This window comes from Comamonas odontotermitis (assembly GCF_014207855.1).
In the GTDB taxonomy this organism is placed as follows: domain Bacteria; phylum Pseudomonadota; class Gammaproteobacteria; order Burkholderiales; family Burkholderiaceae_C; genus Comamonas; species Comamonas odontotermitis_A.
Genome location: NZ_JACHKZ010000005.1, coordinates 1 through 56,918 on the forward strand (window position 1 = coordinate 1; position 56,918 = coordinate 56,918).

Below are 56,918 nucleotides of genomic sequence, written 5' to 3' on the forward strand. Positions count from 1 at the left end.
TTGAGCGACAGGTGGCCGAGCTCAATATCCGGGCATCCATCCTCAATCGCTTCACCGAGCTGGGCACGCCCCAAACGGTGGCCGTGGCATAACTACGTCTGGGGTTTGGGGAGACTCAGTCTCAAACCGATTTATGCAACAAAGCCACATCAAGGGACAAATATGGCATCGAAGTGATGCTATCAATTTTAGCCAGAAATAATTTTTTGGCTGATTCTCTTTCCGAATCAGCCAAAAAACAAATTCATGATGACGTATACACCAACAAGCCGGAAATTACTGGATTTATCGGCGATCTTGGATTAGCCGATGTCTACAGGTATGAAAACTGGCTCGGAACTCTAAAGACTTTTTCCAAAAATGATGAGGACTTTGTTAAAAATTTGAATGAAATCATTTTGAATGAAATGACAGACCCCAGAGAAACATTGGGAATACGCTCTATGGTCGATAATCATAATTACTTGGAAAAACTAAGTAAAGAAGCCAAAGATAAGTATTTATATTATATTGATAATTACATTAAAAGCTATTCCAGCAATGAGAAAGCCTCGTATATCAACAGCAAGAAATAATATCCGCTTCCTTACAATATCTCTCAGCCATACATGGGCGCCAGAGAGGTTTTTTGCTGAATTACTCGCCCCTACAAAATGTACTCGGCGCTTACATGGGCACATAGCTCCGCTATTTCAGCGTTTCGCTGTCTAAAGGCTGATGGCACAACCCAGCAAGCGTAATTTGCGATTGAGACAAAGTGCCGAACTACAGGTTCGAGCCCATTCAAGCCCCCACAGATCAACGGCAAGCCAATCTTGGCCAGTTACTCAACGACGCAGATTGCATTTTGTGCACGCGCTCCATCCAGTGTGGCGGCGCCAACGCGCAGCAATCTGGTGCGAACTCGCCCGTTCAGGACTGTTTCTTTTCCGTGCGGCGTCTCGCCAGAAATGCCGCAAATCCCAAGATTCCAATGGTGGCAGCGCCGGCAGCACCAGCGCCAACAGGAACAGGTGTCACCGCTGGAGTTGGGGGCGGCGGCGGTGGGGGAGGAGGAGGAGGTGGCGGAGCGGCGTCATCAATGCACACGCGCGTGACTCCGCCTCCACTTGTATCGTTAACGAGCATGTTCAGCTTCAATGCGCTGATCCATTGATTTGCAGACACCTTCACTTTCGCGGAGCCATTAAATGCCGGAGCAGGCGCCAAGGTTATCGCGCCTGATTGCTGTACAAGGGTTTCAGTGCCCGAGGCACCAGCCGGCAACGGAGTCTGCACAATATCTGTATCGGTAAAGGCATATGCCTGACCATCCAGATCCACAGAGAATGTGTCGCCGGGCTGGAAGACATCCAGATCCACATTGATGGAACTTGCCAATACCGGATGGCTGAAACTGTAGGTGCAGGAAATAGTTGTGCTCTGTAGCTGCCCAAGCGCAACCCCATCGTATGGGTAGCCCGGCCCCAGGATCGTACTGACCGGGTTGTAAACGCCATTGGTCGGATCATTGTCGCACCCCGATTCCGTGACGGCGCCATATGTACCAGGCAGTGCCAAGCACTGCTGTGCGGCATTTGCCAGCTGCATGACAGGCAAAGCAAAACCAACCAGCACGGCACATTTGGATAGCTTCAAATTCAATGGCATACCCAACCTCGCTAGATATGTAAGCAATTTATAAATACTATCTAAATATCACAGGCCAGGGAACTGCAATTGCCCACTAGCAGCAGCATCAATTGCCAATGAAGCCGAGGTGATGTAGAGGCGTTGGAGCGGCCATTGCGAGTGTTTTCTCGCCGCGCTGCCAAGTGTTGCGCCCACGTTCTTTGGCCGTGGTCTTCCAGGACGAGTATCCATTGCGCCGGTCTGCCTTGGGTATGGTGAGCAAACCGTCGCTCTTCCACATTCGTTGATCGCGCTGCCTTTGGCTCAGTCTGGGAAGCGCTCCACATGCAATTCGCCGCGCCGTCCTGCATAGCTCACATGCCGCCCTGCAATCCAAACGGTGTACCCAACACAGCCAGCACGTTGGGTCAGCAGCTTGAACTCAGGGTACATCACACGGCCTTGTTGCGCCCCCAGAATGGCTGCACGCACACCGTCCTGATCAAAGGCGTCAGCAATGGGCGCTTCAGGCAAGGCAAATTCGAATGCAAAGTTTTCCCCATTTGCAAGAAAGTACGTCGCACGGGCCGTTCGGTAGTCGACGTGGTACGACTCGACGCCCACGCCCATCAGCTGGGTGATCACTTGGCCAAAGTGAATCTCTCCGGCATTGGATGCGTCAAATGTGGACTGAATGACGGAACGGGGATCAAGGCTCATCGTTTTTCCTGTTTGAAAGAGTCAATCGAAGCTAATGCGGGGTCAGGAGACGGGAATGGTCTGAAACCGGTGGTGCTGCACCAGGGCTTTCATCAGCCCCATGAGGATGCGGCGGTCCTGCGCTTCGAGATGTCCAAAGAAATGGTCGTCATTCGCATCCGCTAATTCCGCCAACTCGGGCACCAACTTCATTCCCGCAGCTGTCAACACCAGGTATTGCTCCCGGAGATCTCCGTCTTTGTAATGCCTTGCTGCCAGGCCCTTTTCTTCAAGCCTGGAGACAATTTTTGAAGCGGCCCCCTTGGTCATGCCCAGGGCCTGTATCAGTTCCATATGTCTGGTTTCAGGTTGAGTCCAGAGCGTGCGCAACGCCACCCATTCGGTCACGGACACGCCTTTGACTTCAAGCATCTGCTGGAAGCGGCCAGATACATGGTTGGACACAAACCGCATCCAGAAGCCCAGATGGGCGTCCAACGGGGAAGGGGTTATCGGCGCCGGGCTGTCAGGCATCCATTCTCCTTGAAAGACCGCATTTTAGTTTCCATGGAAACCTGCGTCAATAACACAGAGAGCCGAGTGTGGCTTTCGCCCCCAACCCCATGTGAAAGCGGGCGCCCACGCCTCGCAGTGCGTGAATGCGCTGCAGGCCACGCGCCCGTGCTTCCGCCTGGATTCGTTTTCCCTTCAGATTCGTCTGTCTGCCAAAGCGGGCTGCAGCACTTGCACTGGCTGCAAGTTCTTGCGGGTACAGACCAGACAGCTCCCGCTTTTGATAGCGAAATGCAACACAAATGATTTAATTTTTAAATTAATCATTGTTTTATGATAAATTTAATCACTTCTCTCAACCGTGTTCGCTGCATTCCAAAGCAATACGAAATGCCTTGGCAATACGTGCTGAATGCATTGCGATCACTGCATAGCACAGGTCTCTTCAATGATTCTTCATCGTTACAGGCAAGCGCTGTCTATGGGGCTGGTTCTGACCGCTCCACTTGCGAGCCATGCCCAACTGGTTCTGCGGCCAGCTTCCGCCCTTCCGATCCCGACCTTCACCTGCGCCAATGCCGCTGACCCACTGCTCACTGCCGATGCTTTGAAGAATCCGGGCCAGGCATTGAACACCAATGCTGTCAGTGTGGTGGATCGCGGCAATCAGCAACGCTGGGCTTACGCATTCGATCCAGCCAACCCTGGCTCTCACACCATTCCGAAGGCAACCGCGGGAAGCACCGAGCAGATCCCCACCTCGTACACCCGCGCGGGAAACACGCCTCCGTCCGACTTGAGCAGCCTGTCTTCCATGGCCTGGCAGTACTTTTCGGGGCGTGAGGTTTTTGCGTATGGCGGTGGCACTGCAACAGCCCCCCAGCTCGGCACAGGGCAGTCTTTGACGTCGGTCGGTTTCTATCTGTCAAACCCCAACGGCGGGGCGGCGGCCAACCAGACCCGCTTTCTGCAGTTCCAGTTCTATCTCGCGCCTGAGGTCGACCCCGCCACCTATCAGCTGACATTGAACGCGGTGTCTGCCGATGACCAGGTTCTGCGTTACTACCTCAATGGCACGGCCTGGCAAAGCGCAGGGACCCAGCTAGGCGGTGGGGCTACCGCTGACCAGCAATGGCGCACCGGCCTCAATACGTTGACGGTGGCATTGTTTGACACGATCTCCTCAGCCACCCGCCTGGCAGTGGGTGGTGCTACCGCTTCTAACTGCGCTGCCGTGATGCGGACCTTGGGTGTGTCTCTTGCCGTTCAGGCACCGGTCATAACACCCGAGCAAACCGAGACATTCACAGGGGTCGCCACTGCAACGCCGTCAGGCGGCGGCGCTGCAGGCCCACTGCCGGCCGGAACCTCCGTCACAGTGACGCTGACGGGCCCCAATGGCTTTACCGCCACCCAAACCACAACCGTGGTGGGCAATGACGGCCAATACAGCATCATCTGGCCTGCTGGGCTTGCGCAAGGCAACTATGAGGCGATTGCCAGCCTTACAGCGCAACCTGCGGTCCAGTCCACGCTTGGCTCTTTTGAGGTGCGGGTAGAGACACCACCTCCTCCTCCGCCGCCGCCACCACCACCTCCTCCTCCACCGCCCCCGCCACCACCGCCTCCTCCTGCCCCAACTGCACCGCAGGCGGTTCCGGCTCTGGGTTCATTCGGGTTGATGGGCCTTTCATCTCTGTTGGCCTGGGTTGCCTTTGCCCGAAGACGCCGCATTTAATTCATAAAGCCACCTTCGGGTGGTTTTTTATTGACTGAATGACTGCGGACGATTGGCATGCCATTACCACCCAACAGAACAAATCATGGGAATCTGCAGAGATTACTCACCAAGAGAGCATCTGACAGGATGTGTAAATACGCCCTCGCATTCCTAATGAAAACCCTCGTGAATCATTAACAATTCTTTATTAATATGCTTCTTATTCGACAAAGATATAATTCATAAAATAATAAGTTACTATTGATAAATTAACTAAAATTGGAAATATATATGAATATTTTGAGAAATACTGTTGCTTGCGCATCGTTGCTGGTGGCAATGAGCGTGAACGCGCAAACAACCACCCTATATGCTCAGAATTTCAACAGCCCTGCCACAACGGCGTGCCCCGATTGGGGCGGTGCGGGTTCGGCAAGCAGCTTGTCGACCGACTACAACGGCGCAGGGCAAACTGGCTCAGCCACGTTCAGCCAAATTGGAACTGCAGATCGCGTGTGCTGGGGAAGCCCAGGCCTCAATACCGATCCAGAAGGAACCGCAACGCCCTATTCCGGAGGGTTTGCCCGCAATGGGTCTGTGGTGGAGTCTTGGGCAATCGCCTTTGATCCTCAAGGGAAGCCCTTCATCAACGGGCAACTCGATCTTGCACACATAACACCGGGCAATTTGAATGGCATTGCTACACCGCTGACGAACTACCCTGGCACAGCCAGCAGCGTTCCAATGGCGTTGCGCTTTTTCCGAATTCCGGCTGGCAGCAGTTTCAACCTCGCGGCCGGGGCAAGCACTGCAGTGGGTACCCCGGCCAATCCGGCCAATGTGATGATTGCGGGCGTAGCACAGACGCCGCTCCCTGAATCAGGCATGGTCGCAGTCACAAAAGACGGCAGTTACTCTCGCTATGCTGCCGATTGGAATGTGCACCAGTTTTCTGTAGATACAAGCAGTTTCGGGGTGGGCGACCAGCTCGCGATTGTGGGAACCGTGATCGATAACTTGACTTATATCGTTTTTGACAACTTGGTCATCACTGCCGCCTCGGCCCCCGTTCAGCCACCCAGCATCAGCAAGCATTTTGGAGCGCCGCAGGTAAATCCAGGGCAGTCGACTACGCTGACCATTGACATCACGGGCAATGGCATCAACTCCGTCAATGGCCTCACGGTGACCGACAACCTGCCTGCACCAGTGGTCGTTGGCAATGGTGGCGTCATCGCCAACTCTTGTGGCGGCACACTGGCTGCAACTGCGGGCAGCAACCAGATTCAGTTGACCAACGGTGTACTGCCAGCCGCAGGCTGCCAGCTTCAAGTAGAGGTGCAGTGGCCCATGGCTGCTGTGGCGCAATGTTCGGGTTCAGCGGTGACAAACACCATTGTCGACGGCACAGATTTCACCGTTGGTGCTACCACGACTGCGGGAACAAATGCCCAGGCAACGCTTGCCTGCCCGGCACCTCCAGCGCCTCCTGTCGCCTCTGTAAACTGCACCCCGAAGACGCTGGTGGATGCTGCGGGTCAAAGCGCCGTCTGCGCCATCACACTCAACGTGTCCCAGCCTGCAGATTTGACAATCAACCTGCAGCCACCCACTGCCAGCCCTCGCTACCAAAGCACCTGCCTCAATACGATTGTGATTCCTGCAGGTGCGACCAGTGCGACTTGCACTATTACAGCTACTGCCAATACCGAACCGAGCGACGGTGATGTAACGGCAACGATAGCGATTGTTGATTCGGCCTCTTCACCAACTCCATCCTATGTGGTGGGCACCCGGTCAGATAGCGTGCTGATTGGAAACGACGATGTACCACTCCCGCCAAGCACACCTTCGCCAGTTCCTTCACTGCATGTGCTGGCACTCCTTGCCCTCTCACTCGCCCTTGCTGGCCTTGGAGTATTCAGAGTGCGCAGTCACCAAGACTGAACATGAAACCGCCTCAGGGCCGATGCCAGTCAGCTAGGCCTTGAGCGACTGTCCCTCAGTCCACCAAAAACGTAAAAGGAGCGCATTTCGCGCTCCTTTTTCATGGTTTTCGGAGGTTGCAAGTCCTTAGCTGGCAGGCATTGGCCTTCAGGTGGGCTATTCATGGTGCGCCTCCCGATTTGGACTATCCAAGAGGCTGTTTCTCCCACCCCAGGCCAAGCGCCATACGGCCCCCAATTGCACAGGCTGCGAAAGGTACAACGCCAAACCCAAAGATGGCCCAGAAGGATAGAGGCATCAGGAAATCCGCTGATTGTCAATAAAAGTCAAAGGAAATTCAGATCTTTAATAGTTTTATACAATTTGACTTTCAATTCCGGAGAGGGATGGGTCCAATGAAAAAGCATAACTTGGCGATGGGAGCAATTCTCTTCGCTACATTCCACGCATACGGTGCAGAAATTACGGTAACTGCCAATTCCAATTATTTTGCCAATTGGAGTTTCAGCGATTTTCAACCTCCCGCACAATCTCTGTACTACTACGATGGATCAGGAAACAGAGGCGCTAATGCTTTACCGACCGGGGGTGGGCAGAATGTTGGAGCTCTGGCAGGTAACCCCTTGACATGGACAGTGCCAGAGCAGGATGCCACAAAAATCACTGCGGGGGTTTTCACCACCAATCGCAATACTTTTGGTACCAATCTCCCTGCTGGCCTATTTGGCTCCGTCCCCACACCCAATCCTGGCCAGGGCTTTCTGAACAGAGGCATTGGACAGTTCAGCACCGCCAAGCCATTCGCACCAGGCACCACATTCTTCTTCCAGGATTTTGACAATACGGAAACAGCAGAATATCGCTTCTATGACTGTGCTGGAGTTCAGGTGGATGCTGGTGATTTTGATTTTCTGAAAATATCCACCATCAATACCCCCAACCACTCCCTGCAAGGAAGCGCACCCAATCGGTATTGGACGGCGTCAGCGGTCGTAGCCAATGATCCCAATACGGTGAGTGGCATTACCATCAAGGCCAATAATGTCTGCCGTATCGATATATCCGGCACCCGCCCTGCCGGCACCGGAGGCAGTGTCAACTACTTCCTGGGCTCACCGCCCAATGTTGTGCCCACCGCGGCTCCGGCCATCTCTGGCACCATGCAGGTGGGATCGGTTGTGACAGGAACATATGCCTATGCGGACAACGAGTCTGATGTGGAAAACCCAACTGGTACCACGTATAAATTCGTCACCAGTCCCAATGCCAGCATCGCAAGCTCCAGCGAAGGCACCACCGTGGCAAGCGGAACAACCGGGGGAGCCTCGGCAAACGTGCCTTACACGCTTGCGGGAGCCGATGTGAATATGTATATCTATTACTGCGTCACCCCCGCTGCTCAAACCGGGGCGTCCCCCGGGGTCGAAGTATGTACCGCAGCATCGGGCCCGGTCGCCGACAAGCCAACCCCACCGGTACCGCCAACCCCAGCCGCCCCAGCCAATGTTCCGACATTGGGTGAATGGGGGGTGATGGGGCTCTCATCGCTCATTGCCATGTTTGGACTTCTGCGCATGCGCAGACGCCAGAGTTGATTGACGCAAAAAAGACCGCTGCAAAGCGGTCTTTTTGCCTCTATGGATTGTGCTGCTATAAAATTTCTAGCACCAGTTCTGGTGGGCGGCACAGGCGGGCGCCCTTGCCGGTCACCACGATGGGGCGGTTGAGCAACATGGGATGCGCGGCGATATGGTCGATGAGCTGCGCATCGCTCCATCGGGGGTCGTCCAGACCCAGCTCCTGGTAGATCGCCTCTTTGCTGCGCATGACATCGCGCACCGGCACTCCCAGTTGCGCAATCAATGCGGCCAACTGCTGTGCATTCAGAGGTTGCTGGAGGTAATCCACCACCTGCGGCGCGATGCCGCGCTCCTGCAGAAGAGCGAGTGCGCCGCGCGAATTGCTGCAGCGCGCATTGTGGTAGATGGTGGCAGTAGTTGGGGACATGGCCCCATCTTATTACAGGGAGGCTTCCAGCTCCGGCATGATGATGCGCGCCTTGGTGAGCGCCATGCCGAGGTTTGCCGTGCGGCGGCATACAAAGACGGCCACATACTCCTCGTTGGTCTTGCCCCGGATGAAGATGTGCAGCAGGTTGTCGCTGTTGACGATGATTTCCTGGAAATAGTGGTGGCCATCATCAGCCAGGCCGCGCGACTTTTTGAACATGCGCTCGATCATCGAGACATTGGGGCCGTTGAACAGATCTGCCGTTGCAGCCGCAACCAGATCAATAACCTCGCGTGGGTGCGAATCCACGGTGCGGATTGCCAGCAGCATGCCACTGGCAACGTCCACATAGCCTGCGGCCAGGCACTCCGGTACAAACGATGCGACCTTCTGTAGAACTGCATCCATCGACATATAGCTTTCCTTCTCGTAAAACATGGCGCGTGCATGCCGCCAGCCCCTGCCAGCGCCGCACCATCGCGCCCCTATCCGTTAGCCCATTTTTTCCAGCAGCATGGCTTCGTAGGCTGCCAGGATGTTCTCCTGCAACTGCGACTGCACGAACTGCGATTCAATGGCGCGCACACGGCGCAAAGACTCCTCTGCAGTGATGCCTTCAAATACCAGCCAGGCCGCCAGCACCGTGCCGGTGCGGCCCAGGCCTGCCAGGCAGTGCACCGCAAGCACCTCGCCGCCCAACAGCAGACGCTTCATCTTGAGCATCAGCATCTGCAGTTGTGCGACCGTAGGCGGCTCGCGGTCGTAGACGGGAAGATGGACGTTCCGCAGCCCATTGCGCACGAGCGCGGCCTGGTCCACATCCTTTTCCGTCAATGAGATCAACACGGTCACGCCACAGCGCTTGAGCGCCTGCAGATCGATGTCGATGGCATTGACGACACCCGGCAAGGGGGTTCCCGCCAGCTTGCCCGGCACCAACCAGGCAAATCCGCGCGGGCCCCGCGACTCGGGAACAAAGGTTTCGGCAGCCAGCACAGGGTTTGCCAATGCCAGATCGGGCAATACAGCGCGCTGGCTCAGGCGTGCGGCCTGCTCTGCCGTTGCGGCTGCCGGAACAGGGGGTGCTTGCACCGCTTCTACCTGCATCGCCTGCTCCACCGTGATCTCCGGCGCCAGCACCGAGCAGCTGCCGCTGCGCACGAATTGCTGGCCCGCTGGCGAATACGGGCCAGCAAAAAAGGCTTCGGCTGCGTTCGATTCCTGCACCGTCCCCCCCGCGAGCAACAGCACGCGGTCTGCCACCGTGGCGGCATGGCGCTGGTTGTGGGTAACAAACAGGATGGCCCGCTCCTGCCCTATGCGCTTGAGCAGTTCCAGCAGCAAGTAAGCGTCGTACTCGTCCAAGTCGGCTGTAGGCTCGTCCACCATCAGCAAGGCGGGGTCTGCCGCCACCTCACGCAAAATGGCGATGGCGCGCTGTTGAACCGCAGGCAGCTCTACTGCAGGGGTAGCAAGCTCGGCTTTCAACTCCGAAAACCCCATCCCATCCAGAAAATCACTGCACCACACGCTGCGCTCCCGCGCAGATTGCGAGCCCGCGCGCCGAAACTCGGTGAGCGAATCCTGCACGCTCGCCAGCATCAGCCGTGCATGCTGGCGCACCATGCGCGGGCGATGCGTTTCAGTGAGTGGGTGGCCCGCATAGCGCACACCGCCCCATTGGCGAAAGCGCGGATTTTCGTCGTTCACTCCAGCGAGGCTGCGCAACAGGCTCGATTTGCCACCACCTACGGGGCCCATCAAAGCCGTGATCGTGCGTGGCGCCATCTGCAGGTTCAACGCCGAGAGGATGACCTTGTCTCCGTAGGCCACGCCCCAGTTGTCTGTTTCCAGAGCAGGTATTTGTTGAGACACACGTGCTATGCCGCTGAGCGGCGCTTTCTTGATCCACCGGGCACACAGCATCAAAACCAGTACCGCCCGCCGAGCACCAGTCGCTGAATTTTTCCGGGATTATAGAAAGCAGAGATCTGAAAAAGAGTATTTAAATACTCTTTTGGATAGATGAAAAGTTACAAAATAAACAAATGGAGATTTTTAATGCCGATGCTTGATATACATCAAGCTTTTATCTTTTCCCCGTACGGATCGTGCGAATCAGCAGTACCACCGGCACCAGCCCCACCAGTACCAGGGCCAGCGATGGCAGGGCGGCCTCGCCCAGCCGCTCGTCGCGTGCCAACTGGTAGGCCACCACGGCCAGGGTGTCGCTGTTGAAGGGCCGCAGCACCATGGTGGCCGGCAGCTCCTTCATCACATCGACAAACACCAGAAGCGCAGCCGTGAAGGCGGAGCGGCGCAACAGCGGCCAGTGCACTCGCGTGAGCAGGCCCAGGCTGCTGGTGCCGAGCATGCGCGCCGATTCGTCCAGGCTGTTGGGAATACGTGTGTAGCCGCTTTGCAGCGACTGCAGCGCTATCGCGGTAAATCGCACCAGATAGGCCCAGACAATGCCCGCTGCAGTGGCCGTGATCCAGGCCGGAAAGCCCCATTGCGGCGCCCACTGCTGCACCCACCCCACAGGAAGCAGCAGGCCCACCACAATGACGGCGCCCGGCACCGCGTAACCCAGGCTGATGAGTGCAACCAGTGCGCGCGTGAACCAATCGCGGCTGCGCCGGGCCGAAAATGCCGCCAGCAGCGCAATCGCCACGGCCAGCACGGCGGTGATGGCGCCAAAGCGGATGCTGTTGCCCGCCCATTGCAAGAAGCGGTCAAATGGGATGACCGACCAATCGGCCGCCAGGGGCCTCAGCATGAAAAGCACCGGCGCCACAAAACCCAGCAATACCGGCAACCCGCACAGCAGCCATGCAAGCGCACTGCGCATGCCCGTCAACTTCTGGGGCTGCGCTTCCGCAGACGATGCCCGCCCTACGCCGCTCGTTACAAAGCGCATGCGGCGCTGGGCGCGCAGCTCCAGCTGCAGCACCACCAGCACGAGCACCAGCAGCATGGTGGCCAGTTGCGCAGCGGCCGTGCGGTTCTCCATCGACAGCCAAGCCTTGTAGATACCCGTGGTAAAGGTCTGAATGCCGAAATAGCTGACAACGCCAAAGTCGGCCAGGGTTTCCATCACCACCAGCGCAACCCCCGCCACCACTGCAGGCCGCGCCATCGGCAGGGCCACGGTGCGGATGCGCCTGCCCATGGGAGCGCCCAGCAGGCGAGCCGCTTCCATCAGGTGCGCGGCGCGCTCCGAGAGCGCGGTGCGCGCCAGCAGGTACACATAGGGGTAGAGCGCCACCACGAACACCAGCACCGCGCCGCCCAGCGAGCGAATTTCGGGCAGAAGACGCCCTTCCAGCCCAAAACTGGCGCGCAAGCCACTTTGCAGCGGGCCACTGAACTGCAGAAAGTCAGTATAGGCGTAGGCGGTGACGTAGGCTGGCATGGCCAGCGGCAGCAGCAGCAGCCATTCAAAGGTCTTGCGGCCCCGAAAATCAAACAGGGTGACCACTGCTGCGCACACCGTCCCCACCAGTGCCGCGCCCACGGCCACCATCAGGCCCAGGGCTATGGTGGTCTGCAGATAACCCGGCAGCACCGTGGCAAACATCTCGCGCACGATGGCAAAGGCATCGGCGTCGTTGCCGATTCCGGGCAGCCATGCGCTGAAAACGGTGACAACCGGCAGCACCAGCGCAAATGCGATGACGAGCAGCAGACACTGGCGACGGATGCGGGCAAGGTTTTGCAAATGCGAATCAACCTGAATAAAAGCTGGCGATTCTACCTGCCGGCAATCGTCCGCGGTGCCCGCCCTCTACAATGCAAACCATGTTTCTAGAGGTCTCTCAACTCGATGTGCGTTATGCCGGCCGCGCGCAGGCCGCTGTCAATCAGGTGTCGCTGCAGCTGCAGGCCGGTGATATCGGCGTATTGATCGGGCCATCGGGCTGCGGCAAAACCACCTTGTTGCGCGCGGTGGCGGGGCTGGAGCCCATCAGCCATGGCGAGATCCGGTTGAATGGCGCCATCGTCAGCTCCAGTGCAGGCAGCCTGCCACCTGAAAAACGCCGCATAGGCATGGTATTCCAGGATTACGCCCTCTTTCCGCACCTGAGCGTGGGCAAGAACGTGGCGTTTGGCATTCACCACCTGCCCAAGGCAGAACAGTTGCAGCGTGTGCATGAGGTGCTGAGCCTGGTGGGCCTGGAAGGCAGCGCCGTACGCTACCCGCATGAACTCTCGGGCGGCCAGCAGCAGCGCGTGGCCTTGGCGCGTGCCCTGGCGCCGCGCCCGCAGCTGATGCTGCTCGATGAGCCGTTCTCCAACCTGGACGTTGATCTGCGTGAGCGCCTGGCGTATGAGCTGCGCGACATTCTGAAGGCCGCTGGCGCCACCGCCCTGTTCGTGACCCACGACCAGCTGGAGGCCTTTGCCATTGGAGACCAGATCGGCGTGATGGAACATGGCCGCCTGCACCAGTGGGCCAGCGCCGCTACCCTGTACCGCGAGCCTGCCAGCCGTTTTGTGGCCGATTTCATCGGCCATGGCGCCTTTGTACCCGCCACACCCGTGCAGGGGCCGCAGGGCTGGCAATGGCAGACGCCTCTGGGCTCCATCGCCACCGTGCAGACAACGCAGCCTGATGGCCCCTGCGATATGCTGCTGCGCGCCAGTGAAGTCGTGCTGGACGCCAACTCCCCCCACCATGGCACCTTGCTGCGCAAGTCCTTTCGCGGCTCTCAGTACCTGTATACCCTGGCACTGACAGATGAGTTGCAGGTATACGCGCAAGTACCCAGCCAGCTGGACCACCCCATTGGCACACGCTTGGGGCTGCGTGCCCAACCGGTCAATCTGGTGCACTTTCCCAGTGCAATCTGAAAAAACGGACTCCAGCGCGCACCAGGTATGCACCTGGCAATCAAAATAGATAGCAATCAGCGCTGAACCTGCCGAAGCCGATCAACTTCGCCATGCAAGGCGTCTGACCAGTCGCGGCGGTTGCGGCCCTGCGCGTGCTGTGGCGTGCCGTAGCGCAGTTGCGCCACCAGCGGCGGAGCAGTCACAGTACGCCAGATCGAGCCCAACAGGCTCTCGTCGCCCACGTAGCTCGGCGCGCTGCTCATCTGGCCGGTGCGCTTGTCGTAAAAGCACAGGCCCAGGGGCTGCACTTCGGACTCTGCCGCAATGGCGGCCTGCAGCAGGTTGGCATGGAAGGGCAGCAGCGCCGCGCCATCGCCCGTGGTGCCTTCCGGAAAGATCGCCACCATATCGCCATTGCGAATGGCTTCTTCCATGCGGGTTACGGTGCGCATGGCGTCTCGGCGCGATGTGCGCTCGATGAACAACGTGCCCGCCGCGCTCGCCAGGCTTCCAATCACAGGCCAGGCCTTGACATCCGATTTGGATACAAAGCGGCAATGCTTGCTCGCATGGATGGCCGGAATATCGAGCCACGACAGATGGTTGGCCACCAGCAGCAGCGGCCCGTGGCTGGGCACCGGGCCCAGCACCTGCAACTCCACGCCCGCATACCGCAACATCTGGCCAGCCCAACGCTCCACCTCCCGGTTGCGCTCTGCATGGCTCAGCCTGTCAAAGCGGCGCCAGATGGTGAAGACCCCTGAAACAATGTGTACGCCCAACCGACCCAGGCGAACAACCCCAACCACCTTGCGACGCCAACCTGCCATGCCTGTCTGTCCCGTCAATCGTTGGAAATATCTGTTGCAGGCAGTGGCGGTGCAGCCGTGTCCAGGCTACGCATGAACTGCTCCAGAATGATGCATGCCGAGGCCGCATCGGCATCCCGTGCGCCGTTGGCCAAGGCCTCGGTGGTGCTGTAGCGCTCATCCACCTCGAACACCGGCAACCCAAAGCGGCCACGCAGCTGGCGCGCAAACCGCAAGGCGTTGTCCGTGTTCTCATGTGCCGCGCCGTCGGGGTGGTAGGGCACGCCCACCACCAGCGCATCCGGCTGCCACTGGCGGATCAGGCCTTCCATGGGTGCAAAGCGCGCTTTGCCTTCGGCCTGGATGGTGGGTAGTGGCCGCGCCGTGCCGAGCATGCGTGTGCCGTAGGCCGCTCCCGTGCGCTTCATGCCGTAGTCAAAGGCGACAAAGCTCTGCATCTGCCGGGCAGCAGCCAGGCTGGCAGCATCGCTCATGCGCGCCCCGCTGCAGCAGACAGCGCCCAGGGCTGAACTCCCAAAAGCCCCAATGCCATGTCGTAGCGCTGCTCGATCGGGGTATCGAAAATGACCTGGGTGTTGGCGTTCACCGTCAACCAGGCGTTTTCCGTGATTTCGGATTCCAACTGGCCTTCGCCCCACGAGGAATAGCCCAGCGACACGAGCACGCGCCGGGGGCCAGCCCCGGTGGACAGGGCTTCGAGCACATCGCGCGAAGTGGTCATCTCCAGCCCGCCGGGAATCGTCAGGGTGGAAGCGTAGGCCGATTCATCGCCTGCACTCGCATCGAGCACGATGCGGTCATGCAGTACAAAGCCACGCTCGGTATGCACCGGCCCGCCCTGGAACACAGGTTCCTGGTGCAGATCATCACGGCGCAGCAGCAGATCCACCTTGTCAAACAGCTTGCCCATGGTGATATCCGAGGGCTTGTTGATGATGATGCCCAGTGCCCCCTTGTCACTGTGCTCGCAGACGTAGACCACACTACGGCTGAACATCTCGTCCTGCATGCCGGGCATGGCAATCAGGAAGTGGTGTGTCAGGTTCAGGGTCTCGGAAGTCTCGGTCTCGGCGCTCATGCAGCCATTGTACGGGTAGCCTTTAGGCCCTGAAGCGGCAAGTGCTCTGGCCATGGGCCGATCTGCAGAAATCCGCAGCTCCCTTCCTTGACGCCTGTCAACTTGACCCATGAAGCGGTGCAACAAAAAAGGCCGCATCGCTGCGGCCCTTGTCTTGCGAGGGGTCAGGCCCCCAAGGCGCCATCTGGGGCGTGGTGAGCAGTGCCTTCGGCAGCATCGGCGGCCTTGATTTCACTGTCGAGCACATACTGGCGCACCAACGACAGCAGCACTTCGTCCGCATAGGGCTTGCCCAGGTAATGGTCTACACCCAGGCTGGCCGCATGCTCGCGGTGCTTGTCGGCAATGCGCGATGTGATCATCACCACCGGCAGGTCCTTGAGCGCATCATCGCCGCGAATCTCGCGCACCAGCTCAAAGCCGTCCATGCGCGGCATTTCGATGTCGGACAGCACCATGACTGGGCGTTCTTCCCGCAGACGGTCCAGCGCCTGCAACCCATCAGCAGCCAGAGCCACCCGGTAGCCTTCGCGCTGCAGCAGGCGCTGCGTCACTCGGCGCACGGTGATCGAGTCGTCCACCACCAGCACCAGCGGCGTCTGTACCACCTGCTCAGCCAACGCCCGCACGGGAGCCTTGGCCACTTCAGGATGCACCGCAGCCTTGGCAATGCGCTCTGCCACCTGATCGCCGTACACGGTATACAGTGCCACGGGGTTGTAGATCAGCACGATCGCGCCCGAAGCCAGTACCGACATACCCGCCAGACCCGGCAGGCGCGCCAGTTGCGGCCCGAGGTTCTTGACCACCACTTCCTGGTTGCCCAGCACTTCGTCCACATGCACTGCCAGCCGCTTGGCGGCAGAGCGCAGAATGACGACTGCACTGGTCTTCTCCGGCACTTCATTGCTGCGCAGATCGCCTTGCAGCAGTGCACCCGCGTAGTAGTACGGCAACTGGTCGTCGTTGTCCTGATAAACGCCGCTGGAATGCGCCTTGTCTATCGTGTCCTGCGATACCCGGCGGACATACTCGACCAGGTTGGCAGGCACGCCAAACTTGATGGCGCCCGCACGCATCATCACCACCTGCGTCACCGCCGTGGTCAGGGGCATCACCATCTGGAAGGTGGTACCGCGGCCCTGGTCCGATGTGGTGACGATGTGACCGCCCAGCGACTGGATTTCGGTACGCACCACGTCCATGCCGATGCCGCGGCCCGAAATATCGGACACCGCCGCCGCCGTGGAAAAACCGGGCGCAAAGATCAGCTGTGCGGCCTTTTGCACATCGACCGCCTCTTCCATCGTCACGAGGCCCTGCTGCACCGCTTTCTGGCGAATCTTCTCAAGCTGCAGGCCCGCGCCATCGTCCTTGAACGAGACGGCAATGTCATTGCCTTCCTGCTTCACATCGACCGTGATGGTGCCGATGGCAGGTTTGCCATGGCGCTTGCGCAATTCTGGCGATTCGATGCCGTGGGCCACGCTGTTGCGCAGCAAGTGCTCGAACGCCGGGGTCACCCGATCCAGCACGCCACGGTCGATTTCAATCGCGCCACCGGCAATGTCCAGCTTGACCTGCTTGCCCAGCTCCTTGGAAATCTGCCGCACGATGGCATACAGCCGCTCGGAAATCGAGTCAAACTCCACCATGCGCGTGCGCAGCAGATCACGCTGCAGCTCGCGGGCCTGTCGGCCCTGGGCAATCAGGTCGTCTTCCGCCCCTTCAGCCGTGCGCTGCAGATTGCGCTGCACGGTAGCCACGTCGTTGACCGACTCGGCCATCATCCGGGTGAGCTCCTGCACACGGGTGAAACGGTCGAACTCCAGCGGATCAAAGCCCAGGTCGGTATCCTTGGCCTGCGCCATGCGCGACTGCATCTGCGACTCGGCCTGCACTTCCACGTCGCGCAGCAAGCTGCGCAGACGCTCCAGATTGGCCGACATGTCCTTGATCGACGAGCGAATGTTGGACAGGCGCATGTCCAGGCGGGAGCGGGCAATCAGCACCTCGCCAGCTTCGTTGACCAAACGGTCCAGCAGCTGCGAGCGAACCCGTACCGACTGCCCGGCGGCCACCCGCACCGGCGCCATGCGCAGCACCAGGGGCTTGTGGTGAATGCCTGGGCTCGGTTGTGCCGATGGCTCGCTCGCCATGGCACCGGCCTCCTCTTCCTGCGGCGCAGGCGCACTGGCCACCACTTCGGCAACCACCGCACCCATATCCGAGGCATGGGCCGCTTGCTGAGGCAGCGCACCTTCGGCCAATACCTGGTTGCCGCGCTGCTGCAAGCCGACAAACTCATGCTGCAGGCCGTCATAACGGCCCAGCAAGGTTTCGATGTCTTGCGTGGTCAGGTTTTCCGTGCCGATGTCTTCAACCTCGGACTCCATGCGGTGCGACATTTCGCCCAGGCGCATGGCTCCGGCAAGACGCGCACTGCCCTTGAGCGTGTGCAGATGGCGCAGCACCTCTCCACGCGGAGGCAGGTAGTTCGGATCCGCAGACCATTCGCGCAGCGCCGTACCCAGCTTGGGCAGCAGGTCCTGGGCTTCCTCTTCAAATATCAGGAACAGGTCTGGATCGATTACGTCATGCACGTCCATCGAATCGTCCAGGCCCAGGCTTGCAGGCCGTGCATCGCTGATCAGCGGCTGAGAGGCTGCACGGGCGATGTGCGCCTCCTGGTCCAACTCGGCCAGATCGCTGGCAGGGCCATCCTGCATTTCATAGGGAGGATGCAGTGCGGAGTCGATTTCCTGGTTGGCAATGTCGTGCAGGTCTTTGAGCACGATATCGTTGGCAGGTTTGATAAAGCCCGCGGCCACCTGGTGCAGGAGCTTGCGGATCTCGGAGCCCGCCGCCTGGAATATATTGAGCCAGGCCACCTCGGGGTGCGACGCGTTTTGTATATGCGCCAGGGCATGCTCCAATGCGCGCCCCAACTCCGACAAGGAGTGGAAGCCCACGGTGGACGAACTGCCAGCCAATGAATGTGCATAGGCAATGGCATCTTCCGGAAAGTGCCGGTTGGGGTTTTGCGCCCAGGCGTACAGCACTTTCTCCAGGCTGTGCGACCACTCTTCTGCCTCTGTGAGATAAACGTTGAAAAGCGCGGTGCTGACACCCAGTGCGTTCGTCACCTCTTCGCTGGATTCCACCGCCGGGCCGCTCTGCGCCTCTGCCGCAGAAGCTGCGGCCTCAATGCCTGCAACGGGCTGCGCCTCTTGTGCAGGTTGTGCAGGGGGCGCTGCAAAACTGCCCAGCTCAAGGGACGGCAATTCCAGCGGAAGCTTTTCTGGAGCGGCCACTGGCAATGCGAGGGCTTGTGGCTCTTCGACAAACTCGATGCTGTCGTCCATCGCCACAAAGCCAACGCCCGAGTCCTGCGGCTCCTGCGGAGCCACGGGGGCCGCCGGCACCTGCTCTTGCGCCATGGCCTGGGCAAACTCGGCAAAGTCGACTTCTTCCGCACTTTCAGGTGCAGATGCAGCAATCACTTCATGGGTTGCCCCAGTCTCGGGAGCAGCGGCAGGCTCCAGATTCAGATCCAGACCTTCCAGGGGCCATTCCAGGGCGACTGCGGGCTCTTGGGCCTGGAGCCGTGGAGCATCCGGCGCCTCGTCAACCAAGGCAGGCTCTGCCTCTGGCAGGGTATCGGCGTGAGCCGCAGGTTCCTGCCTCGCGTCAAACGCGGAGTCCAGCGACAGCTCCGGCAACTCCAGCGGCAGCACCATCGTCTGCTCCGGATCCGGGAATGCGACATCTGCCGGAGCCTCTTCTGGCTGCAGTGCATCAACTTCAGTCGCAGCACCCACACCGGCCTGACCAGGCATTACCAGCGGAATGTGGGTGCCATCCAAGCGCATCGCGTCCGCAGAGATGCGGAAGATGTCCGGGTTCCAGGTCGAGTTGCGCTCGGCACCTATGTCTTCCGCCCAGCGGCCAAATCCGTCCAGGGCTTCGGTGCTGAGGGCCAGCAATCCGGCATTCGCGGGCCGGTGTTCTGCCAGCCAGGTATTGAGCACCTGTTCCATGGACCAGGCCGCTTCGCCAAATTGCATCAGTCCCACCATGCGGGAGCTGCCCTTGAGCGTGTGGAAGGCCCGGCGCAATGTGGTCAGCGCTTCTGTATCGGTCGCATCGCGGCGCAGGGCCTGCAAGGCCTGGCCACCGGTCTGTACCACGCTCTGCGCTTCTTCCAGGAAGATGCCGAGCAGCTCATCATCGAGCTCCTCCTGCTGAACAGGGACTGCAGGCGCAGCCTGGACTGCCGGCGCAAACATCTGCAGGTCCGGAGCCAATACAGCAGGCGCCGCAGGTGGCGCAGATGTCAAATCAAACAGCGGGGCGGGGATGGTAGGCGCAAAGTGGAAGGAGTCATCTTCCATCGCCTGATCGGCTGCAGGCCGCGATGGCTGCGGCTGCGCCACATGGCCTGCCTTCTGGCTACCCATGACGATTCGCAGCTCGCCACTTGCCGCATCAAACAGAAACAGCTTGCGCGCCAGAGTCCGCTGGTAACCCAGCATGTCGAGCAGGAAACCCAGTGCGCCGAGGCTGTTGCCCAGTTTCTCGAAAACTGCAGGCTTGTCTTCGTCACTGATCTGGCCAACCGCCAATTGCTCCACCACAGACCGGAAATGCTGGGTGGCAGCTGCGGCCTGATCAAGACCCAGCACCGACAGCACGCCGCGCATCTGCGACATGGAGCCCGTGACTGACCCCAGCATCGACACATCTTCCGGGTTGCGGAAGTACTGATCGAGGTGCTTTTCAACCTCGGCCAGAGTCGAGCGCAGCTCATCGACCACACTACCCATGGTCTGGTGATCGCTGACCTTGCGGTACAGCTCTTCCACCCAGGGCTCCAGCGGCTCGGGCGCTGCACCGGACAGCACATGGTCGAGACGCTGAGCCAGACGGCTGGCCCGCTCGCGCATCAGCACGGGCTTGACATCCAGCGACTCCAGATTGGCCTGCAGGTACAGAATGGAAGTGGCAACCTCCATCGCCAGTGGTGCAGACGGAACTGCGCTGGTGGACAGCAACCGCTCCGCTACCCGGCCCAATGCGGCGCCCAGTTCGTCGGCCCCCACATGCAATTTGTGCAGAGATTCACGAATCAGGTGGAACTGGTCGGCAACAGGCTTGATCTTGTAGCGGTCACCATCTGCGAGCGAAGACCACAGCTCGGCAGCAGACTCGATACGCTTGCGCGCCTGAGCCAGCACTGCCGGATCGAACAGTCCAAAGCGCTCCTGCGTGTAGTTGACGCCTTGCAGATCGCTGCTTTGCAGACTGGCACGTACCGCCTGCAGTACCCGGGCCTCGGACTCTTCGGCGCCTTGCGCCACAGCGCAGAAAAAATTGAGCTCATGCAGCAGTGCCTGATCCACATCGGAGCTGCCTTTGGCCTGCAAGGCAAACTGCATGATGACACGCGACGCGGAGCGTTTGACATACAGGTCCGGTACCAGCAGCTTATGCGCCAAGCCATCAAAAAAGCCGGATGCCACTTTCCAGAACAACCGCAGAGGCGCTTTGGTCTGCCCTTGTGCAATGCCCTGGCACACGGCCTTCAGATCACGGGCAGCGCCGCTGTCCGCTGATTTGATGATGTGCAGCATGCCCGCGTCCAGGCGCTCACGTGCGCTCCGGTCCAGTGCAAGCACCGCCACTGCGTCGGTCTTTGGCTCCTGCTGGTTGGCATCTCCATGCCACAGGTCAGCCGGGTGCACACGGTCCTGCCCCACCAGCTCCTGCATTTCCTTGTACTGTGGAAACAGCGCCACAAACGAAACCGGGCGCGCCTTGAGCACATGGCCCAGGTATTCCAGCAACGCAAACGAGGTGCGCTCCATCAACGCGACCGCCTTTTCGGTGCAAAGATGCGGCTTTTGGGCAAAACGCTGGGTAGCGCCTTCCATCAGGCCGACCAATTGCGCCGCCTGCTCCACGCCCACCATTTGCAGAGCGCCCTGCACCTGGTGCAGGTTCTGGCGGGCAACACGGATGCCCGTCGCGTCAATGGCCTCCAGGTCAGACGCCTTGGCAGCCTCTACATCCCGAATGTAACGATTGAGCGCCTTGACTGTGGATTCCAGCGAACGGCGAACCTCATCGCTGATCCACGCCAATGGCCCAAGATCCCTCTCTTCTGTTTGCACTGCGTTTTCCGCTTTATTTTCGATAGCCATAGACATGCAACAGTCCCCGATTTCGGGTCAAAAATGAACAACAGACGCGGTCAAGCAATCTTGAATCGCGCCACGGACTGTCGCAGCTCCTCAGCCATCTGCGACAGTTCGCGCACCTGCTGCGCCGTAGTGCGGGTGCCATCACTGGTCTGCTCCGTCACTGCAAAAATATGCTGGATATTCTCGGCCACTTCGTTGGCCTGCACAGCTTCATCCGATGCCGAGCGGGAAATCTGCAGAATCAGCTCCGCCAGTCGACGCGACACGCGGTCAATCTCGGCCAGCGCAGTACCTGCGCTGTCGGACAGGCGAGCGCCTTCCACCACACCCTGGGTGGAGCGTTCCATAGCGGCCACGGCGTCCTGCGTGTCGGTCTGAATCGCCTTCACCAGCACAGAAATCTGGCGCGTCGCATCTGCAGAGCGCTCCGCCAGACGCTGCACTTCTTCAGCCACCACCGAGAAGCCCCGGCCCGCTTCGCCGGCCGATGCGGCTTGAATGGCCGCATTGAGCGCCAGCACGTTGGTCTGCTCGGTAATGTCCGAAATCAGATCCGTGATTTCGCCAATTTCCTGCGAAGACTCGCCCAGGCGCTTGATGCGCTTGGAGGTATCCTGAATCTGGTCGCGGATGGAGTTCATGCCGCCGATGGAGTTTTCCACGGCCTTCAAGCCCGATTCCGCCGCCAGCAGCGACTGGCGCGCCACCGAAGCCGATTCCTGCGCCTGCGAGGACACCTGGTTAATGCGCGTTGCCATGTCCAGAATGGACTTGCCGGTTTCGCGGATTTCGCGCAGCTGCTCGGTCGAAGCCGCCAGCAGTTCGGTCGATGTGGAATCGACGGTCGATGTGGTGTGCGCCACACGGGTGGCCGTGTTCTGCACGCTGCCCACCAGCATGCGCAACTCTTCCACGGTGTAGTTCACGGAGTCGGCAATGGCGCCCGTGATGTCTTCGGTCACGGTGGCTTCCTGCGTCAGGTCACCTTCAGCCACCGATTGCAGCTCGTTCATCAAGCGCAGAATGGCTGCCTGGTTGGCGTCATTCAGACGCTTGGCTTCCTGCTCCTGGCGCGTGGCGTCCTGTTGCAGGATTTCCGCAGCGCGGCGGCGGTTGGCAGAGTCAATCAGCTGCAGGCGCACCAGGCCCCAGCCACCCAGGCCCACCAGCAAAGCAGCCAGCACAATGCCGACCAGGTACAGCCAGACCCGGTTGGAGCCGCTGTTCAAATCAGCCTGCAGGGTATTGAGGCGCTGACGCATTGGCTCGCTGGCCGACTGGATCGATACTTCGGCTTCGCGTGCCTCCGAAATGCCCTTGAGGTTGCCCAGCACGGCCGAGCCGTCTTTCAAGGTGGTCTCGTATTGGGTGCTGAGCGCCAGCAGTTTTTCACGCACGGCGCCATCACGCGCAGCGCCCAGGCGGAGTTCGCCGCTGCCATTGAGCAGGCCGCTCACCAGCTCCTTGAAGGTGTTCAAATCCTTGCCCAGCAGGAAAACAGCTTCTGCACTGGCACCCGAGCCCGACTGGAAATCGCTCGAAGACTTGGCGATACGCTGTGTCAGCATGGTCAGCTGGCTGGATGCAGCGATTTCTGCCGTCGGCGCCCCCTGCTGCAGCTTCAGGCTGACGACAGCCTCGCTCAACTCCAGCAGATTCTGCGTGTTCCTGTGGATGGCCTGCAAGGCTTTGCTCATGGAGATGAGCGCATCCTTTTGCTTGATGATCACATCGCTCTTGGCCGCCGTGCGGTTGGCATCCTCCACCAGAGGGTCCAGCGTCTCGGCGTACGAATCCGACAAGGCCTTGATGCCCAGTTCGTCATCGCCCGACTTCAGGCCCAGCACGTTCTGCTTGAGCATGCTCGAGCTCTCGGCCACATCGGCAAACGACTGCTCATTGCCGTTGAGCGCCTGACCCACCGCCTTGGCCAGCCGTTGCGACTGGGTAAGCGCCTGCCCCGTTGCAGACAATTGCCCCGTCACCGTACGCGACTGCAAAATGGCCCACACCGCCAGCGCAAAGAACACGACCAGGCCGCCAATCACGACCGCCAGCAGCGTTTTCTGGTGCTTGGACGCAGGTGCAGTTCCCAGTACGGGCAGGGTGATGGGGTCATCGCCACTGGTGCTGCCCTCCACCAACTGATCCATATACTCGTTGCTGGAGACTATTGCTGAGTCAGCTGGCGCCACAACGGCATCGCCGGTGGAGCCTTCGGACAGCATGACCTGGTCGCCATCCGGGAAAATGCTGACACCAGGTTCTGGCGCTGCCGCATCTTCTTTGCGTTTGAAAAGTTTGCTAAACATACAGAGTGGTTATGGTCAGAGGGTGGCAGGCGGGCGGCGCTATGCCGTGATGTCGAGAAAGTCAGGCGCATTGGCCAGCAACTGCAGATTCAGCTCCTGCCATTGTTCGCCGCTGGCTGTGGTGTAGAGGGCACCAAAGAATTCAGGCGCCGCATCGCCTGCGTCGCTGGAATGCTGGAAATCGGCAACGCCGCGCAGGCCCCCCAACTGCTCCACGAAAAGCGCCGCATTGACGCCCATCATCGGATTGAGTGCGACCACAGAGGCTTCGGCAAATACCTGCTCGCTCCGGGCAATGGGCAGGCCCAGCATGCGAGCGAGGTCAACCACCGTCAACAAAATGCCCCGGATGCTGGTGACTCCCAGCATCCAGGGCTTGGTGTAAGGAACCGGCTCCACGCCGCTCCAGCCCACCACTTCGCCGGATTGGCTCAGAGGCAGCAAGAAGTTCTTGTCGCTGATCTTGACTGCCAGCCATGATGCGCCCACAGCAGTCTGTGTACGCGCCTGGCTCAAACGATCTGCCAGGCGAGCCTGCAGATCCCGTAGGTCTTCGCGTTGTGCCATGCCTTATCCCAATGCCTCGATCTTGGCCTTGAGTTCGGCCGGGTCCACCGGTTTGGTCACATAGCCGCGGGCGCCCTGGCGCATACCCCAGACGCGGTCGGTTTCCTGATTCTTGCTGGTGCACATGATGATCGGAATATCCGCATAGTCCGGGTTGCGCGTGATCGAGCGTGTGAGCTGGAAGCCGTTTTGCCCGGGCATCACCACGTCCATCAGGATCAGGTCAGGGCGCTCTTCTGCCAGACGCTGCATCGCCTCGTCCGAATTCTGTGCCGTGCGCACCACCATGCCGTGACGCATCAACAGGTCGCTCAAGAACATCAACTCGGTCTTGGAGTCGTCGACGATTAAAACTTTTTGAATAGGCACAGCCCCTCCTTACCGCACGGCGACAAAGCGTCCGACGGTTTCCAGCAATTGGTCTTTGGTAAATGGTTTGGTGAGGTAGTCTTCGCAGCCCACCATGCGCCCCCGGGCCTTGTCGAACACACCGTCCTTGGACGACAGCATGACCACGGGCGTGGAAGCAAAGGATTCATTGCGCTTGACGATGGCGCAGGTCTGGTAGCCATCAAGCTTGGGCATCAGGATGTCGCAAAACACCATATCCGGCTTGAAATCGTTGATCTTGGAGAGTGCATCAAAGCCATCTTCCGCCAACAGCACCTCATAGCCACCTTGCTTGAGGAAGATCTCGGCACTGCGGCGTATGGTATTGCTATCGTCAACCACCAAGACCTTGAAATTTTCTGCGGATGCTGTCACCGGCCACTCTCCTCACCTAAAGTGTGAAATGCAAATGCACACGGCAGCAAAGGCTGACAACACCCCTCCCACCCGGCTCGCATAGATGTGAATCGCATGGATGCGATTTTCTTTCGACGGAACGGCGTCCGTTTTGGCGCATTTTGCACCACAACGCGTACACTGGACCCGTCACCCCTGCTCTTAATTTTGAAAAGCTTACATAGCCTTTAAATAGAATGCAACGATTGTAGCTTTTCAACACCGATGGTTGTGGTTCCTGCGGCACTGTGCCATACCCTCTTGACTATGACATCTCCTTTGACAACTGTGCCCGAATCCACCGCCAGCGAAAGCACGCTGGCCGCGTCCATCGACACCGTCAGCATTCTGTGCATCAACGCCAACGATCCCATTGGCGCAGGCGGTATCAATTGCGACAGCCTGGCTGTGGCCTCCATGGGGGGCCACCCCTGCACCGTGGCGACAGGCACCCTGGTGCGCGACACCCTGGACACCCTGGATTTTTATGCCCTGCCCGATGATGCAGTGCAACATCAGGCCCAGACCGTGTTGCAGGACATCCCTATCCGCGCCATCAAGATCGGCTTTCTGGGCTCGATCGGCAATGTGCGGGTTTGCGCGGAAGTGACCAATGACTATCCGGACATCCCCGTGGTGGCCTATGTCTCCAGCATGGCCTGGTGGGACGGCGCGCTGATCGAGGATTACCTGGACGCCTATGAAGAGCTGCTGCTGCCGCAGGTGACCGTGCTGGTGGGCGCCTACGGCCAGCTGTGGCGCTGGCTGCTGCCGGAGCGCACCTCCGAGCACCCGCCCACGCCGCGCGACATTGCCCGCGCCGCGGCCGAGCATGCCGTCCCCTTTGTACTGGTCACCGGCATACCCCGCAAAGACCAGCATGTGGAAAACGTGCTCGCATCACCCGACACCATTTATGGCAGCGGCGAGTTTGAGCTGTTTGAAACCGAATATCTGGGCGCGGGCGACACCCTGAGCGCCGCACTGACCGCCCTGCTTGCCACCGAGGTTCCGCTGAGCGATGCCACGGCAGAAGCCATGACGTACCTCGACAAGTGCCTGGAAGGCGGCCTGCGCCCGGGCATGGGCAAGACGATCCCGGACCGCCTGTTCTGGGTACATGCCGATGACGACGAAGACGCTGGCCCAGCAGCCGATGCGCCCTGACTGGCGCAAAGACACCCTGTACAAAGCAGCGCACAATGCAGGGGCGCCTCTCTGATCTGAGCGCCTTCCCTCCAGCCTGTTGGCCGAAAATACCCGGCGAACTCTCTTTTGACACGCTATGACCATCGATAAAAACGCCCAGTTGTTTGAACGCGCACGCCAGGTGATTCCCGGCGGCGTCAACTCGCCCGTGCGCGCCTTCAATGCCGTGGGCGGCACCCCGCCCTTTATTGCCCGCGCACAAGGGGCCTATCTGTGGGATGCCAACGGCAAACAGTATGTGGACTACATCGGCTCCTGGGGGCCGATGATCCTGGGCCATGGTCAGGCCGATGTGGTGCAGGCCGTGCAGGCCGCCTTGCTGGATGGTTTTTCCTTCGGCGCCCCCACCGAGCGCGAAGTGGCACTGTCCGAGGCCATTCTCAGGCTCATTCCGTCGATGGAGATGGTGCGCCTGGTGAGCTCCGGCACCGAAGCCGGCATGAGCGCCATCCGTCTGGCGCGGGGCTACACCGGCCGCAACAAGCTCATCAAGTTCAATGGCTGCTACCACGGCCATGCCGATGCGCTACTGGTCAAGGCAGGCTCGGGCCTGGCTACCTTTGGCGCATCCTCGTCCGCAGGCGTGCCCGCCGAAGTGGTGCAGGACACCGTTGTACTGGAGTACAACGACATCGCCCAGCTCGAAGAAGCCTTTGCCAAGTACGAGGGCCAGATCGCCTGCGTGATGATGGAGCCGATTGCCGGCAACATGAATTTCGTGCGCGCCACCCCTGAGTTCACCCTGCGCATCCGTCAGCTGTGCGACGCGCACGGTGCGCTGATGATCTATGACGAGGTGATGACGGGTTTCCGCGTGGCCCTGGGCGGCGCGCAAAGCATCTACGCGCAGCAGCTCCCCGGCTTTCAGCCCGACATCACGGTCATGGGCAAGGTGATCGGCGGCGGCATGCCCATGGCCGCCTTCGGCGCGCGCCGCGAAATCATGGAAAAACTCTCGCCCCTGGGCCCGGTCTACCAGGCGGGCACCCTCTCGGGCAACCCGATTGCCACGGCCTGCGGCCTCAAGACGCTGGAGCTGATCAGCCAGCCGGGCTTTCATGAACGCCTGCACGCGCAGACCGGCAAGCTGATGGCAGGCATCAAGGCAGAGGCCGATGCCGCTGGCATTCCTTTCTGCGTAGACCACCAGGGCGGCCTGTTCGGCTTCTTCCTGCTGCCCGAGCTGCCCAGCAACTACGATGCGGTGATGAAGAGCGACAAGCCGCTGTTCAACAAATTCTTCCACGGCATGCTCGCGCGCGGCCACTACTTTGCGCCCGCACTGTACGAGGCAGGTTTTGTCAGCAGCGCGCACACCGATGCAGACATCACGTCCACCATCGAAGCCGCCCGCGAAGTGTTCAAAACACTTTAAAACTGCCATGGCGCTTACCTGACAGGCGCCACCAGCTCTCAAAAAGAGAGCAAAACAAAAGCCCCGGCACGCCGGGGCTTTGTTCATGGAGAAAACGCCGCTCAGTCGTCGTTGCCGGTGAGGGACATGATCAGACGCAGCACATACCAGAACAGCAGCGCCACCGATGCGAACAGGTGCAATGCAGCGCCTGCGGGACGGTCAGCGGGGTAGTGGTGGATGATCTGCGAGGTGTCATACAGCACGCAGGCGCCAGCGAACAGGATCATGGCGCCGGAGAACCACACGCCCAACTTGAAGCCAAACAGCACGCCCGCGATGATCACGCCGATCGCCACCAGACCGCCAATCTTCAGAAAGCCGCCCAGGAAGGAGAAATCGGTCTTGCTGGTGAAAGCGGTGAAGGTGAGGCCCGCCACCAAGGCCAGGGTGGCAATGGCTGCAGCCTGAATGGCGCCTGGGGCGATGATGCTTGCCATGGCCAGCATGGGGGCGAAGATCAGGGCTTCCGCCACCACATAACCACCCAGCGCCAGCATCTGCACGCTGTTGCTTTCGGAATTGTCAGCCGCATTGGTGGCAAGCCAGCCCACCACCATGAACGCCCCCATCACGCCCAGCCAGGCCCACTTGCTGGCGCCCAGCATCTTGAGCATGGCAAACGATGCGCCGCTCGCATACAGGCCAAACGACAGCACGGCAAACAGCAGCACGGCGACTGCCAGATAGCTGTAGGCGGCCTTGATAAATTGGCCGCGGGTCTGCGCCTCGGGCACTCCACCGCCGTGACCGGCGTATTCGGGAAAGTTCATGCATCCTCCTTTGGTTTCTCTGCGTTGCAGGCGGGGCCCCGATCGTTGCCCCTGGTGCGCCGCAGTATCGCAGATTTGCTTTACAAAAGTACAGGCTTTTCACCCTTGCCGTACGGGCATTGCCTCCTGCATGGATTGCCACGCAGCAAAAAGCCCGCATGCAGCGGGCTGGGCTGGCGGACGAAGTCTCAGCGCTTGTCAGTATCAGACTTGGCTGACGGCTTGAGTGCCATCAACCACCCGGCCATCAGCTCGGCCTGCTCCTGGGTAATTTGCGGATGGCGGGGCATCACCACGCGGCCCCACTCCCCCACGCTGCCTTCGCGGATTTTGCCCGCCAGGTACTGAACCCCGTCGGGCCGATCGCCGTAGCGCTTGGCAATGGTCATGAAACCGGGGCCCACCACGTCCAGATCCATGGTGTGGCAACGCATGCAGTCGCTGCTTTTCGTCACCAGATCGCGCCCTTGCTGCAGTGCGGGGCTGGCCGCAATGGCTTGCTCGACCGCCACCACCTCCGGCTTGGGCCGCAGGATCAGGCGTCCGATGTTGAACATTCCCAGCCCCACCACCAGCGCAAAGCCCACAATCGCAACGCCCCACCAGCGCGAGCGGCGGGGTTGGTCATCTCTCTCTTCTCGTGTATCGCTCATGGATGCCTCAATTGACACGCTTGCCCGCCGCGAGGCCAGCCTTCCCGCAGAAAGGTTGGCTGGCGGGGCCGGTATCAATCAATGAATCAGTGCCTGAAGTGGCGCACGCCGGTGAACACCATGGCCACGCCGCGCTCATTGGCGGCGTCGATCACCTCCTGGTCGCGCATGGAGCCACCGGGCTGGGCCACGCAGGTTGCGCCCGCATCTACCACCACGTCCAGGCCGTCGCGGAACGGGAAGAAGGCATCGCTCGCCACCACGGTGTTCTGCAGCGACAGCTTGGCGGCATCGGCCTTGATGGAGGCGATGCGTGCCGAATCCAGGCGCGACATCTGGCCCGCGCCCACGCCCATGGTCATGCCCCTCTTGCAGAACACGATGGCGTTGGACTTGACGTACTTGGCCACCTTCCAGGCAAACAGCAGATCGTTCAGCTCTTCAGGGGTGGGCTGCTTGACGGTGACGACCTTCAGGTCGGCCAGCTGCAGCTCATGGTTGTCAGCGGTCTGCAGCAGCAGGCCCGAGCCCACGCGCTTGGATTCGACGGCGTTGCGGCCCTGGTCCCAGGCGCGCTCACCGCCGGCTGGCAAGGCAATCTTCATCAGACGCACATTGACCTTGGCCTTGAAGATTTCCAGCGCCTCGGCACTGAAGTCAGGCGCCATCAGCACTTCGACGAACTGCTTGGAGACGGCTTCGGCCGCAGCCTTGTCCACTGTGCGGTTGAAGGCGATGATGCCGCCAAATGCGCTGGTAGGATCGGTCTGGAAGGCCTTGGCGTAGGCTTCGTGCGCATCCTTGCCGATGGCCACGCCGCAGGGGTTGGCATGCTTGACGATCACGCAGGCGGGCACGTCAAAGCTCTTGACGCATTCCCAGGCCGCATCGGCATCGGCGATGTTGTTGTACGAGAGCTCCTTGCCCTGCAACTGCACGCCGGTCACCAGCGAGCCAGGGGCGGGATACAGATCACGGTACAGCGCCGCCTGCTGGTGGCTGTTTTCGCCGTAGCGCAGATCCTGCACCTTGATGAAGTGGCCATTGCTCTGGCCTGCGAACAGCGCGCGCTCGGGCACATACGCTTCGCTCAGCTTCTCTTCTTCAAACTTGACGCTCGACAAATAATCGCTGATCGCGCCATCGTACTGGGCGATGCGGTTGAAGGCAGCCACGGACAGCGCAAAGCGCAGCTTGTCGGACAGCTTGCCCGCGCCCTTCAACTCAGCCAGCACGGCGTCGTACTGGTCGGCAGCCGTGACCACGCCCACGTCCTTCCAGTTCTTGGCGGCAGAGCGCACCATGGCCGGGCCGCCAATGTCGATGTTCTCGATGGCATCGGCCAGCGTGCAGCCCGCCTTGGCCACGGTGGCCTCGAACGGATAGAGGTTCACCACCAGCAGATCGATGGTCTCGATGCCGTGCTCCTGGAGCGCTGCCATGTGCTCGGGCAACTCGCGGCGCGCCAGCAGGCCGCCATGCACCTTGGGGTGCAAAGTCTTGACGCGGCCATCCAGCATCTCGGGGAACTGGGTCACCTCGGCCACCTCGGTCACCGGCAGGCCCACGCCCGCCAGCAGCTTGGCCGTGCCGCCGGTGGACAGCAGCTGCACACCCAGGCCGTGCAGCGCCTGCGCAAACTCCACAATGCCGGTCTTGTCAGAAACGGAAATCAGTGCTTTCATGGCAATCACTCTATAAATAAAAACAGGCTCTAGCGCTTGCACCGATTGCGCAAGCCGCTATAAATTTGATAGATTTCAAAGCATCTTGTGCTCAACCAGCTTCTTGCGCAGGGTGTTGCGGTTCAGGCCCAGCCATTCGGCTGCGCGCGACTGGTTGTTGTCTGCGTGGTTCATCACCACTTCCAGCATGGGGCGCTCCACCATGCGCACTACCATCTCGTACACGCGGTCTGGCACTTCGCCCTCCAGATCCTGAAAATACGTCTGCAGGCTTTCGCGCACGGACTGCTCAATCGTCGTCTTGCTCATACACAATCACTCGTTGTTGCTTGGGCATCGGCTCCCTCGCCGGCCCCTGGCGCTGCCCCGCTGGCAGGCAGGCGATCCATCTGCTGCCCCAGGGCATCCAGATAATCGGCCACCGCCTGCCATTGCGCAGCGCTGTTCTCTATTAGATTCATCTCGCGCCGAAACGCGTCCCCTCCGGGCAGATCGCGCACGTACCACGCGATGTGCTTGCGCGCAGAACGCACACCCGTGCTCTCTCCGTACAGCGCGTAGTGGTGCTGCAGATGCGCCAGCAGGTGCCTGCGCAGCTCGGCCACCAGTGGCGGCGCCAGGTGTTCGCCCGTCTGCAGGAAATGCACGATCTCCCGAAAAATCCAGGGCCGCCCCTGGGCAGCCCGCCCCACCATCACGGCGTCCGCACCGGTGTAGGCAAGCACATCGCGCGCCTTCTCGGGGCTGGTGATATCGCCATTGGCCACCACGGGCACGCCCACAGCCGCCTTGACGGCACGGATCGTGTCGTACTCGGCAAAACCTTTGTAGCCCTGCTCGCGCGTGCGGCCATGCACGGTCAGCATCTGGATGCCGACCTGCTCGAACTGCCGCGCCAGCGTGATGGCGTTCCTGTGCTCATCGCTCCAGCCGGTGCGCATCTTGAGGGTGACAGGCACCTTGAACGGCGCTGCCGCCTCCACCACCGCCGCAGCAATCTCCACCGCCAACGGCTCGTTCTGCATCAGCGCCGAGCCCGCCCATTTGTTGCACACCTTCTTGGCCGGGCAACCCATGTTGATGTCGATGATCTGCGCGCCGCGCTCGATGTTGTAGACCGCAGCCTCGGCCATCATGAGCGCATCGGTGCCAGCAATCTGCACCGAGATCGGCCCCGGCTCGCCCGCGTGGTTGGCGCGGCGGCTGGTCTTCAAGCTGTCCCATAGATCCTTGCGGCTCGTCACCATCTCGCTGACCGCATAGCCCGCCCCCAGCGCCTTGCACAGCTGGCGGAAGGGCCGGTCCGTCACACCCGCCATGGGTGCCACAAACACGTTGTTGGCCAATTGATAGGAACCGATGCGCACAGACATGGGGAAAAGACAAAAGCGCGCTCCAAAAACAGGGGCGCCGTAGCTTGGATGGTTTGGGGAAGAGAGCGATTGTACCTGCTCAAAAAATCAGCAAGCACCAAATCAACCCGGTTGACACCGTATTCATCCTGATATTTTTTTGCTGCAGGGCCGCAGCTGCATGAAAAGCCCTCACGCCAGAGCCGCGGGCTACACTGGCGCGCATGGAAGTGTGGATGCATCAACTGCTGCAATGGCTGGCCCTGCCCCAGTTCGGGCTCAGCACCGTCTTTATCGTGGCGCTGGTATCGGCAACGCTGCTGCCGCTGGGGTCCGAGCCCGCAGTGGCAGGCCTGCTGCAGCTCAACCCTGATCTGTTCTGGCAGGCCATTCTGGTGGCGACGGCGGGCAACACCTTGGGCGGAGCCATCAGCTGGTGGACCGGCATGCTGGCCCACAAGGCGTGGCGCAAGGCACGCAGCCTGCGCCATGCACAAGACCCCGGGCACGAACCCAAGCAGCAGAGCGCCGCCGCGCCTGCGCAGGCCCCGCACCAGCGCAGCCGCCACCAGCGCATCGCCCGCGTCTGGCTGCGCAAGTTTGGCGCCAAGGCCTGCCTGCTGAGCTGGCTGCCCGTGGTAGGCGATCCGATCTGCGCCATTGCAGGCTGGCTGCGCCTGCCGTTCTGGCCCTGCGTCTTCTATATGGCCATCGGCAAATTCCTGCGCTACCTCGTCATGACCGCCACCATCCTGCACTTCTGGCCCGCAGGCTCGCTCACCGGCTGATCAGGGCAGAAACTTCGGCGAGAGCAGGCGCAGGCCGATGGATACCCAGTGACCGCCTTCGCCGCCAAAGCGGTTGCCGTAGGTGGCGTCCACCTGCACCCGGTCGGGCACCAGCCAGTGACGCAGGCCCACCTGGTAATACGGCTTGCCCACGCCCTGGCGGTAGGTTTCTGCCACCAGCCAGTTGGTGTCCGACAGCTGCGTCTCGGAGCCCAGGCCCCAGGTGAGGCGGTTGTTGTGCGTGCCCTGCTCCCGCAACCAGCCCACATTGGTGTGCAGCACCAGCCGGTCGTCCGCAAACGAAAAGCTGGCGGGCACATAGGCATAGGTATCGTGGCCGCCGCCCGAACCGGGGCGCGGGTCGCGCGACACACCAACGGCCAGGCCATAGCCCCAGCCATTGGTTTCCAGCGGTTTGAACAGCGTCTTGCCCTGAATCAATTGCGCACTGCGTCGCATGCCGCCGTCCTCGCGCGTCCAGGCGCCGCCCAGCGTCACCTCCAGGTTGCCCGTGAAGTTGCAGGCGGGCTGTGCCCACAGTTCGGTATGGCCATCCGTGCGCTTGGCCCAGCTCTCCAGCTGGCACGATTTGTCGTCCACCACCCGCGCATCGTCTGTATTCATGGGGCGGGCCGCATGGGCCATCAACGGTGCGGTGCACACGGCGGCCACCAGGCCATGCATCCAGGGGGTCCAACGCATAAAAAACTCCTTCGCGCATCCGCAGCCAGCGTGCCCGGCCCGTCCGCCCACCAGCACGCACCGCGCGGCGTGCGTGCTTCCTTGATTGATTTGCCGCGGATTATAGGGAGCGCGTACAGGCTTCTACTGCGCCAGCAAAGGCATGGCACCAAACAGCAACAGCTGGGGGCCACCCGCCCAGATGCCACACGGATGACACACTGCAGGCGTATGGCGCAGGAATGGCGATACCGAGCCTCGCCCCACCACAAAGGCCGTCCGCGCCAGCGCCCGCCTAATCCACCCGCAAGCGCAGCTGCCGTGCCACAGCACCGTAGCGGTCGATATCGGCCGCAATGACCTCGCCAAACTGCGCCGCGCTTTGCGTTACTGGCGTATAGCCTTGTTCCCGCAGCGATTGCTGCATGGCGGGCTCAGCCAGAATCTGCGCCAGCACGGCATGCATGCGTTGCACCAGGGCATCGCTGGTAGCAGCGGGCGCGAGCAGGCCGTGCCACTGTTCGACAGCAAAACCGGCAGCCCCTTGCTCGGCCACCGTGGGCACCTGCGGCCACTGCGCAAGGCGCTGGGGCGCGGTGATGGCAATGGCACGCACACGGCCCGCCTCGATCAGCGGCGCAGCGCTGCTGGCCGTCACCACACCCAGAGGCACTTGGCCTGCAGCCAGTGCCGTAATGGCTGGCCCGCAGCCCTTGTAGGGCACATGCTGCAAATGCATTTGCGCGGCCTGCGCCAGCATTTCGCCAGCCATGTGCTGCGGCGTGCCGTTGCCGCACGATGCAAACGGCAGATCCTGCAATTGCGCTGCGGCCCGCGCGTCGGCCAGGCTGTGCAGCGCGCTTGCCTGCGGCACCACCAGCACCGAGGCAATCGTGCCCACGTTGAAGACTGCCTTGAAATCTTGTCGCGGGTCAAAATCGAGCTGCTGGTAAACCGCCGGGTTGATGGCGAACGAGCTGTTGACCATCAACAATGTGGCGCCGTCTCCCGCCGCTTCGGCCACATGGCGCGCGCCGATGTTGCCGCTGGCACCGGGCCGGTTTTCTACCACCACGCTCTGGCCAATGCGCTGCTGCAATGCGGCGCCCAGCTTGCGCGCCAGCAGATCGGTGCCTCCACCGGGCGGAAAGGTCACGACGATGGTGATCGGCCTGTCAAAACGGGCTGCCGCCATGGTGCTGCCGCCCAGCCACAGGCCCGCAGCCATGCAGGCCACGGTGGCGGCTGCAACCCACCACCAGGAAATGCGTTTGGGAAATTGGGGCATGGTGCGCCTCCTTGCAAGGTGTATGTGCCGCACTGCGGCAGGTTCAGGCATCAAGGCCGATATCCAGCACCTTGGCGCTGTGCGTCAGCCAACCCACGGCAATCTGGTCCACCCCGGTCGCAGCAATTTGCGGCGCTGTCTCGGGCGTGATGCGGCCCGAGGCCTCGGTCACCGCCTTGCCTTTGCACATGGCCACGGCCGTGCGCAGCGTCTCCAGGTCCATGTTGTCCAGCAGCACTACGTCAACGCCCAGCTGCAGGGCGGATTCCAGCTGCGCGAGTGTGTCCACTTCCAGCTCGATCTTCACCATATGGCCCACGCCCGCCCGGGCGCGGCCCACGGCGGTGGCCACATCGCCTGCCAGGGCAATGTGGTTGTCCTTGATGAGCACAGCATCGTCCAGACCAAAGCGGTGATTGCTGCCACCACCCACGCGCACCGCGTACTTCTGCAGCGCGCGCAGGCCCGGCATGGTCTTGCGCGTGCAGGTGACCCGCGTGCCGTAGGGCCGAATCGCCTGGGCGATCGAGTGGGTGGCGCTGGCCACGCCGCTCAGGTGGCACAGGTAGTTCAGCGCCGTGCGTTCGGCCGTCAGAATGGCGCGGCTCTTGCCGCTGATGCGGGCGATCTCCATGCCCGGCGCCAGCACCGTGCCATCGCCGCACAGCGGCTCGAACAGCAGGCCGCTGTCGAGCAGATGAAAGGCCAGCCGCGCCAGATCCAGCCCCGCCAATACACCCTCTTGCCGCGCCACGAGGCGCAGGCTGTCCTTGGCATCGGCGGGCACGATGGTGTCCGTCGTCAGATCGCCAGCGCGGCCCAGGTCTTCGAGCAAGGCCATGCGCACCAGCGGCTCCAGCATCACATCGGGCAAAGGGGGAACCGGCAGTGCGGCAATCTCATTAATGCTCATTTTGAGTATTTAAAGGGTAAAAAAGGGGCACAGCGAGTCTTGCTCGTTGCGCACTTATTTATGCTAAATATGAGCATAAATATTGTCAAGGCTTGACCCTTTGAACGTATCCCAAGCAACACCTTGCGGAAGACCATTTCTGGCAACTGCGGGCGGGCGTCTACAGCACCAACCTGCAGCGCTGGTTCGAAAATGGCAGTGAAATATGGCTTCCGCAGCTATCTTTTCTGAATAAACAATGATCAGCTGCGCGCCAGAGGCAGCTTGTTGCCGGCAATGGCCCGTTCCATCAGCACATTGCGGCGAAAGCGGAACAACTTGGCGGGCCGGCCCGCGCCCGCCGTGCTCATGTGGCCGGTGTCTTCCACCAGGGCCTGCTGCTCGATCAGGCGGCGAAAGTTCTGCTTGTGCAGGCTGCGCCCGGCCAGGGCTTCCACCGTCTGCTGCAGTTGCAGCAGCGAAAAACTGTCCGCCATCAGCTCATAAACCACGGGGCGGTACTTGATCTTGGCCCGCAGGCGCGCCATGCCGGTGGCCAGAATGCGGCGGTGGTCGTTGCGCATGGCAAGGCCCAGCAGTGGGCGGTCTGCGGAGGCTGCCACGCCGTCACGCCGGGCTTCGGCCACCAGGCCAGCTTCAAACAGCAACTCGTAGCGCTGCAGCACCAGCTCTTCGTTCCAATCGCAGCCCTCCAGGCCAAAAGTGACACTGACGCGCTCCCATCGAGCGCTTGCAGCTACTTTTTCAGGAGCGCCATCGCTCCATGCGCGCAAGGCGGGCGCAATGCACTGGCTGAGAAGGGCGGGCGCGCCGTTGCGCCAGTCTTCCCAGGGGAAATAGCGGTACCAGTCCTGCCAGCCCGGCTGGGCATCCCCCGCATTATCCAGCTCGCGCGTGAGCGCCAGGTAGCTGATCGAGATGGCGCGCATGCCCACCTCTTGCGAGCGGTCGCGGTCGGCAAAGGTGTAGAGCTGCTCGACAAAACCCAGCGGGTGGTGGGTCTGCGTCTCCACCCAGGCCCGCAGGCTGGCCTGCAGCGAGCGGTGGTTGGCGGTGAACGGCCCCGCAGGCAGGGCGTCTCCGCCTTGCGTCGTCAGAATGCGCGGCTGGCCGCCCGTCACCGCCACCAGCACCGCCACCAGATCGGCCTGCACCGAATGCTGCTCCCGCTCGGCAGCGCTCAGCGCAGTGGAGGCAAAGGCATTCATGGCGGCGGCGGATGGGGTCACCAGGCAATACTTTCTGAGGAATTCGTTGGGATGGCTCGGACCGCGCGATGGCGCAGAGGTCGCGGAGGTTGCGATCAGGCTCCGCTGCGCGCGATTAACGGCTATCTTATAACGGCTTGCAGCGGCATTGCGCCGCGCTATCCGGCAACAAAAAAGCCCGCTGGCAATGCAGCGGGCTGGGGCAGTTTTTGCGCTGCCAGCGCATGGGCAACACGCTGGCAATCCAACAACGGGGTCAATCAAACATTGAACAGGAAGTTCAGCACATCGCCGTCCTTGACGATGTATTCCTTGCCTTCGGCGCGCATCTTGCCCGCTTCCTTGGCGCCCTGTTCACCCTTGAACTGGATGTAGTCGTCAAACGAGATGGTCTGCGCACGGATGAAGCCGCGCTCGAAGTCGCCGTGGATCACGCCAGCAGCCTGCGGGGCGGTGGCGCCCACGGGCACGGTCCAGGCGCGCACTTCCTTCACCCCTGCCGTGAAGTAGGTCTGCAGGCCCAGCAGCTTGAAGCCCGCGCGGATCAGGCGGTTGAGGCCGGGCTCTTCCAGGCCCATTTCTTCGAGGAACATGTCGCGGTCTTCGTCGCTCATTTCCGACATTTCGGCCTCGATCTTGGCGCAGATGGCCACCACGGGCGCGCCCTGGGCTTCGGCGTAGGCCTTGAGGCTGTCGAGCAACGGGTTGTTTTCAAAACCGTCTTCGCTGACGTTGCCCACAAACATGGCAGGCTTGGCGGTAATCAGGCAGAACTGCTTGAGCAGCGGTGCGTCTTCCTTGGACACGGGCACGATGCGGGCAGGCTTGCCTTCGTTGAGTACGGCCTGGATGGGCGTGAGCAGCGAGACCAGCTTGGCCGCCTCCTTGTCGTTGCCCGACTTGGCGGCCTTGCTGTAGCGGTTGAGCGCTTTTTCGACGGTGGCGAGGTCGGCCAGGCACAGCTCGGTCTGGATGACTTCGATATCGGCAATCGGATCGACCTTGTTGGCCACGTGGATCACGTTGGGATCTTCAAAGCAGCGCACCACGTTCACGATGGCATCGGTTTCGCGGATGTGGGCCAGGAACTGGTTGCCCAGGCCTTCGCCCTTGGAGGCGCCAGCCACGAGGCCTGCAATGTCCACAAACTCCACGATGGCGGGAACGACACGCTCGGGCTCGACGATCTTGGACAGCTCGTCCAAGCGCGGATCGGGAACCTCCACCACGCCGGTATTGGGTTCGATGGTGCAGAAAGGATAGTTCTCGGCGGCAATTCCAGCCTTGGTCAACGCATTAAAAAGGGTGGACTTGCCAACGTTTGGCAAACCGACGATGCCGCATTTGAGGCTCATGGCAGTGCTTTCTCTATTCTTTCGGACAAACCCGGTATTTTAAGCCGAAGCGGTTTTGCGGGCGGCACCGGGGCATATTCAGCCCGTTCACCGCCATCTGCAGCGTAAGCTGCGTCAACTCAAAAACAATAGCAACAGGCGCTCCCCCTCTGGCCGCTGCAATTGTTTTCTCAGTAAATCCGATGCTCAATCAAACTGCAGCGCGCCGCCTACCCGGTCGCCCACCCGCAGCAGGCCGCCCGCGCCCGCAGGCACGATGGCATTCATGCCAAAGGTGACAGCGCCATCGAGCCGGTCGTCATGGCGGTAGGTCTGCAAGGTGTCGGTCACACTGGTGCCGCTTTGCGATGTGGCCGGGTCGATATCCGGGATGGGGCAACGCGCGCAGGGCTTGACCAGCGGCAAATCCAGCCACTGGCGGCTGTCCGCCTCGCCCTGGTGCACCGCCAGCGCCTCGATGCGGTCTTCGTCGTGCGACTGAAAGCCCTGCACCACAATGTTGGCGCGAAAGCGGTGGGCCACCACCACAGTGTGGCCGCCCTGCGTCAACCGCTCGTTCAGCTCATCCACCGAGGCCTGGCTGACCACCAGGATTGGATAACCATCGGCAAACTGCGTGGGCGCATCGGCGCCGCGCGTCCACTTCTTGCTGGCCAGGCGCTGCGCCTGCGGCGCCATGCGCACCAGCGAGCATTCCTTCTGCAGAAACTGGCTGAACCAGGCGTTGATGGCGTCTGGCGCCTGCAGCGCGGGCACATGGTCGTCCCACACACGCACCCTGCGCTCAGGGCCGGTGAACGCCATGTCCACGGTCAAGGGCGCCATGCCAGGGGCCGTCACCGTCATCACGCCGCCTTCGATTGCAGGCTGCACCAGCACCATGCGGGCGATCTCGCGCTGCGTGATGAATTCACCCCGCGCATCCACCAGCATGAAGGCGCGGTCGTGCTCCAGGCCCGTGGGTAGCAGGCGCGCACTTTGCACCGCAATACCCGCGCAGGACTTGATCGGGAAGATCCACAACTGGCCAATCTGGCCGGTCACGTCGAAGAAATCGGTGTCTACCATGGTCGTACTCTTGTTTGATTCTTGGCAAACCACACTGTAACGAGTAAATGGTCCGCGCTCCACGCCTACTACAATAGTCCGCCTATGGCTTCTGAATTCGATGTTTGTATCCGCGGCGCCGGCATTGTGGGCCGCAGCCTGGCCTTGCTGCTGGCGCGCGAGCGCATGCGTGTCGCGCTGGTCGATACCGCGCCCTCGCCCGGCAACAGCGGCCATGGCGATGTGCGGGCCTATGCGCTCAACCAGCTCTCGCGCGAAGTGCTGCAATCGGTGCGCAGCTGGCCCGAAAGCGCCTACGCCACCCCCGTCACCCGCATGGATGTGTATGGCGATGCGGGCGGCGAAGTGCATTTTGAAGCCGAACGCCAAGGCGTCGATGCCCTCAACTGGATCGTGGACGTACCCGCGCTGGAAGCCCAGCTCGCCGCCGCCGTGCGCTACCAGCCCATGGTGGAAGTGGTGGCAAGCCCGGTGAACGCGAGCCTCACGGTGGTGTGCGAAGGCAAGCACAGCCGTACCCGCGAAGAGTTTGGCGTCGAATTTGCCACCATGCCCTACCACCAGACGGCCATTGCCACCCGCGCCCAGTGCGAAGTGCTGCATGGCCAGGCCGCACGCCAGTGGTTCTCGCCAGCAGGCGACATCCTGGCCTTCTTGCCGCTGGGCGGTGTGGGCGCCAGCGAAGTCGCCGTGGTCTGGTCGCTGCCCGAAAAGCAGGTGCCCGCCCTCAAGGCGCTGACCGATACCGAATTTGCCGACGCGCTGCAATCAGCCAGCCAGGGAGCGCTGGGGCGCCTCACGGTGGTGGCCGAGCGCGCCGCCTGGCCCCTGCAGCAATCGGTGGCGCGCCAATGGTGCGGCCCCATGCCCGGCAGCGATGCCCTGCGCGAGCCCGCCAGCTGGGTGCTGGCCGGAGACAGCGCCCATGCCGTGCACCCGCTGGCGGGCCAGGGCCTGAACCTGGGCATGGCCGATGTGGCGGCGCTTGCACGGCTGCTGACTGGCGAAGACGCCCGCTGGCGCCACCTGGGCGATCTGCGCCTGCTGCGCCGCTACGAACGTGAGCGCAAGGCGCGCCTGGCGCCCATTGGCCTGGCCATGGACGGTATCCAACAATTGTTTACACGGGCTGAACTGCCACTGGCCAACCTGCGCAACTGGGGCATGAGCGGCTTTGAGCACAGTGGCCCGCTCAAGGCCTGGGTCACCCGTCAGGCCATGGGTGTGAACTTTTAGCGCACTTGCGGTACAAACCTGTGTTGGCCCGCTCATCCGGGCCTTTGGATTGTTTGAACTTAAAGAAAGACTCTCATGCGATTTCTCTCTACCGTGTTGGCCAGTGCTGCCATGGCGGCCAGTTTCAGCGCCAGCGCGCAAGAAGACGTCATCCGCAAGACTCTGGCAGAACGCATTCCCCAGTTGCAAAAGATTGAAGAAGTCAGCGCCACGCCCATGCAGGGCCTGTACGAAGTGCGCATTGGCACCGATGTGTTCTACAGCGATGCCAAGGGCAACTACCTGATCCAAGGCGAGCTGATCGACACCCAGGCCCACCGCAACCTCACCGAAGACCGCATCAACAAGCTCACGGCAGTGGATTTCAACAGCCTGAACCTGAAAGACGCGATCAAGACCGTCAAGGGCAATGGCTCGCGCAAGATTGCCGTATTTGAAGACCCGAACTGCGGCTACTGCAAGCGCTTTGAAAAGGACCTGCAGAACGTCAAGGACGTGACGGTCTACACCTTCCTCTACCCCATCCTGAGCCCCGATTCGGTCGAAAAATCGCGCAACATCTGGTGCGCCAAAGACTCGGCCAAGGAATGGGCCAGCCACATGCTCAAGGGCACCGAAGCCCCTGCCGCCGCCGCCAGTTGCGACGTAACGGCCCTGCAGCGCAACATGGAATTTGGCCGCAAGTACAAGATCACCGGCACGCCCACCATCTTCTTTGCCGACGGCTCGCGCGTCCCCGGCGCCATTGGTGCCGAAGACCTGGAAAAGCGCCTGAAGACCATCAAGTAAGCAGGTGCTCCGCCAGGAGAACACGCGAGAACAAGGCCCTGCGGGGCCTTTTTTTATGGCTGCGCAGCCCCCAGATGAAAAGCGCCATTCCGAGAAGACGGCGGGCACCTTCTGCCTGCCTATACTGCGCAAATACCCTCAGCCACCCGGCCCAGCCCATGAAAAAAAGCATTCCCGTTGCAGCAGCCAATGCCATCCAGTACACCATCACGCCGGTGGATCTGAACGCCCACCTGTACGAAGTGGTCGTCAATATCCCCGATCCCCAGCCGCAGCAGACCGTATCGCTGCCAGTGTGGATACCCGGCAGCTACCTGGTGCGCGAATTCTCCAAGAACCTGCAGGACATGACAGCCAGCCAGGGCGGGCAGATGGTCGATGCCGTCCAGCAGAACAAGAACACCTGGAAAATCGACGCCAGCGCGGGCGTGCCGCTCACGCTCAGCTACCAGATTTGCGCCTACGACAGCTCGGTGCGCACCGCATGGCTGGATGCGAGCCGCGGCTTTTTCAACGGCACCAGCGTGTTTGTGCGCGTGCACGGAGCAGAGCAGCGGCTGCAGGTGCTGCACATCGAGGCCCCCGCCAGCCAGCCGCGCTGGCAGGTGGCCACCGGCTTGACTGCCATCAAGACCCACAAGAATGGATTTGGCCGCTACCACGCTGCCAGCTACGACGAACTGGCGGACTGCCCGGTAGAGATGGGCGCATTCTGGAGCGCGGAGTTCACCGCCCACGGCGTGCCCCACCGCTTTGTGGTGGCGGGCGCAGCGGCCAGTTTTGATGGCGAGCGCCTGATTGCCGACACCAAGAAGATCTGCGAGACCGAGATCCGCCTGTGGCACCCCAAGGGCAAGCCGCCGTTCGAGCGCTATGTGTTCATGCTCAACGTGATGGACGACAACTACGGCGGGCTGGAGCACCGCAACTCCACAGCCCTCATCTGCGGCCGGCGCGACCTGCCGCGCAAGGGCCAGGGCGCCGATGCTAACAAGGCCGGCAGCGGTTACACCACCTTGCTCGGCCTGATCAGCCATGAATACTTCCACACCTGGAACGTCAAGCGCCTGCGCCCCATCGAGCTGGCCAGCTACGACTACGAGCGTGAGAACTACACCGAGCTGCTCTGGTTCTTTGAAGGCTTTACCAGCTACTACGACGACCTGATCCTGCGCCGCGCAGGCCTGCTGGACAACGCCGAATACCTGAAGCTCCTGAACAAGACCATCAACCAGGTGCTGCAGACCCCCGGCCGCCATGTGCAAAGCGTGGCCGAGGCCAGCTACGACGCCTGGGTCAAGTACTACCGCCAGGACGAAAACACGCCCAACGCCACCGTCAGCTACTACACCAAGGGCTCGCTGGTGGCGCTGTGCCTCGATTTGAGCCTGCGCCGCGAAGGCAGCACCACGCTCGATCATGTGATGCGCGCGCTCTACAAGCAATGCAAGGGCGGCCCGATGCGCGAGCAGGATCTGCTGGACGTGCTGCACACCCTGACAGGCCACAGCTGGACAGCCGATATCACCGCCTGGGTGCATGGCAGGCTTGACCTGCCCGTTGCTGCACTGCTGCAGGCGCACGGCGTGCAGTGCAAGGGCGATACGCCGCAGATCGCCCAGCAGCTGGGCCTGCGCGTGAGCGAGGGCGCAGCCGGTATCGGCGTCAAGGTCGTGCTGCGCGGCGGCCCCGCCGAAGCCGCAGGCATGATGGCCGGTGACGAGTGGCTTGGCATCGAGCCCGTGCAGGCCACCGCCCAGGCGGCTGGCTGGCGGTTGACCAAGCTTGACGACCTGTTGCTGTACGCAGGAGAGGCCAGCGAAGTGCTCGCCCTCGTCGCCCGCGACAAGCGCCTGCTGCGCCTGCCGCTGCAACTGCCTGCCGCTACGGCCCCACAAGTGTCAAAAGCGGCAGCCAAAGCGACAGAAAAAGGCCGAAAATCTGCCACAAAAACCGCCACTGCTGCAGATACGGTCACTCTTTCTGTCGCCGATGAAAAATCGGTCAGCCGCTGGCTGGATGGGCGCTAGGCAGCGATAGCGGCCCTTGAACAGGTACCTTGATGTGCCAAGTTGCCCCCCTGCTGCGCCGCAGCAGCAGGCTTGGTGTAGGATGCCTGACGAAATATGCAGGCGCCAGCGGGCCGCTGGTGCCAGACCAACCAAGGAGACAGACCGTGGCCTATGAAATGATCGAAGTGCGTGTCGAAGCCGAAAAGGTCGGCGTCATCACGCTCAACCGCCCCAAGGCACTGAATGCGCTCAACGACCAGCTGATGAACGAGCTGGGCGACGCGCTCAAGCAGTTTGACGCCGACAAGCGCATTGGCTGCATGATCATCACCGGCAGCGAAAAGGCCTTTGCCGCGGGCGCCGACATCGGTGCCATGGCCAAGTACAGCTTTGCCGATGCCTATGGCGGCGACTACATCACCCGCAACTGGGAAACCATCCGCTCCATCCGCAAGCCGGTGATTGCAGCGGTGTCCGGCTACGCGCTGGGCGGCGGCTGCGAGCTGGCCATGATGTGCGATTTCATCATCGCAGCCGACAACGCACGCTTTGGCCAGCCCGAGATCAAGCTGGGCGTGATTCCCGGCGCCGGTGGCACGCAGCGCCTGCCGCGCGCCGTGGGCAAGGCCAAGGCCATGGACATGGCCCTGACCGGCCGCATGATGAGCGCCGAAGAAGCCGAGCGCGCCAGCCTGGTCAGCCGCGTGGTGCCGCTGGACAAGCTGATGGAAGAAACCCTGGGCGCGGCCATCATCATCAGCGGCTTCTCGCAGCTGGCCGTGATGGCTGCCAAGGAATCGGTCAACCGCGCCTTTGAAGGCAGCCTCAACGATGGCGTGATGTTTGAGCGACGCCTGTTCCACGCGCTGTTTGCCACCAACGACCAGAAGGAAGGCATGGATGCCTTCGTGAACAAGCGCGAAGCCAAGTTCACGCACAGCTGATCAATAACTGATTAATGGCTGGCCGATAGCTGACTGATAGCCGGTCGGGCATTTCAGGCACCAAAGAAAAACGCCGCATGACGCGGCGTTTTTTGCTTCCCCTCACACCCTCTCCCCATCTCAACTCAGAATCTGGCCATTCTGCGCCACCGTCACGATGTCGGTATAGGTATTGCCCTCTCGGGCGTCCTTGCCATAGCGAATACGCAGGCCACCCAGGTCGAAATCGCTCATGCTCTCCAGACCTGCGGTCACGCTGTCGCGGTCGACCCTTGCGCCTGCGCGGCGAATGCCTTCAGCCAGCACGCGGGCATCGGCATAGCCTTCCAGGCTGACCAGCGAATCGCCGCTGAAATTGGATGCCCGCATGTCCGCACGATACTTGCGTGCCAGCTCGAACCGCTCTGCATTGGGTGGCGGCACGATCACCGAGAAAATCGGCCGCTCGGGCTGCTTGGCCATGGCGGCCAGATTGGGGGCGCTGCCGCCCAGGGACAGCGCAAAAGAGATTGCCGTGCCGCCCGCTGCGCGGTAGGCCTCATGGAAGGCAGGCAGCGTTCCCACCAGGCTCATGATCAGCACCTGCGCGGGCACGGCAGCCAGGGCCTTGGCGGCAGGGCCGACTTCGAGGCTGGCCGTACCGGGCGTGCTGGCAACGCCCACGGCCTTGATGTTGCGCCGCGCAAGCGCCGCATTGAAGCCATCGAGCACCGACAGACCAAACGGATCGTTGGGGTAGACCAGGGCGATCTGTTTTAGGTTGAGGGTGTCGGCAAAGCGCACCAGGCGCTCCAGTTCCACGTCGTAATTGGTGCGCACCCAGAACACGTTGTTGGCCCCGCGCTTGTGCAGCGCCGTGGTGCCCGAGTTGGGCCCAACGATGGGCACCGTGCGCACGGCATTCATCACCTCGGTGGTCTGGCGCGTACCCTGGGGGTGCAGCAAGGCCACCACGCCTGCATCCGAGGCAAACTTGAGCGCGTTTTCCTTGGCCTTGGCCGGGTTGAACTCGTCGTCAGCCATCACCAGCTCGACCTGGCGACCGTTGATGCCGCCCGCGCGGTTGATGGCATTGAAGCAGGCCTGCGCCCCCTGGAACAGACCCTGGCCATTGGGCTTTTCCACCCCGCTGTTGGCAAAGGTGGCTGCCACGCGGATGGGCGCGGACTGCGAGCGCGCAATGTACGGCGCTCCGGCAATCAGCGCCCCGGACGTCTGAATCCATTGGCGGCGCGACCATTGCCGCTGCCCGGCTACCTTGTTCTTTTCTGGCGTCTGCATGGCGCCTTCTCCTTGAGTGGTTTCTTGCGGAACCGTGGGCTATTTCCGTCCCAGCGGTCGATAAAGCAGGCGCCACTATTGGGAAAAGCCTACATATTGTCAACAAAAATTACATATGCGCGCATGATCTTTTACACACTCGGGTTTGTCGTTATTGATGAATATCCGGGGCTATGCGAATCCGCATGGATGATCCATACGGCTGCCTGCAAAAGTGCCGCGAAATTTCTTCGGGCTGAAATTTCGATATATAATGGCGCTCTGCCGGTCGTATAGCTCAGTTGGTTAGAGCGCAGCATTCATAATGCTGATGTCGTAGGTTCAAGTCCCACTACGACCACCAGACAACAAACCGCAGTGTTCGCAAGAGCACTGCGGTTTTTCTTTGTGCAGATGCATTTCAGGCCTCAAAAATGCCGTTCGCTGGTACCTTGCCGTGCGCGTGCACCCTGCACCTGTGGCGAAAAAGAGCGCAATTGTGCCGCAGCGTGCCGACTTTGCCCCTACAATGCGCCCTCCTGGTCGTATAGCTCAGTTGGTTAGAGCGCAGCATTCATAATGCTGATGTCGTAGGTTCAAGTCCCACTACGACCACCAGACAACAAAGCCGCAGTGTTTGCACAGAACACTGCGGCTTTTGCTTTTGGTGTTGCGCGGCAACGCCGCCTGCCTCCACCAGATCGCCAGCAATTGCAGCGCAAGAATGTCGAGGCACGGAAAAAGCTGCGGCGTTACAGTGCAAGCATTCCATCTGACGGAAGCTTGCCATGCAACACATCACTCTGCTCCCTACCCCGCCACGCGCGCCAGCGCAGTTGCACTACAGCGTGGTGCCCTGTTCGCTGGGGCTGGTGCTGATTGCTACCCGCAGCGATGCGCCCACCGCCCCTGGCCAGCGACTGCCGCCCCTGGCCGTGCTGTACTTTGGCGACGAGGCAGCGCCCCTGGTGGCAGAGCTGGCGCAGTGCTACCCCAAATCCGCCCTGGTGCACGACGACGCGGGCCTCGCCGCACTGGCGCAGGCCGTGCAAGCGGCGCTGCAGACGCCTGCGCTGGCAGCGCAGGTGCCCCTGGTGCTGGGGGGCACGGCGTTCCAGCAGAAGGTGTGGCAGGCCCTGTGCCAGATTCCGCCGGGCCAGACCCGCAGCTACAGCGAACTGACGGCGCTTCTGGGTGACCCCAAGGCCGTGCGGGCCGTGGGCCGGGCCAATGGCGCCAATGAAATCTCGCTGCTGGTGCCCTGCCATCGGGTGATTGGCAAGAACGGCTCGCTCACCGGCTACCGCTGGGGGCTGGAGCGCAAGCATGCCTTGCTTGCCACCGAGGGGTTTGCCTCCCAGACGCAGCAAAAAGAGCTGATCTGATCAAAACCGCTAAAGCTTTCACCCCGTAGGCATAGCACGCTATCAAAATCATAGTAATGCAAGACCTGTTCAGCACTGACGACACCATTGACAGCCCAGCGTGGGAACGCATTGCCATCGGCAAGCAGGCCTGCGTGCTGCGCGGTTTTGCGCTGCGCTGGCAACAGGCCCTGCTCGATGAATTGACGCACATCACCAGCCAGGCGCCGTTTCGCCACCTCATCACCCCCGGCGGGCGCCACATGCAGGTGGCGATGACCAATTGCGGCCATTTCGGCTGGTACAGCGACCGACTGGGTTACCGCTATGTGCGGGCCGATCCGCTGAGCGGCCAGCCCTGGCCTGCCATGCCATCGAGCTTCATCGAACTGGCCGCGCAGGCCGCCGACGCAGCGGCGCTACCCGCCTTTGCGCCCAATGCCTGCCTCATCAACCGCTACACGGTGGGCACGCGCCTCACGCTGCACCAGGACGAAGGCGATGCCAGCCAACCGATCGTCTCCGTCTCGCTGGGCCTGCCCGCCATTTTTCTGTGGGGAGGCCATGAGCGCGGCGATGCCACGCAAAAACTGCCCCTGCAGCACGGCGACGTGGTGGTGTGGGGAGGCGTGGACCGCATGCGCTACCACGGCGTGATGCCGGTCAAGGACGGGGCAAGCCCCGTGGCGCATCCGCTGCTGGCGGGGCAACGGATCAACCTGACCTTCCGCCGCGCGGGCTGACCCGGCGCGCGGGCCAACAAAAAAGCCCCGCGCGCGGTGCACGCGGGGCAACAGGAGCCTGGCAATCTGCAGTACAGGGTCAGCCGGCAGAAACGGCCTTCTGCCACGCGTCGTACAGGTCTTCGCCCTCATCGCGCACCCGGTGGCTGACCAGCGCCATCTCGCGCTCGCCCTCTGGTTTGGCCAGTTGCTCGTAGCCGCGCGCGGCAGACAGGTCGTAGGGCTCGCCGTCTTCATTGGAGTAAGCGTAGTACACCGTCTTCACGCCAGCCAGCAGCATGGCCGTGTAGCACATGGTGCAGGGGTAGCCGCTGGCGTACACCACCGCGCCCGACAGATCGGTGCTGCCCTGGGCCTTGGCGGCCATGCGTACCGCCTGCATTTCTGCGTGGGCGGACGGGTCGCACAGCTCGTCCACCTGGTTCACGGCCCGGGCCAGCACCCGGCCGTCCTTGACCAGCACGGCGCCAAAGGGCCAGGTCGCCTGCTTGCGGCCCTTGACGTTGCCCATGGCCAGTCGTATGGATTCGATCAGGTACTTGCCGGTGTCATTGTTGTGGTCGTTGCTCATGAAATCATTCCCTCGGATGGAAAAACAAGGATCAGCTGCCTCGGTAGGTGTTGAAGAACCATGGCGAGCACAGCATGGGTACGTGGTAGTGCTGGGCCGCGTCAAAGATGGAAAAGCGCACCAGCACCTCGTCCGACAGGGCTGTGGGCTCCTTGAAATGCTCGCCAACGTAAAAGCGCAGCTCGAAATCACCGGTGCGCGCGGCGGCAGCTGCCATCATGGGCGCATCGGTGCGGCCATCGGCGTTGGTTCGCGTGCTGGTGAGGCGCTGCGCCGGGGTGTGCGCAAGGTCATACAACTCCACCCGCATGCCGCTGATGGGGCGGCCGGTGGTGAGGTTGAGTACATGGGTGCTGATGCCTGCCATGGCGTTCCTTTCGATAGCGTTGCGGCGGCTCAACTGCCGCGCGAGTAGGTGTAGCTCCAGGGGCCGAACTGGATCGGCAGGTGGATGCGCTCTGCGGCATTGGTGATCTGAAAGCGCACCGGCAGCTTGGAGAGGAACGGCGGCCGCGGCAACTGGGCGCCCTTGGCGGCAAAATACGCATCCACATGCAGCAGCAGCTCGTAGCGGCCGGTGCGGTAGCTGTCGTCGATCAAAAGCGGCTCATCAGCACGGCCATTGGCGTTGATGGTGAAGCTGCGCACCAGCACATAAGCATCTCCATCCCAGCGCGAAAAATCGATGCGCAGGCCGGTGGCGGCCATGCCGTGGTAGGTGTCGATGGTGTGCACCGTCAGCCGCGGGCTTGCACCATGCAGCACGATGGGGCCGGTGCCCTGCGCGGGCGCAGCAGGCGCATCGGCTGCCAGCGCACCCCGCGCAGCCACCAGGGCCGAGGCGCCCAAGGCAAGGCTACTCAGGGCAAACTGACGGCGCGCCGGAGCCTGGGGCAGGCCAATCTGGGGCAGGCCACCCTGGGGCTGGGCGCACTGTGGCGTGGAGGAATGTGATGTCTGGGTCATGAACCGGTCTCCTCGGGTGCGGCCTCAGCGGCCCTGGCCTTTGCGGCGCTGCATGCGGGCAATGAAGGCAATGGCAAGAACCGCTGCGAGCGCTTCCACAATCGCCACCAGGTACAAGCCCGGCGCCACCTTGCCGGTGGATGCCTTGATCAGGCCCATCAGGTAAGGTGCGCCAAAACCTGCCAGATTGGCCACCGAATTGATCAGCGCCACACCCACGGCTGCGGCGCCTCCGCTCAGCAGCATATTGGGCATCTGCCAGAACACGGGAATCGCGCTCATCGTGCCGATGAGGGCCAGCACCATGGCCGTGAGCGCCAGCACCACCGGAATGCTGGCCATGCCCATGGTGATGGCCAGCGCCAGCATACCGGCAGCGCCCAGCAGGGCCGAGCCCGCAAAATGCCAGCGCACCTCGCCGCGCTGGTCCGAATGGCGGCCATTGAGCACCATGCCCGCAGCGCCCAGCAGATAGGCGGCGCCTGCGATCCAGCCCACTTCCATGGGGGTGGTAAAGCCCGCTTCTCGAATGACGGTCGGCATCCAGAAGGTCAGCGTGGAATTGGCGCACAGCAGACAGAAGAACACGGCAATCAGCAGCCACACCATGGGGTTGCCGAACAGGGTGCGCCAATCGCTGTCGCGCTCGCCCTGGGCTTTCTGGTCAAGCTCCAGCTGCTGGCGTACGATGGCGCGGTCCGCGTCGGTCAGCCACTTGGCCTGCTCGGGGCGGTCGGTCATGTAGAAATAGGCCACGACACCTGCCAGGACCGAAGGAATGCCTTCGATGATGAACAGCCACTGCCACCCGTGCATGCCGTGGGCACCGGCCGTCCAGGTCATGATGCCGCCCGCCAGCGGGCCGCCCAGCACACCGGCAATGGCCGAGGCCGACATGAAGGTGCCAAACGCCTTGGCGCGGCGCTTCGATGGATACCAGTAGGTCAGGTACAGGATGACGCCGGGGTAGAACCCTGCCTCGAAGGCGCCCAGCAGAAAGCGCAGGATGTAGAACTGCGTGGGCGTCGTCACCCAGGCCTGCAGAATGCAGATGATGCCCCAGCCGATGGTGATGCGCATCACCGTCTTCTTGGCGCCGATCTTCTGCAGCAGCATGTTGGAAGGCACCTCGAACAGGAAGTAGCCGATGAAGAAGATGCCCGCGCCCAGGCCGTAGACGGCTTCGCTGAACTTCAGGTCATCGAGCATCTGCAGCTTGGCAAAACCGATGTTGACGCGGTCCAGCCAGGCCAGCACCCACAGCACACCCAGAAAGGGCAACAGCCGCCAGGAGATCTTGGAATAGGTGGCGTCGACCTCGTCGATGGAGGACGCCGCACCACTGAGGGGCACACTTTGAGCGTTCATTGCAAGTCCTTGTCTCGGGAATTTGTAGTTGGGGTTTGCGAACGCTTGCATGGTCGCGGCTTGCGGCAATATGCGAAACTAGCCAGCTGCTATGAGCCGCATAGCAAAACGCATATTCATAGGGAAAACACGTGTCTCGCAGCGAAGATCCATTCGATACCTACCTGCTGCGTGTGCTATGCACATTGATCCATGAAAAGAGTGTGTCGCGCGCCGCCATACGGCTGAACCAGTCGCAACCGGCCATCAGTGCCGCGCTGCGGCGGCTGCGGGCCATCTTCAACGATCCGCTGCTGGTGCGTGACAAGAACCGCATGGTGCCCACGGCGCGGGCGCTGCAGGCGGTGGAGCAGGCGCGCGCTGCGCTGGGCCTGATCGATGGGCTACTCACCTCGGGCAAGGAGTTCGCTGCCGAGACCACGCAGCAGCGCTTTACCATTGCCACGCCCGACTACCTGGCGCCGCCCTTCATGGCGCGCGTCGTCCAGCTCATGCGCGCCCAGGCGCCCGGGGCGCGGCTTGCCATACTTCCGCTGGGGCAGAACTTCGACTACGAGCAGGCCCTGCAGAATGCCGAGGTGGACATCGTCATCGGCAACTGGCCCAGTCCGCCGGAGCACCTGCACATCTCCACGCTGATCGAGGACGAGGTGGTCTGCCTCATGGATGCCAGCCACCCGCTGGCCGCGCCGGAAGAGCTCACGGCAGAGCGCTACCTGCAGGCAGCGCATGTGGTGTTCACGCCCTACTCGCCCGACCAGCGCGGGGTGGTGGAATCGAGCCTGGGCACCATGCGGGTGAGCCGCGACGGCCGCGTGCAATGCACCTACTTCTCGCAGGCCCCCGATCTGCTGGTGGGCACCGACCTGCTGCTGACCACCAGCCGCCACTTCGCCGCCTACCACGCCCGGCGCCTGCCCCTGGCCATGCTGCCGCTGCCGGTGGGCAGCCGCACCATGCGCTTCTACCAGCTGTGGCATTCGTCGCGGCACCGCGATGCCTCCCATATCTGGCTGCGCGGCCTGCTGGGCCAGGCATCGCAGGCCTTGGCAGAGCGGGCGTAGCCGGATGCTATACGGGCTATAACAAGCCAGGACTGTGAGGCGGGAGACGCGCTTTCTACACTGGCTCCATGACTACCACCTCCACCCACCCTACCCCTTCGCTCGACGAACTCAACACCATGGCGCACGGCGATTTCGTGGCCGCGCTTGGCGAAGTGTTCGAATATGCCCCCTGGGTTGCGGAGTCTGCTGCGCGCCAGCGCCCGTTTGCGGGCATTGACGCATTGCACGCCGCCATGCTGGCTGCCGTGCACGCCAGCCCGCGCGAGCAGGCGGTGCGCTTTCTCTGCGGTCACCCGGAGCTGTCGGCCAGCGCGGTACGCTCCGGCACGCTGACCAGCGACTCCCAGCAGGAGCAGCAAAGCGCCGGGCTGGGCGATCTGGAAAAGGAACAGGGCGAGCGCCTGGCAACACTGAACCAGACCTACCGCACGCGCCACGGCTTTCCATTCATTGCCTGCGTGCGCCACTACACACGCATGGGCCTCTTTGCCGAGTTGGCCTCACGCACCGAGCGCGACACCGAACAAGAATTTGCCGAAGCCCTGCGCCAGATCGGCTTCATCAGCCGCCTGCGCCTGGCGCAGCGCGTGCGCATGGGCAGCCTGCAGGCGGCGTGAGTCCATCAGCCCTTTTCGGGCGGTGAACTTTCGCCACCACCGGCAAGCTCCTGCGAGAGCCAGTCGATGAAACTGCGCACCTTGGGTGCCAGGTAGCGGCGGCTGGTGTAGATCGCGTACAGGGTCACGGTAAGCGCACTCCATTGCGGCAGCACGCGCACCAGTTGCCCCTGGGCCACATCCGCATCCACCAGCCAGCCGGGCAGAAAGCCGATGCCCATGCCCGCGCGCACGGCGTGCAGGCTCAGGTTGGAATCATCGGACAGCAGTGCCGGTGGCAGATGCAGGGGCACGCTGCGCCCGCCCTGGCTCAGTTGCAAAGGGCCCGTGGCCACATAGCTGGGTACCACGGCGGCGTGGCGCATCAGGTCTGCGGGCTGCTGCGGGTGGCCCGTGCGCTGCAGGTAGGCAGGCGCCGCCACCAGGTAGAAAGGCACCTCGCACAGCGGGCGGGCAATCAGGTGCGGCGCGGGCTCGGTGGCGGCGCGCAGGGCCATGTCGTAGCCTGCGGTGGCCAGATCGATCTTGTGGTTGTCGAGGTGAATGTCCACCAGCACCTCGGGGTAGCGGGCGCGGTAGCTCGCCAGTATCTGGGCCATGCGGGGCGTGGCACACCACACCGGCGCGCTGATCTTGAGCTGGCCGCGCGGCGCCTGGTGGTGCTGGCCGATTTCCTGCGCTGCGGCGTCTAGCATCTCCAGCGCCTGGCTGCTTTGCGCATACCAGCGCTGGCCCGCTTCGGTCAGGCTCAGGTGGCGGCTGCTGCGGTTGAGCAGGCGTGCACCCAGGCGCTTTTCCAGCTGAGCCACATGCTTGCTGGCCATGGGCGCCGAGATATCGAGCCGCTGCGCGGCCAGCGCAAAACTGCCGCTGTCCACCACCTGCCGGAACACTTGCATGCTGGTGAGCTGGTCCATGGTTTCTTATCAAGAAATTGATCCATGCATTTTAGGCTCTTGGTTTCCTGGATAAGCACCTCTACATTCATGGCAAGGAGTTTTTTCCATGACCACCACTGTGACTGCCCCCGCTGTTTCTCCCGCCCCTGCGCACCCCCAACGGCTGCCCGTGTACTTCATCTCGCACGGCGGCGGCCCCTGGCCGTGGATGCCGCAGATGGCTCCGGCCTATGCGAACCTCGCCACGTCGCTGGCTGACATGCCGCGCCAGATCGGCCGCACGCCCAAGGCCGTGCTGATGGTGTCGGCCCACTGGGAAGAGCCCACCTTCACCGTGCAGGCCACGCCGCAGCCCGGCATGATCTACGACTACGGCGGCTTTCCGCCCGAAACCTACCAGATCCATTACCGCTCGCACGGCTCACCCGCACTGGCGCAACGTGTGGCAGGGCTGCTCGCGCAGGCGGGCATTGCGGTCGAGGCAGACGCCGAGCGTGGCTACGACCATGGCATGTTCTCGCCAATGCGCGCCATCTACCCGGAGGCGAATGTGCCGGTGGTGCAGCTGTCGCTGCGGCGCGGGCTCGACCCCGCCGAGCACCTGGCGCTGGGCCGCGCACTGGCGGCCTTGCGCGATGAGGATGTGCTGATCATTGCCAGCGGCCTCTCGTACCACAACCTGCGTGCCTTTGGCCCGCAAGCGCACGCGCCAGCAAAAGCCTTTGACGACTGGCTGGCCGACACCATGCTGCAAGCCACCCCGGCCGAGCGCACGCAGCGCCTGATCGATTGGGAAGCCGCTCCTGCGGCCCGGCTGGCCCACCCGCGCGAAGAGCATCTGCTGCCGCTGATGGTGGCCGTGGGCGCTGCCGAGGGCGACCAGGCGGTGCGCGTGTACCATGAAGACGCTTTCATGGGCGGACTGGCGGTGTCGAGCTATCGTCTGGACGCTTGAACGCCAGCGTGATGGAGCCCGTTGGACGGGGGAGTTAAGGCGGCATATTCCGCCCTCTCCCTTCAACAACCACCCTCGCTCCCCGATCCACGCAGTTGGCTTCTCAAAAAAGTTGCAACATACAACTTAAAAGTTGTATATTGCAACCATATACAGGAGAGCCGTATGACAGCAGACGCGACCTTGGTCAACGACATCCGCGCAGCATCGCGCTGCATGGTACGGGAATTGGGCTTCATGGCCAGCACGCTGGCGGCCACCCAGTATTCTGCATCGGCAGTCCATGCCCTGCTGGAGATTGAGGCGCGCGGCAGCATCACGGCAGCGCAATTGGCGGAGTTTCTGGGGCTGGACAAATCCAGCGTGAGCCGGATGGTGGCCAAGCTCGTAAAGAACGGCGAAGTGAACGAGCAGCCCTGTACCGATGACGCGCGTGCCAAGCAACTGCTGCTGACCGCACACGGCAGCCGCACGGTGGCAGACATCCACGCCTATGGCCAGATGCAGGTGCGCTCTGCCATGGCCCAGCTCAACCCATCGCAGCAGCAAGCTGTTGCCCAGGGGCTGTCGGCCTATGCAGGGGCACTGCAGGCGCACCGGCTGGGTGCCAAGGCAGGCCAGCCCACGGCCAACACCAGTACCGGCGCCATCACCGTGCACAGCGGCTACCGGCCGGGCGTGATTGGCCGCGTGGCGGAGATGCATGCGGCCTTCTACGCCCGGGATTGGGGCTTTGGCCAGTTCTTTGAAAGCAAGGTCGCCACCGGTGTTGCCGAATTCGCCGGGCGCCTGGCCGAGCCGGGCAATCAGATCTGGACCGCCGTGCAGAACGACCGCATCGTCGGCTCCGTTGCCATTGACGGCCAGGACCTGGGCGACAACCAGGCCCACCTGCGCTGGTTCATTCTTGATGACGGCTGCCGCGGCAGTGGCGTGGGCCGCCAGCTGATGGCGCAGGCCATGGCCTTTTGCGACCAGCGCGGCTTTGCGCGCACGCAGCTGTGGACGTTTCAGGGCCTGGATGCGGCGCGCAGGCTCTACGAATCCTTTGGCTTTGCGCTGGTGCATGAAGAAGCTGGCCAGCAATGGGGCTCCAAGGTGGTGGAGCAGCAGTTCACCCGCCGCCTGCACGGCGCCTAGGCGGCACATGCAGTCTCGCCAGCCCGCGCTGTGGGCAGCGGCCACCACCGGCATGCTGGTGGGCGCTGCCATGGTGTCCACCAGCGCGGTATCGCCCGCAGCCTCTCCTGCCAGCCTTGCCTTTCTGCGCTATGCCATTGGGCTGGCCATTCTGGCGGGCCCCGCCCTGCTGGCGGCATGGCCCCGGTACCGCGCCCGCGATGCGCTGGCCATCGCCTCGCTCGGCGTGGCGCAGTTCGCGGTGCTGATCCTCTTGCTCAACCACGCGCTGGCGCGCCTGCCCGCATCGACCTGCGCCTTGGTGTTTGCCACCATGCCGCTGTTCACCCTGTGTCTGGCGGCCCTCTCGGGGCGCGAAACCTTCAGCATCCGCAAGCTGGTTGGCGTGCTGCTGGCCGTGTGCGGGGCGGCGGTCTTGCTGCTGGGCTCGGGGCGACATGCTGGCAGCGATGGTGCGCTGGATGGTTCTGGCATGGCGGCCCTGCTGGCAGCCACGCTGGTGGGGGCAGCCACCAGCATTCTGTACGGTCCCTATATGCGGCGGTATCCGGCGCTTCCCACCAGCAGCCTTGCCATGGGCGCAGCGGTGTTGTTTCTGGCGCTGTACTGCTCGCTGCAGGGCCAGCCCCTGGTGCCGGTGTTTTCTGCGGTGCAGTGGGGGCACGTGGTCTTCATTGGCCTGTCGAGCGGCCTGGGCTATTTTTGCCTGCTGTGGGCATTGGGCCGCCTCGATGCATCGCTCGTGATCGCATTCCAGACCCTGGGGCCCGTCACCGCCGCCGCGCTGGAGCTGGCCCTGTACCAGCGCATGCCCTCGCCTGCCCTGCTGGTGGCCATGGCCCTGGTGATGGCAGGCCTGATCGCCACCACCAAGGGCGCCCGGCGGTAGAAGAAGGCCCCGCTGCCAGCCATCTGCCCGCCAAGCCCCAGCGCCGGACTCTGGCACCATGCCCTTTTGTAGAATGCGGCCTTCAGCCCCTGGATATACACCATGCAACGCTGCACAACACCAACCCCACACACCACCACACGCCTGCGCCGCCACTCCGCCGCCATGGCAACGGCCCTGACCCTGGGCCTGGGATTGCTGGCCGCCGTGCCCGCACAAGCCCAGACCGCCACCTTCGCCCCTGTGCAAGGCCAGGTTCGCGCCTTTCCTCCACAAGCCCTGCGCGGCACCCTGGTGGTGAGCAGCACCAGCGAAGCCACGGTTGATGGCAAGCAGCTCCTGCTGGCTCCGGCATTCAAGCTCTACAACCCGCAAAACGCCACGATCCGCCCCGGCACCGTGCAGGGCCAGGAGCTGAACGTGAACTACGTGATCGAAAAAGCCTCGGGCCGCCTGCACGCCGCCTGGATCTTGAACAGCGCAGAAGCCCAGCTCAAGCGCGACCGGGCGGACAACAGCTTCTGGAGCAGCCTGTTCCGGTAAACAGGCCTCGGTAAAAACTACTCTTTTCATAGCTGCTGGCGCTTTCTAGATAAGCG

52 protein-coding genes and 2 tRNA genes are annotated in these 56,918 nt (G+C 62.0%); 22 read left to right on the forward strand and 32 right to left on the reverse strand.

The window, feature by feature from the left end; genetic code table 11:
- Nucleotides 1-206 precede the first annotated feature (206 nt).
- Nucleotides 207-575: a hypothetical protein gene (locus HNP33_RS05415; RefSeq protein ID WP_184706107.1), complete on the forward strand. Its 369-nt coding sequence runs from the start codon at nt 207-209 to the stop codon at nt 573-575.
- 337 nt (nt 576-912) lie between these two features.
- Here the strand turns inward: HNP33_RS05415 and HNP33_RS05420 are convergent, their stop codons facing one another.
- The 3 genes from HNP33_RS05420 to HNP33_RS05430 form a co-directional block, all read right to left on the reverse strand.
- The gene (locus HNP33_RS05420) at nt 913-1,650 is read right to left on the reverse strand and encodes a hypothetical protein (protein ID WP_184706109.1); all 738 of its coding nucleotides are present in this window, start codon (nt 1,648-1,650) and stop codon (nt 913-915) included.
- A 285-nt stretch (nt 1,651-1,935) separates the two neighbouring features.
- On the reverse strand, nt 1,936-2,331 hold the full coding sequence (locus HNP33_RS05425) for a DUF1398 family protein (RefSeq protein ID WP_184706111.1): 396 nt from the start codon (nt 2,329-2,331) through the stop codon (nt 1,936-1,938).
- Nucleotides 2,332-2,373: 42 nt separating this feature from the next.
- On the reverse strand, nt 2,374-2,844 hold the full coding sequence (locus HNP33_RS05430) for a MarR family winged helix-turn-helix transcriptional regulator (RefSeq protein WP_184706113.1): 471 nt from the start codon (nt 2,842-2,844) through the stop codon (nt 2,374-2,376).
- Between the two features lie 460 nt (nt 2,845-3,304).
- Here HNP33_RS05430 and HNP33_RS05435 point away from each other — a divergent pair, with 460 nt between their 5' ends.
- The 3 genes from HNP33_RS05435 (at nt 3,305) to HNP33_RS05445 (ending at nt 8,085) form a co-directional block, all read left to right on the forward strand.
- Entirely contained in the window at nt 3,305-4,561 is a 1,257-nt protein-coding gene (locus HNP33_RS05435) for a hypothetical protein (protein WP_184706115.1), read from the forward strand.
- 273 nt (nt 4,562-4,834) lie between these two features.
- The gene (locus HNP33_RS05440) at nt 4,835-6,490 is read left to right on the forward strand and encodes a hypothetical protein (RefSeq protein ID WP_184706117.1); all 1,656 of its coding nucleotides are present in this window, start codon (nt 4,835-4,837) and stop codon (nt 6,488-6,490) included.
- A 395-nt stretch (nt 6,491-6,885) separates the two neighbouring features.
- On the forward strand, nt 6,886-8,085 hold the full coding sequence (locus HNP33_RS05445; protein WP_233464403.1) for an IPTL-CTERM sorting domain-containing protein: 1,200 nt from the start codon (nt 6,886-6,888) through the stop codon (nt 8,083-8,085).
- Nucleotides 8,086-8,140: 55 nt separating this feature from the next.
- On the opposite strand, the gene arsC is transcribed toward HNP33_RS05445, so the two are convergent.
- From arsC to HNP33_RS05465, 4 genes are all read right to left on the reverse strand, one after another.
- The gene (arsC, locus tag HNP33_RS05450; RefSeq protein WP_184706119.1) at nt 8,141-8,497 is read right to left on the reverse strand and encodes an arsenate reductase (glutaredoxin); all 357 of its coding nucleotides are present in this window, start codon (nt 8,495-8,497) and stop codon (nt 8,141-8,143) included.
- A 12-nt stretch (nt 8,498-8,509) separates the two neighbouring features.
- Complete coding sequence (locus tag HNP33_RS05455) at nt 8,510-8,914, reverse strand: hypothetical protein (protein ID WP_184706121.1); 405 nt, start codon at nt 8,912-8,914, stop codon at nt 8,510-8,512.
- A 78-nt stretch (nt 8,915-8,992) separates the two neighbouring features.
- Nucleotides 8,993-10,375 carry an ATP-binding cassette domain-containing protein gene (locus HNP33_RS05460; protein ID WP_325064911.1) on the reverse strand — a complete coding sequence of 461 codons (1,383 nt, stop codon included), beginning with the start codon at nt 10,373-10,375 and terminating at the stop codon, nt 8,993-8,995.
- Nucleotides 10,376-10,589: 214 nt separating this feature from the next.
- Nucleotides 10,590-12,221, reverse strand: a complete 1,632-nt coding sequence (locus HNP33_RS05465) for an ABC transporter permease (RefSeq protein ID WP_184706125.1) — start codon at nt 12,219-12,221, stop codon at nt 10,590-10,592.
- An 80-nt stretch (nt 12,222-12,301) separates the two neighbouring features.
- Between HNP33_RS05465 and HNP33_RS05470 the strand changes: the two genes are divergently transcribed.
- A complete protein-coding gene (locus HNP33_RS05470; RefSeq protein WP_184706127.1) occupies nt 12,302-13,354 on the forward strand; it encodes an ABC transporter ATP-binding protein in 1,053 nt (350 codons plus the stop codon).
- A gap of 56 nt (nt 13,355-13,410) precedes the next feature.
- On the opposite strand, the gene HNP33_RS05475 is transcribed toward HNP33_RS05470, so the two are convergent.
- From HNP33_RS05475 to HNP33_RS05510, 8 genes are all read right to left on the reverse strand, one after another.
- Nucleotides 13,411-14,166, reverse strand: coding sequence for a lysophospholipid acyltransferase family protein (locus tag HNP33_RS05475; protein ID WP_184706129.1), 756 nt, complete (start codon nt 14,164-14,166; stop codon nt 13,411-13,413).
- Between the two features lie 14 nt (nt 14,167-14,180).
- A complete protein-coding gene (gene ruvX, locus HNP33_RS05480; RefSeq protein ID WP_184706131.1) occupies nt 14,181-14,639 on the reverse strand; it encodes a Holliday junction resolvase RuvX in 459 nt (152 codons plus the stop codon).
- On the reverse strand, nt 14,636-15,244 hold the full coding sequence (locus HNP33_RS05485; RefSeq protein WP_184706133.1) for a YqgE/AlgH family protein: 609 nt from the start codon (nt 15,242-15,244) through the stop codon (nt 14,636-14,638). The genes ruvX and HNP33_RS05485 overlap by 4 nt, the downstream gene beginning before the upstream one ends.
- Nucleotides 15,245-15,408: 164 nt before the next feature.
- On the reverse strand, nt 15,409-21,453 hold the full coding sequence (locus HNP33_RS05490) for an Hpt domain-containing protein (protein WP_184706135.1): 6,045 nt from the start codon (nt 21,451-21,453) through the stop codon (nt 15,409-15,411).
- Nucleotides 21,454-21,497: 44 nt separating this feature from the next.
- Nucleotides 21,498-23,759 (reverse strand): methyl-accepting chemotaxis protein, encoded by a 2,262-nt coding sequence (locus tag HNP33_RS05495; protein WP_233464405.1) that lies wholly within the window; start codon nt 23,757-23,759, stop codon nt 21,498-21,500.
- 39 nt (nt 23,760-23,798) lie between these two features.
- Nucleotides 23,799-24,326 (reverse strand): chemotaxis protein CheW, encoded by a 528-nt coding sequence (locus HNP33_RS05500; protein WP_184706137.1) that lies wholly within the window; start codon nt 24,324-24,326, stop codon nt 23,799-23,801.
- 3 nt (nt 24,327-24,329) lie between these two features.
- Nucleotides 24,330-24,695, reverse strand: coding sequence for a response regulator (locus HNP33_RS05505; RefSeq protein ID WP_263434665.1), 366 nt, complete (start codon nt 24,693-24,695; stop codon nt 24,330-24,332).
- Nucleotides 24,696-24,704: 9 nt separating this feature from the next.
- On the reverse strand, nt 24,705-25,091 hold the full coding sequence (locus HNP33_RS05510; protein WP_184706139.1) for a response regulator: 387 nt from the start codon (nt 25,089-25,091) through the stop codon (nt 24,705-24,707).
- A 288-nt stretch (nt 25,092-25,379) separates the two neighbouring features.
- On the opposite strand from HNP33_RS05510, the gene thiD reads away from it, so the two are divergent.
- Both thiD and hemL read left to right on the forward strand, forming a co-directional pair.
- Nucleotides 25,380-26,279 carry a bifunctional hydroxymethylpyrimidine kinase/phosphomethylpyrimidine kinase gene (gene thiD, locus HNP33_RS05515; RefSeq protein WP_184706141.1) on the forward strand — a complete coding sequence of 300 codons (900 nt, stop codon included), beginning with the start codon at nt 25,380-25,382 and terminating at the stop codon, nt 26,277-26,279.
- 118 nt (nt 26,280-26,397) lie between these two features.
- Entirely contained in the window at nt 26,398-27,696 is a 1,299-nt protein-coding gene (gene hemL / locus HNP33_RS05520) for a glutamate-1-semialdehyde 2,1-aminomutase (protein ID WP_184706143.1), read from the forward strand.
- A gap of 101 nt (nt 27,697-27,797) precedes the next feature.
- Here the strand turns inward: hemL and HNP33_RS05525 are convergent, their stop codons facing one another.
- From HNP33_RS05525 to dusB, 5 genes are all read right to left on the reverse strand, one after another.
- Nucleotides 27,798-28,508 (reverse strand): Bax inhibitor-1 family protein, encoded by a 711-nt coding sequence (locus HNP33_RS05525; RefSeq protein ID WP_184706145.1) that lies wholly within the window; start codon nt 28,506-28,508, stop codon nt 27,798-27,800.
- Nucleotides 28,509-28,696: 188 nt separating this feature from the next.
- Nucleotides 28,697-29,161, reverse strand: coding sequence for a c-type cytochrome (locus tag HNP33_RS05530; RefSeq protein ID WP_184706147.1), 465 nt, complete (start codon nt 29,159-29,161; stop codon nt 28,697-28,699).
- Between the two features lie 86 nt (nt 29,162-29,247).
- Complete coding sequence (purH, locus tag HNP33_RS05535) at nt 29,248-30,846, reverse strand: bifunctional phosphoribosylaminoimidazolecarboxamide formyltransferase/IMP cyclohydrolase (RefSeq protein WP_184706149.1); 1,599 nt, start codon at nt 30,844-30,846, stop codon at nt 29,248-29,250.
- A gap of 75 nt (nt 30,847-30,921) precedes the next feature.
- Nucleotides 30,922-31,155, reverse strand: coding sequence for a Fis family transcriptional regulator (locus HNP33_RS05540; RefSeq protein ID WP_184706151.1), 234 nt, complete (start codon nt 31,153-31,155; stop codon nt 30,922-30,924).
- The gene (gene dusB, locus HNP33_RS05545; RefSeq protein WP_184706153.1) at nt 31,152-32,219 is read right to left on the reverse strand and encodes a tRNA dihydrouridine synthase DusB; all 1,068 of its coding nucleotides are present in this window, start codon (nt 32,217-32,219) and stop codon (nt 31,152-31,154) included. The genes HNP33_RS05540 and dusB overlap by 4 nt, the downstream gene beginning before the upstream one ends.
- A 215-nt stretch (nt 32,220-32,434) precedes the next feature.
- On the opposite strand from dusB, the gene HNP33_RS05550 reads away from it, so the two are divergent.
- A complete protein-coding gene (locus HNP33_RS05550) occupies nt 32,435-32,986 on the forward strand; it encodes a YqaA family protein (RefSeq protein ID WP_184706155.1) in 552 nt (183 codons plus the stop codon).
- Here HNP33_RS05550 and HNP33_RS05555 read toward each other — a convergent pair whose 3' ends face one another.
- The 6 genes from HNP33_RS05555 to HNP33_RS05580 all read right to left on the reverse strand — a co-directional run bounded on the left by HNP33_RS05555 (nt 32,987) and on the right by HNP33_RS05580 (nt 39,499).
- Nucleotides 32,987-33,688, reverse strand: a complete 702-nt coding sequence (locus tag HNP33_RS05555; protein ID WP_221452001.1) for a hypothetical protein — start codon at nt 33,686-33,688, stop codon at nt 32,987-32,989.
- A gap of 274 nt (nt 33,689-33,962) precedes the next feature.
- Entirely contained in the window at nt 33,963-34,955 is a 993-nt protein-coding gene (locus tag HNP33_RS05560) for a tripartite tricarboxylate transporter substrate binding protein (RefSeq protein ID WP_184706157.1), read from the reverse strand.
- 43 nt (nt 34,956-34,998) lie between these two features.
- Nucleotides 34,999-35,868 (reverse strand): carboxylating nicotinate-nucleotide diphosphorylase, encoded by an 870-nt coding sequence (gene nadC / locus HNP33_RS05565; RefSeq protein ID WP_184706159.1) that lies wholly within the window; start codon nt 35,866-35,868, stop codon nt 34,999-35,001.
- A gap of 242 nt (nt 35,869-36,110) precedes the next feature.
- The gene (locus tag HNP33_RS05570) at nt 36,111-37,076 is read right to left on the reverse strand and encodes an NUDIX hydrolase (protein WP_184706469.1); all 966 of its coding nucleotides are present in this window, start codon (nt 37,074-37,076) and stop codon (nt 36,111-36,113) included.
- Between the two features lie 260 nt (nt 37,077-37,336).
- Nucleotides 37,337-38,431, reverse strand: coding sequence for a redox-regulated ATPase YchF (gene ychF / locus HNP33_RS05575; RefSeq protein WP_184706161.1), 1,095 nt, complete (start codon nt 38,429-38,431; stop codon nt 37,337-37,339).
- 186 nt (nt 38,432-38,617) lie between these two features.
- Nucleotides 38,618-39,499, reverse strand: coding sequence for an MOSC domain-containing protein (locus HNP33_RS05580; protein WP_184706163.1), 882 nt, complete (start codon nt 39,497-39,499; stop codon nt 38,618-38,620).
- 84 nt (nt 39,500-39,583) lie between these two features.
- Here HNP33_RS05580 and HNP33_RS05585 point away from each other — a divergent pair, with 84 nt between their 5' ends.
- The 4 genes from HNP33_RS05585 (at nt 39,584) to HNP33_RS05600 (ending at nt 44,480) form a co-directional block, all read left to right on the forward strand.
- Nucleotides 39,584-40,735 carry an FAD-dependent monooxygenase gene (locus tag HNP33_RS05585; protein WP_184706165.1) on the forward strand — a complete coding sequence of 384 codons (1,152 nt, stop codon included), beginning with the start codon at nt 39,584-39,586 and terminating at the stop codon, nt 40,733-40,735.
- Nucleotides 40,736-40,810: 75 nt separating this feature from the next.
- Complete coding sequence (locus HNP33_RS05590) at nt 40,811-41,524, forward strand: DsbC family protein (protein ID WP_184706167.1); 714 nt, start codon at nt 40,811-40,813, stop codon at nt 41,522-41,524.
- 158 nt (nt 41,525-41,682) lie between these two features.
- On the forward strand, nt 41,683-43,554 hold the full coding sequence (locus HNP33_RS05595; protein ID WP_184706169.1) for a M61 family metallopeptidase: 1,872 nt from the start codon (nt 41,683-41,685) through the stop codon (nt 43,552-43,554).
- A 146-nt stretch (nt 43,555-43,700) separates the two neighbouring features.
- Nucleotides 43,701-44,480, forward strand: a complete 780-nt coding sequence (locus HNP33_RS05600) for an enoyl-CoA hydratase (RefSeq protein WP_184706171.1) — start codon at nt 43,701-43,703, stop codon at nt 44,478-44,480.
- Between the two features lie 120 nt (nt 44,481-44,600).
- On the opposite strand, the gene HNP33_RS05605 is transcribed toward HNP33_RS05600, so the two are convergent.
- Nucleotides 44,601-45,761: an ABC transporter substrate-binding protein gene (locus HNP33_RS05605; protein WP_184706173.1), complete on the reverse strand. Its 1,161-nt coding sequence runs from the start codon at nt 45,759-45,761 to the stop codon at nt 44,601-44,603.
- Between the two features lie 266 nt (nt 45,762-46,027).
- On the opposite strand from HNP33_RS05605, the gene HNP33_RS05610 reads away from it, so the two are divergent.
- The 4 genes from HNP33_RS05610 to alkB all read left to right on the forward strand — a co-directional run bounded on the left by HNP33_RS05610 (nt 46,028) and on the right by alkB (nt 47,847).
- Nucleotides 46,028-46,104 (forward strand) — tRNA-Met (locus HNP33_RS05610).
- Nucleotides 46,105-46,281: 177 nt separating this feature from the next.
- Nucleotides 46,282-46,358, forward strand: a tRNA-Met gene (locus HNP33_RS05615).
- A gap of 170 nt (nt 46,359-46,528) precedes the next feature.
- Nucleotides 46,529-47,125, forward strand: a complete 597-nt coding sequence (locus HNP33_RS21270) for a methylated-DNA--[protein]-cysteine S-methyltransferase (RefSeq protein ID WP_184706175.1) — start codon at nt 46,529-46,531, stop codon at nt 47,123-47,125.
- Between the two features lie 50 nt (nt 47,126-47,175).
- Nucleotides 47,176-47,847 (forward strand): DNA oxidative demethylase AlkB, encoded by a 672-nt coding sequence (alkB, locus tag HNP33_RS05625; protein ID WP_418903820.1) that lies wholly within the window; start codon nt 47,176-47,178, stop codon nt 47,845-47,847.
- 79 nt (nt 47,848-47,926) lie between these two features.
- Here alkB and HNP33_RS05630 read toward each other — a convergent pair whose 3' ends face one another.
- From HNP33_RS05630 to HNP33_RS05645, 4 genes are read right to left on the reverse strand one after another with little or no spacing between them, the layout of a single operon-like run.
- Nucleotides 47,927-48,418: a nucleoside deaminase gene (locus HNP33_RS05630; RefSeq protein ID WP_184706179.1), complete on the reverse strand. Its 492-nt coding sequence runs from the start codon at nt 48,416-48,418 to the stop codon at nt 47,927-47,929.
- Between the two features lie 31 nt (nt 48,419-48,449).
- Nucleotides 48,450-48,785, reverse strand: a complete 336-nt coding sequence (gene uraH / locus HNP33_RS05635) for a hydroxyisourate hydrolase (protein ID WP_184706181.1) — start codon at nt 48,783-48,785, stop codon at nt 48,450-48,452.
- Nucleotides 48,786-48,814: 29 nt separating this feature from the next.
- Nucleotides 48,815-49,384, reverse strand: a complete 570-nt coding sequence (locus HNP33_RS05640; protein WP_184706183.1) for a hydroxyisourate hydrolase — start codon at nt 49,382-49,384, stop codon at nt 48,815-48,817.
- A 24-nt stretch (nt 49,385-49,408) separates the two neighbouring features.
- Nucleotides 49,409-50,752 carry an MFS transporter gene (locus HNP33_RS05645; RefSeq protein WP_184706186.1) on the reverse strand — a complete coding sequence of 448 codons (1,344 nt, stop codon included), beginning with the start codon at nt 50,750-50,752 and terminating at the stop codon, nt 49,409-49,411.
- A gap of 131 nt (nt 50,753-50,883) precedes the next feature.
- Between HNP33_RS05645 and HNP33_RS05650 the strand changes: the two genes are divergently transcribed.
- Both HNP33_RS05650 and uraD read left to right on the forward strand, forming a co-directional pair.
- A complete protein-coding gene (locus tag HNP33_RS05650) occupies nt 50,884-51,816 on the forward strand; it encodes a LysR family transcriptional regulator (protein ID WP_184706188.1) in 933 nt (310 codons plus the stop codon).
- A 68-nt stretch (nt 51,817-51,884) separates the two neighbouring features.
- Nucleotides 51,885-52,436, forward strand: a complete 552-nt coding sequence (uraD, locus tag HNP33_RS05655) for a 2-oxo-4-hydroxy-4-carboxy-5-ureidoimidazoline decarboxylase (protein WP_184706190.1) — start codon at nt 51,885-51,887, stop codon at nt 52,434-52,436.
- Nucleotides 52,437-52,441: 5 nt separating this feature from the next.
- On the opposite strand, the gene HNP33_RS05660 is transcribed toward uraD, so the two are convergent.
- Nucleotides 52,442-53,353, reverse strand: a complete 912-nt coding sequence (locus HNP33_RS05660) for a LysR family transcriptional regulator (RefSeq protein WP_184706192.1) — start codon at nt 53,351-53,353, stop codon at nt 52,442-52,444.
- A gap of 88 nt (nt 53,354-53,441) precedes the next feature.
- On the opposite strand from HNP33_RS05660, the gene HNP33_RS05665 reads away from it, so the two are divergent.
- From HNP33_RS05665 to HNP33_RS05680, 4 genes are all read left to right on the forward strand, one after another.
- Entirely contained in the window at nt 53,442-54,290 is an 849-nt protein-coding gene (locus HNP33_RS05665; protein ID WP_184706194.1) for a DODA-type extradiol aromatic ring-opening family dioxygenase, read from the forward strand.
- Between the two features lie 165 nt (nt 54,291-54,455).
- Entirely contained in the window at nt 54,456-55,430 is a 975-nt protein-coding gene (locus tag HNP33_RS05670) for a bifunctional helix-turn-helix transcriptional regulator/GNAT family N-acetyltransferase (protein ID WP_184706196.1), read from the forward strand.
- A 7-nt stretch (nt 55,431-55,437) separates the two neighbouring features.
- A complete protein-coding gene (locus tag HNP33_RS05675; RefSeq protein WP_184706198.1) occupies nt 55,438-56,319 on the forward strand; it encodes a DMT family transporter in 882 nt (293 codons plus the stop codon).
- Nucleotides 56,320-56,421: 102 nt separating this feature from the next.
- The gene (locus tag HNP33_RS05680; protein WP_184706200.1) at nt 56,422-56,862 is read left to right on the forward strand and encodes a hypothetical protein; all 441 of its coding nucleotides are present in this window, start codon (nt 56,422-56,424) and stop codon (nt 56,860-56,862) included.
- The last annotated feature ends 56 nt before the right edge of the window (nt 56,863-56,918 follow it).

Coding starts and splice junctions, on each gene's coding strand:
- HNP33_RS05430 (WP_184706113.1), bottom strand. CDS start 2,844: ATGCCTGACAGCCCGGCGCCGATAACCCCTTCCCCGTTGGACGCCCAT.
- HNP33_RS05475 (WP_184706129.1), bottom strand. CDS start 14,166: ATGGCAGGTTGGCGTCGCAAGGTGGTTGGGGTTGTTCGCCTGGGTCGG.
- HNP33_RS05445 (WP_233464403.1), top strand. CDS start 6,886: ATGAAAAAGCATAACTTGGCGATGGGAGCAATTCTCTTCGCTACATTC.
- HNP33_RS05420 (WP_184706109.1), bottom strand. CDS start 1,650: ATGCCATTGAATTTGAAGCTATCCAAATGTGCCGTGCTGGTTGGTTTT.
- HNP33_RS05455 (WP_184706121.1), bottom strand. CDS start 8,914: ATGTCGATGGATGCAGTTCTACAGAAGGTCGCATCGTTTGTACCGGAG.
- HNP33_RS05525 (WP_184706145.1), bottom strand. CDS start 28,508: ATGAACTTTCCCGAATACGCCGGTCACGGCGGTGGAGTGCCCGAGGCG.
- HNP33_RS05595 (WP_184706169.1), top strand. CDS start 41,683: ATGAAAAAAAGCATTCCCGTTGCAGCAGCCAATGCCATCCAGTACACC.
- HNP33_RS05425 (WP_184706111.1), bottom strand. CDS start 2,331: ATGAGCCTTGATCCCCGTTCCGTCATTCAGTCCACATTTGACGCATCC.
- HNP33_RS05645 (WP_184706186.1), bottom strand. CDS start 50,752: ATGAACGCTCAAAGTGTGCCCCTCAGTGGTGCGGCGTCCTCCATCGAC.
- HNP33_RS05530 (WP_184706147.1), bottom strand. CDS start 29,161: ATGAGCGATACACGAGAAGAGAGAGATGACCAACCCCGCCGCTCGCGC.
- uraD (WP_184706190.1), top strand. CDS start 51,885: ATGACTACCACCTCCACCCACCCTACCCCTTCGCTCGACGAACTCAAC.
- ruvX (WP_184706131.1), bottom strand. CDS start 14,639: ATGAGCGATGCTGCCAGCCTGGCTGCTGCCCGGCAGATGCAGAGCTTT.
- purH (WP_184706149.1), bottom strand. CDS start 30,846: ATGAAAGCACTGATTTCCGTTTCTGACAAGACCGGCATTGTGGAGTTT.
- HNP33_RS05500 (WP_184706137.1), bottom strand. CDS start 24,326: ATGGCACAACGCGAAGACCTACGGGATCTGCAGGCTCGCCTGGCAGAT.
- HNP33_RS05680 (WP_184706200.1), top strand. CDS start 56,422: ATGCAACGCTGCACAACACCAACCCCACACACCACCACACGCCTGCGC.
- HNP33_RS05560 (WP_184706157.1), bottom strand. CDS start 34,955: ATGCCCCAATTTCCCAAACGCATTTCCTGGTGGTGGGTTGCAGCCGCC.
- HNP33_RS05605 (WP_184706173.1), bottom strand. CDS start 45,761: ATGCAGACGCCAGAAAAGAACAAGGTAGCCGGGCAGCGGCAATGGTCG.
- hemL (WP_184706143.1), top strand. CDS start 26,398: ATGACCATCGATAAAAACGCCCAGTTGTTTGAACGCGCACGCCAGGTG.
- HNP33_RS05675 (WP_184706198.1), top strand. CDS start 55,438: ATGCAGTCTCGCCAGCCCGCGCTGTGGGCAGCGGCCACCACCGGCATG.
- HNP33_RS05640 (WP_184706183.1), bottom strand. CDS start 49,384: ATGACCCAGACATCACATTCCTCCACGCCACAGTGCGCCCAGCCCCAG.
- uraH (WP_184706181.1), bottom strand. CDS start 48,785: ATGGCAGGCATCAGCACCCATGTACTCAACCTCACCACCGGCCGCCCC.
- dusB (WP_184706153.1), bottom strand. CDS start 32,219: ATGTCTGTGCGCATCGGTTCCTATCAATTGGCCAACAACGTGTTTGTG.
- HNP33_RS05555 (WP_221452001.1), bottom strand. CDS start 33,688: ATGCGTTGGACCCCCTGGATGCATGGCCTGGTGGCCGCCGTGTGCACC.
- arsC (WP_184706119.1), bottom strand. CDS start 8,497: ATGTCCCCAACTACTGCCACCATCTACCACAATGCGCGCTGCAGCAAT.
- HNP33_RS05660 (WP_184706192.1), bottom strand. CDS start 53,353: ATGGACCAGCTCACCAGCATGCAAGTGTTCCGGCAGGTGGTGGACAGC.
- HNP33_RS05665 (WP_184706194.1), top strand. CDS start 53,442: ATGACCACCACTGTGACTGCCCCCGCTGTTTCTCCCGCCCCTGCGCAC.
- HNP33_RS05550 (WP_184706155.1), top strand. CDS start 32,435: ATGCATCAACTGCTGCAATGGCTGGCCCTGCCCCAGTTCGGGCTCAGC.
- HNP33_RS05440 (WP_184706117.1), top strand. CDS start 4,835: ATGAATATTTTGAGAAATACTGTTGCTTGCGCATCGTTGCTGGTGGCA.
- HNP33_RS05585 (WP_184706165.1), top strand. CDS start 39,584: ATGGCTTCTGAATTCGATGTTTGTATCCGCGGCGCCGGCATTGTGGGC.
- nadC (WP_184706159.1), bottom strand. CDS start 35,868: ATGAGCATTAATGAGATTGCCGCACTGCCGGTTCCCCCTTTGCCCGAT.
- HNP33_RS21270 (WP_184706175.1), top strand. CDS start 46,529: ATGCAACACATCACTCTGCTCCCTACCCCGCCACGCGCGCCAGCGCAG.
- ychF (WP_184706161.1), bottom strand. CDS start 38,431: ATGAGCCTCAAATGCGGCATCGTCGGTTTGCCAAACGTTGGCAAGTCC.
- HNP33_RS05540 (WP_184706151.1), bottom strand. CDS start 31,155: ATGAGCAAGACGACGATTGAGCAGTCCGTGCGCGAAAGCCTGCAGACG.
- HNP33_RS05570 (WP_184706469.1), bottom strand. CDS start 37,076: ATGAATGCCTTTGCCTCCACTGCGCTGAGCGCTGCCGAGCGGGAGCAG.
- HNP33_RS05470 (WP_184706127.1), top strand. CDS start 12,302: ATGTTTCTAGAGGTCTCTCAACTCGATGTGCGTTATGCCGGCCGCGCG.
- HNP33_RS05670 (WP_184706196.1), top strand. CDS start 54,456: ATGACAGCAGACGCGACCTTGGTCAACGACATCCGCGCAGCATCGCGC.
- HNP33_RS05590 (WP_184706167.1), top strand. CDS start 40,811: ATGCGATTTCTCTCTACCGTGTTGGCCAGTGCTGCCATGGCGGCCAGT.
- HNP33_RS05580 (WP_184706163.1), bottom strand. CDS start 39,499: ATGGTAGACACCGATTTCTTCGACGTGACCGGCCAGATTGGCCAGTTG.
- HNP33_RS05435 (WP_184706115.1), top strand. CDS start 3,305: ATGGGGCTGGTTCTGACCGCTCCACTTGCGAGCCATGCCCAACTGGTT.
- HNP33_RS05490 (WP_184706135.1), bottom strand. CDS start 21,453: ATGTCTATGGCTATCGAAAATAAAGCGGAAAACGCAGTGCAAACAGAA.
- HNP33_RS05495 (WP_233464405.1), bottom strand. CDS start 23,759: ATGTTTAGCAAACTTTTCAAACGCAAAGAAGATGCGGCAGCGCCAGAA.
- HNP33_RS05485 (WP_184706133.1), bottom strand. CDS start 15,244: ATGAGCGCCGAGACCGAGACTTCCGAGACCCTGAACCTGACACACCAC.
- HNP33_RS05630 (WP_184706179.1), bottom strand. CDS start 48,418: ATGAGCAACGACCACAACAATGACACCGGCAAGTACCTGATCGAATCC.
- thiD (WP_184706141.1), top strand. CDS start 25,380: ATGACATCTCCTTTGACAACTGTGCCCGAATCCACCGCCAGCGAAAGC.